At 35.9% G+C, this 41587-nt stretch carries 30 protein-coding genes and 1 tRNA gene; 17 read left to right on the top strand and 14 right to left on the bottom strand.

The annotated features are described in order from the left end of the window. Positions 1-224: 224 nt before the first annotated feature. A complete protein-coding gene (htpG, locus tag CLV62_RS19115) occupies positions 225-2126 on the bottom strand; it encodes a molecular chaperone HtpG (RefSeq protein ID WP_110312382.1) in 1902 nt (633 codons plus the stop codon). 361 nt (positions 2127-2487) lie between these two features. On the opposite strand from htpG, the gene CLV62_RS19120 reads away from it, so the two are divergent. Continuing rightward, entirely contained in the window at positions 2488-3021 is a 534-nt protein-coding gene (locus CLV62_RS19120) for an RNA polymerase sigma factor (RefSeq protein ID WP_050709490.1), read from the top strand. Between the two features lie 110 nt (positions 3022-3131). Continuing rightward, positions 3132-3518 carry a thioredoxin gene (gene trxA / locus CLV62_RS19125; RefSeq protein ID WP_110312383.1) on the top strand — a complete coding sequence of 129 codons (387 nt, stop codon included), beginning with the start codon at positions 3132-3134 and terminating at the stop codon, positions 3516-3518. Positions 3519-4548: 1030 nt separating this feature from the next. On the opposite strand, the gene CLV62_RS19130 is transcribed toward trxA, so the two are convergent. Then, the gene (locus CLV62_RS19130) at positions 4549-6282 is read right to left on the bottom strand and encodes a helix-turn-helix domain-containing protein (protein ID WP_110312384.1); all 1734 of its coding nucleotides are present in this window, start codon (positions 6280-6282) and stop codon (positions 4549-4551) included. 271 nt (positions 6283-6553) lie between these two features. Then, positions 6554-7018 carry a MarR family winged helix-turn-helix transcriptional regulator gene (locus CLV62_RS19135; RefSeq protein WP_110312385.1) on the bottom strand — a complete coding sequence of 155 codons (465 nt, stop codon included), beginning with the start codon at positions 7016-7018 and terminating at the stop codon, positions 6554-6556. A gap of 255 nt (positions 7019-7273) precedes the next feature. On the opposite strand from CLV62_RS19135, the gene rpsF reads away from it, so the two are divergent. From rpsF to rplI, 3 genes are read left to right on the top strand one after another with little or no spacing between them, the layout of a single operon-like run. Then, positions 7274-7621 (top strand): 30S ribosomal protein S6, encoded by a 348-nt coding sequence (gene rpsF, locus CLV62_RS19140; RefSeq protein WP_110312386.1) that lies wholly within the window; start codon positions 7274-7276, stop codon positions 7619-7621. Continuing rightward, positions 7621-7890 (top strand): 30S ribosomal protein S18, encoded by a 270-nt coding sequence (gene rpsR, locus CLV62_RS19145; RefSeq protein WP_185099960.1) that lies wholly within the window; start codon positions 7621-7623, stop codon positions 7888-7890. Before rpsF ends, rpsR begins: the two co-directional genes overlap by 1 nt. Positions 7891-7912: 22 nt before the next feature. Then, a complete protein-coding gene (gene rplI, locus CLV62_RS19150; RefSeq protein ID WP_110312387.1) occupies positions 7913-8356 on the top strand; it encodes a 50S ribosomal protein L9 in 444 nt (147 codons plus the stop codon). A 75-nt stretch (positions 8357-8431) separates the two neighbouring features. On the opposite strand, the gene CLV62_RS19155 is transcribed toward rplI, so the two are convergent. Together CLV62_RS19155 and CLV62_RS19160 are read right to left on the bottom strand one after the other, a co-directional pair. Continuing rightward, complete coding sequence (locus tag CLV62_RS19155) at positions 8432-9208, bottom strand: hypothetical protein (protein WP_110312388.1); 777 nt, start codon at positions 9206-9208, stop codon at positions 8432-8434. A gap of 7 nt (positions 9209-9215) precedes the next feature. Further along, complete coding sequence (locus CLV62_RS19160) at positions 9216-9959, bottom strand: hypothetical protein (RefSeq protein ID WP_146212798.1); 744 nt, start codon at positions 9957-9959, stop codon at positions 9216-9218. A 703-nt stretch (positions 9960-10662) separates the two neighbouring features. On the opposite strand from CLV62_RS19160, the gene tyrS reads away from it, so the two are divergent. From tyrS to CLV62_RS19185, 4 genes are all read left to right on the top strand, one after another. Beyond that, positions 10663-11955, top strand: a complete 1293-nt coding sequence (tyrS, locus tag CLV62_RS19165; protein WP_110312390.1) for a tyrosine--tRNA ligase — start codon at positions 10663-10665, stop codon at positions 11953-11955. A gap of 660 nt (positions 11956-12615) precedes the next feature. Beyond that, positions 12616-13017 (top strand): hypothetical protein, encoded by a 402-nt coding sequence (locus CLV62_RS19180; protein WP_110312392.1) that lies wholly within the window; start codon positions 12616-12618, stop codon positions 13015-13017. A gap of 203 nt (positions 13018-13220) precedes the next feature. Continuing rightward, positions 13221-13382 (top strand): hypothetical protein, encoded by a 162-nt coding sequence (locus CLV62_RS21820; protein ID WP_170120107.1) that lies wholly within the window; start codon positions 13221-13223, stop codon positions 13380-13382. A gap of 593 nt (positions 13383-13975) precedes the next feature. Further along, positions 13976-14212 carry a YecH family metal-binding protein gene (locus tag CLV62_RS19185; RefSeq protein ID WP_110312393.1) on the top strand — a complete coding sequence of 79 codons (237 nt, stop codon included), beginning with the start codon at positions 13976-13978 and terminating at the stop codon, positions 14210-14212. An 82-nt stretch (positions 14213-14294) separates the two neighbouring features. On the opposite strand, the gene CLV62_RS19190 is transcribed toward CLV62_RS19185, so the two are convergent. After that, a complete protein-coding gene (locus tag CLV62_RS19190; protein ID WP_245904136.1) occupies positions 14295-16550 on the bottom strand; it encodes a GH92 family glycosyl hydrolase in 2256 nt (751 codons plus the stop codon). A gap of 506 nt (positions 16551-17056) precedes the next feature. Between CLV62_RS19190 and CLV62_RS19195 the strand changes: the two genes are divergently transcribed. The 6 genes from CLV62_RS19195 (at position 17057) to CLV62_RS19220 (ending at position 30417) form a co-directional block, all read left to right on the top strand. After that, positions 17057-20101 carry a SusC/RagA family TonB-linked outer membrane protein gene (locus CLV62_RS19195; protein WP_110312395.1) on the top strand — a complete coding sequence of 1015 codons (3045 nt, stop codon included), beginning with the start codon at positions 17057-17059 and terminating at the stop codon, positions 20099-20101. 13 nt (positions 20102-20114) lie between these two features. Then, positions 20115-21671: a RagB/SusD family nutrient uptake outer membrane protein gene (locus tag CLV62_RS19200; RefSeq protein WP_110312396.1), complete on the top strand. Its 1557-nt coding sequence runs from the start codon at positions 20115-20117 to the stop codon at positions 21669-21671. A 117-nt stretch (positions 21672-21788) separates the two neighbouring features. Next, positions 21789-22865, top strand: coding sequence for a SusF/SusE family outer membrane protein (locus CLV62_RS19205; protein ID WP_110312397.1), 1077 nt, complete (start codon positions 21789-21791; stop codon positions 22863-22865). A 219-nt stretch (positions 22866-23084) separates the two neighbouring features. Then, positions 23085-25820 (top strand): alpha-amylase family glycosyl hydrolase, encoded by a 2736-nt coding sequence (locus CLV62_RS19210; RefSeq protein ID WP_110312398.1) that lies wholly within the window; start codon positions 23085-23087, stop codon positions 25818-25820. A gap of 175 nt (positions 25821-25995) precedes the next feature. Continuing rightward, on the top strand, positions 25996-28092 hold the full coding sequence (locus CLV62_RS19215; protein WP_110312399.1) for a glycoside hydrolase family 97 protein: 2097 nt from the start codon (positions 25996-25998) through the stop codon (positions 28090-28092). 228 nt (positions 28093-28320) lie between these two features. Continuing rightward, complete coding sequence (locus CLV62_RS19220; RefSeq protein WP_110312408.1) at positions 28321-30417, top strand: glycoside hydrolase family 97 protein; 2097 nt, start codon at positions 28321-28323, stop codon at positions 30415-30417. A 78-nt stretch (positions 30418-30495) separates the two neighbouring features. On the opposite strand, the gene CLV62_RS19225 is transcribed toward CLV62_RS19220, so the two are convergent. Next, positions 30496-31074 carry a hypothetical protein gene (locus tag CLV62_RS19225; protein ID WP_110312400.1) on the bottom strand — a complete coding sequence of 193 codons (579 nt, stop codon included), beginning with the start codon at positions 31072-31074 and terminating at the stop codon, positions 30496-30498. Between the two features lie 555 nt (positions 31075-31629). Here CLV62_RS19225 and CLV62_RS19230 point away from each other — a divergent pair. Next, positions 31630-33819 carry a glycoside hydrolase family 97 protein gene (locus CLV62_RS19230; RefSeq protein ID WP_110312401.1) on the top strand — a complete coding sequence of 730 codons (2190 nt, stop codon included), beginning with the start codon at positions 31630-31632 and terminating at the stop codon, positions 33817-33819. Between the two features lie 97 nt (positions 33820-33916). Here the strand turns inward: CLV62_RS19230 and CLV62_RS19235 are convergent, their stop codons facing one another. The 7 genes from CLV62_RS19235 to CLV62_RS19265 form a co-directional block, all read right to left on the bottom strand. Beyond that, entirely contained in the window at positions 33917-35239 is a 1323-nt protein-coding gene (locus tag CLV62_RS19235) for an MFS transporter (protein WP_110312402.1), read from the bottom strand. A 137-nt stretch (positions 35240-35376) separates the two neighbouring features. Next, entirely contained in the window at positions 35377-36399 is a 1023-nt protein-coding gene (locus CLV62_RS19240) for a LacI family DNA-binding transcriptional regulator (protein ID WP_110312403.1), read from the bottom strand. Between the two features lie 308 nt (positions 36400-36707). Then, entirely contained in the window at positions 36708-37739 is a 1032-nt protein-coding gene (rluF, locus tag CLV62_RS19245; RefSeq protein ID WP_110312404.1) for a 23S rRNA pseudouridine(2604) synthase RluF, read from the bottom strand. Positions 37740-37994: 255 nt separating this feature from the next. Next, a tRNA-Ser gene (locus CLV62_RS19250) sits at positions 37995-38081 on the bottom strand. 340 nt (positions 38082-38421) lie between these two features. Then, on the bottom strand, positions 38422-39195 hold the full coding sequence (locus tag CLV62_RS19255) for a TatD family hydrolase (protein ID WP_110312405.1): 774 nt from the start codon (positions 39193-39195) through the stop codon (positions 38422-38424). Positions 39196-39210: 15 nt separating this feature from the next. Then, on the bottom strand, positions 39211-40179 hold the full coding sequence (locus tag CLV62_RS19260) for a polyprenyl synthetase family protein (protein ID WP_110312409.1): 969 nt from the start codon (positions 40177-40179) through the stop codon (positions 39211-39213). A gap of 80 nt (positions 40180-40259) precedes the next feature. Beyond that, positions 40260-40667: a DUF1493 family protein gene (locus tag CLV62_RS19265; RefSeq protein ID WP_110312406.1), complete on the bottom strand. Its 408-nt coding sequence runs from the start codon at positions 40665-40667 to the stop codon at positions 40260-40262. Between the two features lie 134 nt (positions 40668-40801). On the opposite strand from CLV62_RS19265, the gene CLV62_RS19270 reads away from it, so the two are divergent. Continuing rightward, on the top strand, positions 40802-41437 hold the full coding sequence (locus tag CLV62_RS19270; protein WP_146212799.1) for a leucine-rich repeat domain-containing protein: 636 nt from the start codon (positions 40802-40804) through the stop codon (positions 41435-41437). Positions 41438-41587 lie beyond the last annotated feature (150 nt).

A 41587-nucleotide genomic window follows, 5' to 3' on the forward strand; every position in this document is an offset into this window, starting at 1 on the left:
CAGAAAGTCAGATCAACATCCGGACTACTAGTACATACGATGGGTAAAATTGCAATCGCATTTATTTATCTAATTTTTTAAATACTGATTCGCATAACTTATTAATCTGAATGATGATATATAAAAAAAGCTGATCGAATACTCGACCAGCCTTCATTATTATACTATATAGAGTATCCTATTTCCTATAAGCATGTAATTAAGTAATAAAAAGGTCTGAGACCTTATTTACCTGTAATCAGTTCAGTACTGCGTTTGATGAAATTGCTCAGGCTCTCTCCTTTCAACATATTGTTTGAAAGTAATGCCAAGTCAACCAATTGCTTGATAATAGGATTTTCTGATGCGTATTTGCTAACAGCTTCCACATCTTTACCATCCACATCAGTAATAATCTTTTTTACCAATGGGTGATTGGTATTTATAACCATTGTAAAGTTGTCGGGCATTTCTCCGTAGAACGACATGCCTGTTTGCATAGCAGCCATTTCTTTCATACGACGAGTGTACTCGTTTTGTGTAATCTGAATTGGTTGAATGTTTTCGTTCAATGGTTTATAATCAAAAGAGAATTCTACTTTCTCTATCTTAGGTAATTGAGATTTGAAAGTTTCATTCAACTCTTCTTTTTGCTTATCAGTTAAATCGGCATCAGCAATATCTTCTTTCTTGATCAGATTGTTAACAATATCACTATCAACACGAACAAAACGGCTCTTCTCGAATTTGCTTTCCAGCATTCCTGCTAAATGTACATCCAATTGCCCATCAAGTAAAAGAACATCGTAACCATGATCTTTTGCTGCATTAATATATGAGTACTGTTCCTCTCTATTATTTGTATATAGGTATATTAAAGTACCTTCTTTGTCTGTTTGATTTCCTGAAATAAGAGTTTTATATTCTTCGAATGTGAAGATATTGCCATCTGTATTCTTTAATAAACAGAATTTTTGAGCACGATCGTAGAATTTCTCATCAGTAAGCATGCCATATTCGATGAATATTTTAAGATCATCCCATTTTTCTTCGAACTGAGGACGGTCATTCTTGAATATATCCTCTAAACGATCAGCTACCTTTTTAGTAATGTGTGACGAAATTTTCTTCACATTGTGATCGCTTTGAAGATAAGATCTCGAAACATTCAGAGGAATGTCCGGAGAGTCGATAACCCCATGCATCAAGGTTAGGAATTCAGGAACGATACCTTCTACCGAATCAGTAATAAATACCTGATTAGAGTATAGCTGTATCTTGTTTTTATGAGGATCTACATTGCTCTTCAATTTAGGGAAATAAAGTACTCCTGTCAATTTGAATGGATAATCTACATTAAGATGTATCCAGAACAAGGGTTCATCAGTAAAAGGGTACAAGTCCTGATAAAATTTCTTGTAATCTTCGTCTTTTAAGTCTGCAGGCTTGCGGGTCCACAAAGGAGTTGTGTCATTAATGACATTATCTTCCTCAGTTTCTACCGATTTCCCATCCTTCCATTCTGTTTTTTTGCCGAATACAATCGATACAGGTAAGAAACGACAATACTTTTTAAGCAACTTGTCTATTTCACCTTGTTCAAGGAAATTCTTATTTTCGTCGTCTATATATAATATAATGTCTGTACCTCTTTCGGTTTTGTCAGCTTTGCTTAAAGTAAACTCAGGAGTACCATCGCAGCTCCATTTTACAGCTTCAGAACCCTCTTTATGAGAAAGAGTCACAATTTCAACTTGTTTAGAAACCATAAATGCTGAATAGAAACCTAGTCCGAAGTGTCCTATAATTGCATTGGCATCATTTTTATACTTATCCAAAAATTCGTTGGCTGAAGACAGAGCAATCTGATTGATGTATTTATTGATCTCATCTTCTGTCATACCTATACCTCGGTCGGAGATTGTAATAGTACCTTTTTCTTTGTCTAATGATACTCTTACTGCTGTGTCTCCCAATTCGCCTTTAAATTCACCTAAAGATGATAGGGTTTTAAGCTTTTGAGTAGCATCTACTGCGTTAGAAACTAGCTCTCTTAAAAAGATTTCGTGATCGCTGTACAGAAATTTCTTAATAATGGGGAATATATTGTCTGTGGTAACCCCAATATGACCTTTTCTTTCTTCCATGATGTTATATTTTGTATTTTGTTATGATTCTCTGGAAGGTTAAACCAAAAAGGGTGCCATACTCGAAAAGACTGTCATTTTGTCAAATGTTTATGATTAATTTCTATTCTTTAAATTTGTTGATAGATTAAGTTTATGCCTTATTTATGCATCTTTATCTTTATTGTGTCAGTGGTTATTTTGCTGTTATATAGGTGGTTGTGTTTTCATTATTCTTGTGCTTAACATTTGTTGAATGAAAAAAACTTTATTTTATTTTTAGAGATGCAAAAAGATCGTATATTTGTGGTGTAGGATTATCCAAATATTTTATGTATAATATAACGGATTGTTCTTTCTTTAACACTAGAAACATAAGGTTATGAAAAATGATGAAAACAACGCAAACGGCTTCGAAGGCAAACTAATTGCTCTTCAAAATAATATGATGAATTTTGCTTTGACTTTAACTACAAATAGAGAAGAAGCTAAGGATTTACTGCAAGAAACAACTCTTCGTGCTTTAGATAATAAAGAAAAGTATTATGAAAACGTAAACTTCAAAGGATGGGTGTTTACAATTATGCACAACATTTTTGTAAATAACTATAGAAGAATCGTTCGCACGCAAACAGTTGTAGATCAAACGGAAAATCTATATCATCTTAATTTGCCGCAAGATTCGGGATTTGATACCCCGGAAGGTGCATATACTATTGCAGAGATAACAAAATCAATTAATAGTTTCTCTGACGAATATAAAGTGCCGTTTACTATGCACGTTTCAGGTTATAAATACGAAGAAATCGCTCAAACTCTGACTCTACCCATCGGAACAGTGAAAAGTCGTATCTTCTTTGCTCGAAAGAGATTACAGGAAATGTTGAAAGATTATAAATTTCAAGACAGAGAATAAGTAGTTACAGGTAATTAGTTACAAATTTGTCTATAAAAAAATAGAAGGAGAGTCACATGTGAGTAATCAGTGTGACTCTTTTTAATCAGTATAAATATCGGCTGAATCAAATGAAAAAAAATATTGTATTGTCTCTCTTGTTAGTCTTTTCTTTAGCTGTAGTAGCTCAGGATAATCAGACAGGAGAAAATAAAATCGTTACTCTTACTTCTAAATCGTATGAGCAAGAAACTTTGAAAGGGCTTGTTCTGGTTGATTATTGGGCGGTCTGGTGTGGTCCATGTCGAAAGATGGAGCCAATTTTAAAACAAATTGCAGCCGAGACGGATGTGAAGGTTGGTAAGTTGAATGTTGATGATTATAAAGCTGTGGCAAGAGCCAAAGATGTATCCACTATCCCTACAATGATTATTTACAAGGATGGTAAAGAGGTACAGCGATTGGTCGGAGTATATGCAAAGGATGAATTACTTAAGGTTTTGAATAATTATAAGTGAAAATCGAATAAGGGATAGGTTGTATTTAATTAGTCTCTATAATTATGCTTGTTATTTCTCATTATTTAAAAGTATGTATTTGCTTTATTGCTAGATCCATTACTGGTTTTGATTGACAACAATGAATAATTGAGAAGAAATTACATGCAGTGGATACTACCAATATGTATTTTTCAATATAGTTTTACTGTAGTTAGATAAAATAAAAAGAGTCATATCGAATATTCAGCCGTGTATTATACGACTGAATAGTTTCGATATTTTCGTTAAAATACTTTTTTGCAATTTTATTATGAATTGTAAAGAGTGTTATTCTATGGAGGTAAAGTTACACCTTAATTGACTTAAGGCATAGTTCGGGAAGTCCTATTTCTGCAAAAAAGAGTTATGATAGCCGCAAAAAAGAGTCTTATGTGGTGTGTTTGGTGATTTTTTTGCTTTTTCAGACTGCCGGCTTGTAAAGTTTTTTCTTGAAGGATTGTTTTTGTTTTCTGGAAAGTAGGCGTCTTTCCTTGGTCTTTCTGTTTATTAGTGATTGCTGTATGACCTATTTGAATTCATTTCTTAGCTGTAGTGGTTTATGTAGGTCTGATTCTCTATAGAGGCGATCTGAGTTTTTATGTAAGGTGTGTATAGAAGATATTAAATATTAATTGTAATATTTGTAAGCTATTGGACAATCCATTGCTTGCGTAGGTTATTTGACGACAACAAATAATAGAAAAAGAACGACAAGCAATGGATGTTACCAATATCTTTTTTGTAAGTGTTAGTTGGTTTTTGTGTGTTTTACATATATTTCTGTTGGTTGTTGAAATATTCACTTAGCATAATCTTATAATTGGTGCTAATTGATAGTGCAAAATTAGTTTTTTACGGAATGAGTCTAGCCTGTAGAAGTCTCATCTTCGCAAAAAGTAGTTCTGATTGCCGCAAAAAAGCACTCATCTTGGCTTTTAGAGTCCAAAATGAGTAAATATGTTGAATGTGTAGATGCTTTACCTCTTATTAAGACCGGGAGTGAAACATATTAGGAAGTCTTATCATTTTTTGCCATTTCTCGGACTTCATTGGGAGTTAAATCATATTTTTGTTTGAAAAGACGATAGAAGGTACTCTTGTTCGAGAACCCGGCGAGCGTGTAAATTTTATCTATGGAAAGATTTATATCCTGACTGAGTAAACGTCGTGTATATTCCAAGCGAAAATCATTTATGTATTCCGTGAAGGTCATACCTTTGTTCTCTTGAATGGTCTGTGTGAGATATTGTCTGTTAGTGCCAAGTTCGAGAGCAAGAGTTTCACGTGTAAGATTCGGGTTTCTAAAACTCTCGCTTTTATATAAATGAGCTGCCGTTTTCTCGAAAAGAGAAGCTTCTTTCAGTTTCTCAGGATTAGAATCCTGTATCAGAGAGCTTAGGTTATGTATCTCATTCAGGTATTTATCCAAATCTTTGTGCTGGGTAAATATTTTTTTGTTCTTTTTCTTTAGTTTGTTCGAATTATACTTTATGGCGAATACTATAGCAAGGAGCAGAATACATACTGTAGTTAAAGATATTATTATAGTTCGTGTATTCTGTACCTCTAGTTCGTGCTTTTCTGCCTGATCCTTTAATTTTTCAACTTCATAAATTGTGCGTAATTCGTTAACTTGTCTGCTCGAATTGTCTTTAGCCATCGAATCAACAAATAAAAATACTTCATTCTTTAGGGTGAAGGCATTCTTGTAATCTCCTTTAGCAGCTAAAATATCGGCTTTTTTATCTCTTACAGTATTGTAGTTGAAATTATCTGATATTTCGGAATAATAATCTATTGCCTTATCTATATACTGCAGTGCCTGCTCGTAATTTTTAGTTTTCAAATAATATTCAGCATAGGCAATCTGTGTATAGTGATAGAATCTATCATGTATATAAGCCTTGTTCTCATTGTAATATATGGTAATATTTTCTATCATTTGCTTAGCTTCGGTTAGCCTGCCCAATTCGATCATGCTTTTGGCGGTGTTGACATCGGCTAGTAAAATGAAAAGGGTGTTATTCTTGTCTTCCGAATATCTATTTGCGTAATATCGGATCGAATCACAATATGCCAGAGATAACTCGTGGTTGTTTGCATTGTATGCGGCAGTTGTTAGTTCCCAGAAAAAGGTCGGTCCGTCTTTTCCATAGTTGGGGACGTACTTTCTTTTTAAGTCTAACATCTTCTGGAAAGCCTCCAGTGCTTGCTTGGGTTTCTCCAGAAACAGATAGATGCGTCCTAGTAGTTCGTAGGATAAGGATTCCCCTGATTTGTTATTGCTGTCTTGCGTATCTTGAAGTAACTTTAGGGTTTTATTCAGAGCGAGTTCCATATTTCCGGATTGAATATATGAATCAATGATATAAGCATCAGCTCCGATTTCGTTTTCTATATCGCCTGCTCTCTGATAATATTCTTTAGCTTTCTGAGCCATATATATAAAGCTGTCTTTTAATGCTATGTGTTGGTAATAGCCGCACAGGTGCATATATGCATGTCCCGTATACTGATTGTTTTTTTGTTTCAGGGCTTCTTCTTTTAGTATCATGGCATTTGCGAATGCCTCCGGCGTGTTGATAGTGGCGGTCGACATCTTTCGAAGAGATTTCAGCTTTTCTATCCCCGTTTCTTTAGATACTTCTTGTTGTGACTTGCTGTTCGTTGCAACAGATGCCTGAATAGATATAATAAGTAAAAAAATAAAAAGCACATGAGTTCTGATGAGGAATTTTTTCATTTCTTCAGTAGGGTAGTTGGGTTTAATAAAAAAAAACTGATTTTTTAATGTATACAGCTAGAGTATAGTATTAAGCAAATTATGATCTTTGATTTATGTCTTTTTGGAGGTTGACTTAGATTCTGTTGCTGTTGTTTTTTTTTCTAAAAGAACCTGTCTTTGTTCGTGTTGCAAAAGTAGCACTTTTGTAACGAATAAGTCTTTCGATAGTCTTCAAAAATTCCCGAAAATCCTCAAAAAATACTTGGGGGAGTTGTTAAATGTATTTGTTTTAGAGAGTCTCCTGAATATTATTGAATACGATTTTTAGCATAGAGCGCACTTGGTTGAGCCCGTCTTTGTCTATTCCTGCAAAAGCATATTGCATTGTCTCGTTGACAGCCTCATTGGCTTTCTCTTTGATACTTTTTCCTTTCTCTGTTAAGTATATTTGATTAGATCTGCGATCGGTCGGAGTTGATCGGCGTTCCGCTAATTCAAGCTTAGTCAGATTGTCTACCAATCGGGTCATGCTTGGCTTGTCTTTGAATGTTGCATCACAAAGCGTTTGTTGTGAAACACCATCCTGCCGCCATAAAAACGAAAGAACCGTCCACTGTTCGGGAGTTATATCCAGACCATGTTTTCTGAAATTGCGGTACATCTTTCGATTAATAGCCATCGAAACTTTTCCATTGATTATAGGAAAGATATACTCTAGTTCTATTAAGTCGCTATTTTCGTTCTCGTGATCCATCTTCTGACTTATTTCTCAATTAAATTACTTTTAAGGTTACAGACCTTTTTATTGCTTTGGCAAATATAACAAACAGAGACTATTGTGCTCACAAAGTGTAATAATTAATATTTTACATTACTTTGATGCCTGCAAAGGTATAATATCTTTAGCTTAGTTGAAATATTTAACTCCATATTTTGTTTTTAGAGCATATTATCTTACCTTTGCGGCTCGAAAAACTTTATTGTTTAACAAGTTTATATTAAATTATTTATGAATCATTACGAAACCGTTTTCATTTTGACTCCCGTTTTGTCTGATGTTCAGATGAAGGAAGCGGTAGAAAAATTCAAAGGCATTCTGACTGACGAAGGTGCTACGATTGTTAGTGAGGAGAATTGGGGGCTAAAAAAATTAGCTTATCCTATTCAAAAGAAATCTACAGGATTTTACGCATTTGTTGAGTTTGATGCAGACCCATCGGTTATTGCTAAGTTGGAACTACAATTTCGTCGTGACGAAAAAGTTATTCGTTTCTTAACTTTCCGTCAGGATAAGTATGCTCATCAGTACGCAGAAAAAAGAAGAAATCTTAGATCATCAACTAAAAAAGAAAATTAATCATGGCACAACAATCAGAAATCAGATATTTGACTCCTCCTTCAGTTGATGTCAAAAAGAAGAAATACTGTCGTTTCAAAAAGAATGGTATCAAGTATATCGATTACAAGGATCCTGAATTCTTGAAAAAATTCTTAAACGAGCAAGGTAAAATTTTACCTCGTCGTATTACCGGAACATCGTTGAAGTTTCAACGTCGTATAGCGCAAGCTGTTAAGAGATCTCGTCACTTGGCATTGCTTCCTTACGTAACCGATATGATGAAATAATTAAAAAAAGGAGGAAAAAGATATGCAAGTTATATTGAAAGAAGACGTTGCCAATCTTGGTTACAAAGATGATGTAGTAACTGTAAAAGATGGTTACGGACGTAACTACCTTTTGCCACAAGGAAAAGCTGTAATGGCTACAGAATCTGCTAAGAAAATGTTGGCTGAAAACTTGAAACAACGTGCTCATAAGCTAGAGAAAATCAAACAAGACGCTCAGGAAATTGCTGCGAAACTTGAAGGTGTTACTCTGTCTATCGGTGCAAAAACAAGTTCTACAGGAACAATCTTCGGATCTGTTTCTAATATCCAAATCGCTGAAGCTTTGGAAAAGAAAGGTTTTGCTGTTGACCGTAAGGTTATCGTTATAAAAGAAGCAGTAAAAGAAGTTGGTTCTTATAAAGCTCTACTTAAGCTTCACAAAGAAGTGTCTGTAGAAATTCCTTTCGAAGTAGTTTCTGAATAAGAAATTCCAGATATAATATAAGAAGAGGCTGCCTTTTATAGGGCAGCCTCTTTTGTGTTATAATAAGATTTGAGTTCACTGTATGAATTCAATAATGAGAGAGCATTGATCTACCATATTGGCGTTATTTGTAGCTGTTTCATTGGTGCGTACTGTAATGTTGTTTCCCGCTGTAAAGTTTAGTATCGATACAAAAGTGGGGCTTATTCCCCAGCCATTGCTATATCCTACAATGGTGCCATTCCATATCGAAACTCCATTTGCATATATGTGTGGTGCTACTAAATAGGGGTTGTTTCCTACTCTGTTTGTGCCCCAGTGTCCTGCGATGGTGACTCTGTATTTGCCAGTGTACGGAACTTGTATAGTTCCCGTCGACATATTTACACTTCCCTGTAGGGCACTGGAGATAGAACTGCTGCTGAAGTTGGTTAGTTGGCGGATCGTAGTGGTAGTTTGATATGCCACAGTCCAGGTGCCGGTTAAAATTGCGTACCAAGAGCCTATGACCGATGCCCAAGTGCCTACTCCGTTTGCATCGGAGACGAGCATCTTGCCTATCCCTTGCGTAGTATCCGCTATTTTTATAGCACCTCCTGCGGATTGGCTGGTAATATCTAATTTTGTAACAGGAGCGAGAGTTCCTATACCTACGTTTCCTTGGTTTGTTACAACTATATCATCAACAGCTTGAGCAGCTGTAATGCTGCCTGTAGATGGATTTGTAGTAGCCGAGGTCGAAGCTCCATCTATATGGAGTAGGGCTTTAGGGTTTTCTGTGTTGATTCCGATTTGAGCAATGCATATATTGCAGAATAGCAATATGATAAATGTAGATGTTAGTTTAGTCATGTTCTTTTTATTTTACAAATTCAATGAAGAGGGTTAAATTAGATACACCATTTGCGAAACCTGCAGTGTTTTCTATACTGTAAATGTCCAGTACATCATTTTGATTAAGGTATGTGAATGAGTAATAACTGACATAGGGAGAAAGTGATATGAGTGTTGATCCCAGTGAGTGTGGCGACCACATTGATGCTCCATTTTTCCTTACGTTATAATATCCGGCAATAAAATATCCGCTACCGCGATTCATTAAGGATATACCAAAGAGTGTAAGTCTATAAGTACCGGCATAAGGAACCGTTATACTTCCGTTGGTAATGTTTATGCTTCCGGTACCGGGTTTGGATATGGTTCCACCTGTGAAGTTGATCTTTCTAGTGCCTAGTGCGGTAGTATAAGCCAGATTTCCTCCTGTGAGGGAGGCATTCCAGCTCCCGATAATATTTATCCAAGTGGCTACTCCGGTTGAATTACTGGTGAGTACTTTTGTAATACCTTCACTGGTATCGGCTATTCGGATAGCTCCCGGTGTTGAGCTTATTATTTCGAGCTTCCTTTGAGGAGTTATGGTTCCTATGCCGATGTTTCCCTGCTCGTTCACTATGATATCGTCACTTGTGTTGAGGCTGCCGCTGGTATTGCTTTGCGTGTCAATGTGAAATATGCTTTGCGGGGTTCGGGTGTTTATCCCGACTTGGGCTTGTAATAGTCCGATGGAAAATGCTCCCATGATTAATAAAATGCTTTTTCTCATTACTTTTCTCATTAAAATTAGTGTGATTTAAAGATGAAAAGCAGTAACATGTAATCTCTACACGCTACTGCCGGACATAGTTGTGCTATGAATAAATTTCTCATAACTGCTGATTTCGAACGACAACAAGAAAAAAAATCCGCTACACGAGTAAATTTATAAGCAAAACTATAATTGTATTTATTAGGGAAATATTGTATATTTAAGTGCTTTCGGTTTTTGAGGAGCAGAAACAACAAAAGACGGAAAGTTCCGCCTAAGACATTTTTGTAATTAATATGTTTACTGGTTAGTTCTCTCTCTCTCTCTCTCTCTCTCTCTCTCTCTCTCTCTCTCTCTCTCTAACATTTCAGTATAATTAGCCAAATCTAAATGGTTAAAATTTAGATTGTTATTGTTTGATATGTTTGTTAAATTATACACCTGATCTTACTTAAAGAGTTATTTTACAGGAACAAATATAGGAAATGTTTTTGAAATCAAAGCTTTTCTCTGAAAAATGTGTTTCATGTGGTTCTCTTGCTGTTTTATTAGCTCATGCTTCTAAAGAATCAAAAAAGAAGTCGTACTTTTGTGATAACGAAAACATTTAAGGTTGTAGCCCTATTTGTTTTTTTTGTTAGAGGCAGATTTTTGTATCTGTGCGGAATAAAGTTTGTGAGAATAATAATTGGGTCTGTGACCTTAACAATAAATTAATTAGATGAATTTTGTTGAAGAATTAAGATGGCGTGGTATGATTCAGGAAATCATGCCGGGTACGGAAGAACAGCTACAAAAAGAATTAACCTCAGGCTATTTAGGGATCGATCCTACTGCCGATTCGTTGCATATCGGTCACCTTGTTGGGGTGATGATATTAAAGCATTTTCAGCGTGCGGGACATCGTCCTATTGCTCTGATTGGTGGTGCAACCGGTATGATTGGAGACCCGTCTATGAAATCACAAGAGAGAAATCTGTTGGACGAGAAAACTCTGCGTCACAATCAAGAAAGTATCAAAAAACAGTTGGCTAAATTTTTAGATTTCGAATCTGATAAGCCAAACAGAGCTTTGCTTGTTAATAATTATGACTGGATGAAAGACTTTACTTTTCTGGATTTCATTCGCGATATAGGTAAACATATTACGGTTAACTATATGATGGCGAAAGATTCTGTAAAGAAAAGATTGAGCGGAGAGTCGGCTGATGGAATGTCATTTACCGAATTTTCATATCAGTTATTACAAGGATACGATTTCTTACATTTATATAGTGAACTCGGATGTCGCATACAGATGGGAGGATCCGATCAGTGGGGTAATATCACTACCGGTACAGAGCTTATTCGTCGTAAAACAGGGGGAGAAGCCTTTGCACTCGTTTGTCCGTTGATAACTAAAGCAGATGGTACTAAGTTTGGTAAAACTGAGTCGGGTAATGTTTGGTTGGATCGTAGGTATACTTCACCTTATAAATTCTATCAGTTTTGGCTGAATGTTAGCGATGATGATGCAGCCAAATATATAAAGATATTTACAGCTTTATCGAAAGAGGAAATCGAAGCTTTGGTTCATGCTCAAAAAGAAGCTCCACATCTTCGTCCTTTGCAGAAAAAACTCGCAGAAGAGCTAACTGTAATGGTTCACTCGGTTGAGGATTATGAGGCTGCTGTAAGTGCATCAGGCATCTTGTTTGGAGGTTCTACGGCAGACACACTTAAAACTCTTGATGAAGAGACTTTATTGCAGGTTTTTGAAGGAGTTCCTCAGTTTGATGTAAGCAAGGTTGAATTAGAAGATGGTATCGCTGCTATTGACTTATTGACACAGGTTACGACAGTGTTTCCATCGAAAGGGGAGATGCGTAAAATGGTACAAGCCGGAGGTGTGATGATAAATAAAAATAAATTAGAAAATTCCGATGAAATTATTGATCATTCGTATCTGATTGATGGTAAATATATTTTGGCTCAAAAAGGCAAGAAAAACTACTATTTACTGATTGCAAAATGAAAAAAAAGTCGATGAGGTATTGCATATATCAAATTGATTATATACTTTTGTATCGCTTTTGAAAAGCAAATGTTTGTCTCATGGTGTAATGGTAGCACTGCAGTTTTTGGTACTGCCTGTCTAGGTTCGAATCCTGGTGAGACAACAAATATAGAAATTACCGTTGTATATCGATAAGATATGCAACGGTTTCTTTTTTGTCCATACATACAGCTTTTATGTGTTTGTTTATTCTAAGAATTTATTCGGAGGTAATATGCTTCATCATAGTATTATTCGTCTGAGTTATTATATCAATGATAAGGTGTTGTGTGTTTTCGTTTTATATTTACCTTATGAAGGTAAGGAAAGTAGTCGCTGTAATTGTTGTGTTATATAATCTATTGTCATGGATCTTTTTGTTAGATTTATATTTCAGGCTGCATCTAAACGAAAGTTTATCTCTAATAATAGTTTTATTTACATATCCGATTTCAATCGTTGGATTTGCAATTCTAGTTATAGGCTTTGATTCATCCTTCATGGTCATTATTTCTCAAATTATAATGCCAGCTATTATTCTGTGGGGAGCGGACAATGTAACTAAAATGATTAACAATAGAATGCAACGTTTTTAATTAATTTGCATCTTGATAATTTAACTATAAATTCAATTTTATCATGAAAAAGATTTTAACTTTAATTTTATGCTCATTAACTTTATTTGTAGTTCAATCCTGTTCAAATGATGATGACAATACTTTTGATCCGGAAATTGGAGCTAAAGAAGTTGCGGTCAATAGTCTCAATGCAACAATCTCATCTGTTTTGATTAAATCCGGTAAAGAGATAATCTTTGAATCTTCGGGTCTGGATAAAACGTATTATTCTCAAAAAATATCCAATCGAAAAGAGGTTTATATTGAAGTTACAGCAATTGTAGATACAAACGAGAGAGCCTTAGTTAATTTTGGAGAAGTAATAGGTGGCGATGCTATTGGTATAGTAAAACAAACGGAAAAAGAGCAGGCTGTAAAAGGTGAAAAGATTAAAGTATCCGGCACTATAACGTTTTTGCAATAAGTAATATTTTTTGCTGTAAGCGGGACTTTTTGCCTATGTATTTTTTAGTCAGAATATGTAGAATTATCCGTGTTGTAATTCATATGGTTAGGCCTAGTCGAATAATATCCCAAATAAATTTCTCACCCTCTGTTTTAACATTTTATTTTTATTTTAAGTATCTATTATAAAAACAATTAGAGACTATATTGTGTTATAATTACATGATAGATCAAAACAAGATAATTATGAAACTAGAAAAAGACAAAATCGAATTATTGGAAACTCTGAAAGGAGTAAAAAGATTAATGGATTCTGAAGATTATACGTATAGTTTTGATGACTTGTATGAACGTGTATCAGCAGTAATCGCGAAGTATGAATAACTAATTTGAAAGGAGCTTGTGTAATTACGGGCTTTTTTCTGTTGTGGGTAGTTTAAGTGATATATAATCTCTGTTTTGGCTATCTGATTAAAATTTTCTATTTATACTTAATAAAAAATAATATATAAAACATTATATAGCTTTAGGGCGTTTCTATTATACGTACGCGAGATAATTCAATGTTACGTAGAGAGGGAATTTATAATTAGAAAAGTTATAGTTTCCCTCTTGCCTATTTAGTCCGGTCTTTCTCTATCATTGTACATCTTTAACTTAATACTCAATTAATTAATCAGATTAATACTCTTCTGGCTTTATAATAGCTTACATTTACATTATCACCAAAAATTATAGTATTATGGCAAAAAAAGAAGGAAAAGAAGCTAAAAAGCCCAAGAAGGTCAAAGAAAAAGTAATTGCTGCTAATCCTCCGATGTCAAAAGAAGATAAAGCTAAAAAAAAGAGTAAATAATAAAGGGCGGGTTAACCGCCTTTTTCATTTCTTGGTCTGTTATCTTGGAATGTAACAATTGTTACATGTTTCTTATCCATTAAATATTTAAATTTGTACCTATTAATTAAATACATTTTTTATGGAACAATTACATGCACATGAAGTTCTTCACATGATGGAAGGAAACAGCTATACAGAATCTTCGTTGAAGGAGGCTATAATTCAGAAATTCGGAAAGGAACAGCGTTTTTATGCTTGTTCGGCAGAAAATATGGATTTAGATGAGCTTGTAGAATTTTTAAAGAATAAAGGCAAATTTATGGCTGCCGACAATGACGGCTTTACTGTAGATGTTACAAAAGTTTGTAATCACTAAGTATCTAACTTTTTTTAGTATAGAAAGATAAAAGCCTCGAAATCTAAAATTTCGAGGCTTTTATTTCAGTGGAATATATTTCTCAGAATTTTTCGTCTTTAGAAAAGGAGTAGGGGAAATCACTGTCTTGAATTCCTCTTTGATTATCGGGCGTTGGAGACATCTTATATTCTATAACAGCACCATTTTGTAATTGCTCGTGAGTTACGTAGTTCTTGCTGTAAGGTTGTCCATTTACAGTCATCGTAGATATGTATCTGTTATCTTTGTTGTTATTGCCTGCTTTTATTACAACTTGTTTTCCGTTTTCCAAATTGAGTTTTACACTTTTAAATAACGGTGAGCCAATAACATATTGGTCTGTTCCTGAGCATACTGTATAAAATCCTAAAGCAGAGAATACATACCATGCTGAGGTTTGTCCATTATCTTCGTCTCCGCAATATCCGTCAGGAGTCGCAAAATAAAGCTTATCCATAATTTCACGAGTCCAGAATTGAGCTTTCCAAGGTTCTCCCGAATAGTTGTACATATATACCATATGCTGTATTGGTTGGTTTCCATGTGCATATTGTCCCATGTTCATTATCTGCATTTCGCGTATTTCATGAATTACTGTTCCGTAATAGCTATCATCAAATAAAGGAGGCATTATAAATACAGAATCCATCATAATATTGAACTCTTTCTTGCCACCCATCAAATCTATTAATCCTTGAGGATCGTGAAATACCGACCACGTGTAATGCCAGCTATTTCCTTCGGTGAAAGCGTCTCCCCATTTCAAGGGATTGAATGGTGATTGGAAAGTGCCGTCTTCATTCTTTCCTCTCATCAATTTAGATGAATGGTCGAATAAGTTTTTATAATTCATTGCTCTTTTGGCAAACACTTGAAGTTCTTTTTCAGGACGATTCAGCGCTTTTCCTAATTTGTAGATAGTCCAGTCATTGTAAGCATACTCTAAAGTACGTGCAGCACTTTCTCTGATACCTACATTGTAAGGCACATAACCAAGTTTGTTGTAGAACTCGTGTCCTAAACGTCCGGTAGAACTTACATCAGGATGCACATTCTCAGTGCCATGTAGCAAACCTTTGTATAGAGTCTCGATGTCATAACCTCTTAAACCTTTCAGATAAGCATCAGCTACAACAGATGCAGAGTTGTTTCCAACCATACAGTCTCTATGTCCGGGGCTTGCCCATTCAGGTAAGAAACCACTTTCTTTATAAGTGTTTACAAGCCCTTCCTGCATTTGTGTATTGATAGAAGGATACATAAGGTTCAAGAATGGAAATAGGCATCGGAAAGTATCCCAAAACCCGGTATCGGTAAACATATATCCGGGTAATACTTTTCCGTTATATGGGCTATAGTGCATAGTTTTGCTTGCTGCATCTACTTCATGAAATTTTCGAGGGAATAGAACTGAACGATACAGACATGAATAAAAAGTACGAAGATTGTCAATATTATCATCTTCTACCTCTATTTTACCTAATACTTCGTTCCATGTGTTTTTACCATTAGCTTTCACTGTCTCGAAATCATTATTACCTAATTCTTTTAAATTAAGTTCGGCTTGCTCGGGACTAATGAATGAAGATGCTACTCGGGCGTGTACTTTTTCTCCTTTTTTAGTAGAGAAACCGATAATAGCTCCTGCATGATTTGCTTTAGATTCAGTTTGTTTTTCAAGAATCTTTTGGTCAGCTACGGCTGATACATATGTAAAAGGCTTGTCGAAAATAATGATAAAGTAATTCTTGAAATTATCAGGAACTCCTCCGCTATTTTTTGTAGTATATCCAATTATTTTATTCTCCTCTGGAATTACTTTAACGTAAGATCCATTATCAAAGGCATCTATGGTTACAAACGATTTATTATTCTCAGGGAATGTAAATCGAAACATAACAGCTCTTTCAGTTGGAGCCATTTCTGTTACCACATCATAGTCTGCAAGATAAACTCTGTAATAATAAGGGCTTGCAACTTCTGCTTTGTGAGAAAACCAACTTGCTCTTTCGTTCTCATCAAAAATAGCTTTACCTGTTGTTGGCATTATTGAGAACTGTCCATAATCGTTGATCCATGGACTCGGTTGGTGAGTTTGTTTGAAACCTCTGATTTTGTCTGCATCATAGCTGTATGACCATCCGTCCCCCATTTTTCCGGTTTGTGGCATCCAGAAATTCATACCCCAAGGCATAGCAATTGCAGGATAGGTGTTTCCGTTTGATAGTGAATGTTTTGATTGAGTTCCTACAAGAGGATTGACATAATCAACCGGGCTTTTTGTATCCGCTGCTTTTATGCTTAAAATACAAAACATACTGATAAACAAGTAAATACTTATTCTCTTCATGATTTATTATTTAGTTTGATTTTGTTTCATTTAATTCAGAATTAAGTAAAGTCTCCGACTTTTGTTATAAATAATTTCTATACTATATAATTGGTATAGAAGGTTTCGTGTCATTTAGATAGCAAATCTAAGTATAATTCCTCAAAAATTAAAAAAGCATTGACTATATAACCCTTTATTATCCTGTATCATTGAATAGTGTAATCTCCCCTTTTCTTGTTATTTTGGTAGATGGTTAAAAAATATTAAAGGTTCAGTTTTCTGTGAACAATTAATAATAAGTGAGTTATATGTTGCTGATTCAAATTTGTGCAAACGTTTGCATAACAAAAAGCTTGTTTTATTGTTATTGAATGATAAAATACAACTGCTACATCTCATATTTGTAATATGATTTAGGCTTGTTAAAAAAGTAAAACAGGTTTTATCCATGAAATTAATAACATATTAATGTTAATCTTAATAATTTGCACATGAAAGAAAAGGTAAGAAAAAGTTGTGTGTCAATGTTCCTCTTTTGCTTGATAGGAATATTGTCGTTATCAACAACGTATGCCCAAAGTGGTTCCGCAGGAATTATCAGCGGAAATGTAAAAGATTCACAGGGCGAAACTATTATTGGAGCGAGTGTCGTTGTAAAAGGATCGACAGTCGGAACGGTAACAGATTTTAATGGTAATTTTCAAGTGAATGCCTCGACAGGTAATACTCTTGTTATCTCTTACATAGGATACAAGCCACAGGAAATTGTTGTAGGAAATCAAAAAAACATCAGCATCGTTATGAAAGACGATACTGAATTGTTGAGTGAAGTAGTAGTAATTGGTTATGGTAGCGTGAAGAAAAATGATGCTACAGGATCGGTTGTCGCTATTAAAATCGATGAAAAAGAGCACGGATTTGCAACTACAGCTCAAGACCTGTTGATGGGTAAAATTGCCGGGGTTGCAGTTACAACAAGTGGAGGTCGTCCTGGTGATGGAGCCACTATCCGTATTCGTGGAGGTTCTTCATTAACAGCAACTAACGATCCGTTGATAATAATTGACGGAGTCTTTATGAGTAATGATCTTGTAGGATCTTCGAATCCCCTTAGTTTATTAAACCCGAATGATATTGAAACTTTTACGGTGTTGAAAGATGCATCGGCTACAGCGATCTACGGATCGAGAGCCTCAAACGGTGTTATCTTGGTAACAACAAAAAAAGGAGTTAGCGGCGGTAAATTAAAGGTGACCTATGATGGAAACTTCTCATTAAGCACAAGAAGAAACAGTGTTGATCTTTTGACTGCTAATGAGTTTCGTAATTTTGTTGATACTCGTTTTGCGAATGACGACAGACATAGCGTTGTTATGGCTATGATGGGACAGGCAAATACTAATTGGCAAGATGAAATATTTCAAACAGGTTTTAATACCGACCAAAACATAAGTATATATGGTTCGATCGGGAAAGCCGTTCCATTCCGCACTTCGGTAGGTTATACCAATGAAGAAGGTATACTTAGAACTTCAAGTATGGAGAGAGTTACTGCTAATATCTCTTTAACACCTTCTTTATTCGACGATCATTTGAAATTGAATATTAACGGTAAGGGAATGTTTTCTCATACTCGTTTTGCTGAAACAGGAGCTATCGGTTCTGCATTAAGCTTCGACCCGACACAGCCGGTTATGAATGGCAGTCAATGGGGAGGATTTTTTACTTGGACAGATACGGACGGAAATTTAGCTCCTATAGCCGGCAAAAATCCGGTAGCTATGTTGGAGATGCAAAATAACAGAGCTAATGTTCGTAATTTCATTGGTAATGTTCAGGCTGACTATAAACTGCATTTCTTTCCTGATTTGAGATTAAACTTAAATGTAGGTTTGGATATTGCTACAACCGGCGGTACCGATTTTAAAGATCCGTTCAATCCGACAGTTTACAGCCAGAATGATGAGCAAAGTGGTCAACGAAAGGATTTTACTAATTTCAGGAATAACCAGTTAATGGAGTTCTATGGACAATATATAAAAGATGTGGCATCTCTGAAGAGCAAGTTCGATGTAATGGGTGGTTACTCATGGCAGCATAATAAGAAAACAAGCGATGAAGACTTATGGTATGTTTCTAAAGTAGATAACTCTAATATAGCAGAGATGAATCCGGGTGAAGACTATTATAAATTTAAAGAATATTATCTGATATCTTTCTTTGGACGTTTTAACTACACATTCAACGATAAATATTTGTTGACAGCTACAGTTCGTAGAGATGGATCATCACGTTTTAATAAAGACAATCGTTGGAGTGTATTCCCTTCTGTTGCATTTGCTTGGAAAATGAAAGAAGAAACATTCCTGAAAGATGTTTCTGTATTAAGTGATCTTAAACTGCGTGTGGGATGGGGTAAAACCGGTCAGCAAGATTTAGGTGACGATTATTTCTATCCTTCGAGCCCTTCTTATATGATTGGTGGAGGTCAGGCTTATTATCCGTTAGGGTTAAACGAAAATGGTACGATTAACTGGGTGAAATCGATGCGACCAAACGGTTATAATCCGCTTTTGAAATGGGAAACTACTACTACATGGAACTTCGGTCTTGATTATGGATTCTTAAATAATCGTATCAATGGAGCCGTAGATGTATATTTCCGCGAAACAACAGACCTGTTGAATAAAGAAGCTCCGGTAGTAGCAGGAACAAGCCCGGCTGAATTATTGCCACAAAATATTGGAACAATGGAGAATAAAGGGATTGAATTTGCAATTAATGCCCGTCCGATTGTATCAAAAGAATTTGAATGGCAAGTAGGATTTAATGTTGCTTATAATAAAAGCGAGATCACAAAGCTGACTGCTACTCAGGATCCTGGTTTTAAAGGAATCACTACCGGATCTACCGGTGGAGATGGAGGCCTGAACGCTCAAATCTATGCTACCGGTTATGCTCCTAGAACATATTTTGTATATGAACAAGTATATGATAATAATGGAAAACCATTGGAAGGTGTGTATGTAGATAGAAACAAAGACGGTAAGGTAGATGAAAATGACTTATACTACTATAAGAAACCTGCTGCAGATGTACTTATGGGATTCAATTCAAAATGGCTATATAAGAATTGGGATTTAGGTTTTAATGGACGTATATCTTTAGGTAATTACGTTTATAATGCCAGCGAAGCAAATACTGCCGACGTTAGCTTAACGTCAATCTATGCAAATAGTGTTTTCCTAACAAACAGACCGGCACGGGCATTAGAAACTAATTTCTTATCGAAACAGGCTTTGTCTGATCACTATGTACAAAACGGCTCGTTCCTTAAAATAGATAATATCACTTTAGGGTATACATTTAATGGCTTGTTCAAAAGTGCAACATCTGCCCGTGTTTATGGAATAGTTCAGAACCCGATTGTTATAACTAAATATCGGGGGTTAGATCCTGAAGTATATGATGGTATGGACTACAATTTTTACCCAAGACCATTGATATTTATGTTAGGTTTAAATTTGAACTTTTAATAATTGAAGACTCATGAAAGATAAAATGATAAAAGGTAAGAAATTACTATATATACTATTTTCAATTGCTTTGGCAATACCATTCACCTCGTGTCTGGATGATTTGAACACAACACCTGAGGGACCTAATGTTTCACTTGATCCTTATGCTGATGCTTCAAATTATCCAATGTTGGTAGCAAAAGTATATTCGGGTTTTAGTAAACTAGGTATAACAGGGCCTGATGGAGATGGTGATATACCTTCTTCTCCCGATAAAGGAAAAACAACTTTTCTAAGAACATATTTCAATGTACAAGAGCTAACTTCGGATGAGGCTAAATGTGCATGGAGTGATACTGATGAGAAAAATTATTCTCAAACACTGCTTACTCCTGATAATTATATCGGTTACATGCTCTATCAACGTTGTATGCTAAATATTGTATTTGCAAATGAATTCTTGAGAAATACTCAAGTTCCAAGAGTAGAAGTGGCAAATTTAGATCGCTCAAGAGCCGAAGTACGTGTTCTGAGAGCAATGAACTATTACTTTTTGCTTGATATATATGGAAATCCGGGTTGGGTTACAGAAGAACATCCGGTAACTCGCTTGCCACAACAATTAGGACGAGAAGGTATGTTTAACTGGGTAGAGAGTGAATTGCTGGACATTGAGAAAAGTGGCTTGCTGTTAGACCAATCCGCCTCGACTTATGGACTGATAACTAATCAGGTTGTACAAACCGTTTTAGCTAAAATGTATATCAATGCTGAAGTTTATACAGGAAAACCTCGTTGGAATGATGCTTTGGCATATGCTAAAAAAGTGACTTCATATTCAAATTTACAATTGGAAGGTACATATCAGAATCTTTTTTGTGCAGATAATGACAGATCGAAAGAGATTATATTTACGCTGCCTTATGATAATAAGATGGCTACAGATTGGGGAGGAATCGTATTCGTAATGGCATCTTCAACAGGTGGTGATATGCTTAGCTTATTGGATTTCACTGCATCTTGGAGTGGAAACAGAGCAACTCAACAATTGACTAACCTGTTTGCAGGTAATGATAAACGAGCATTGTTTTTCAAAACAGATCGTGACCAGATTATGACCGACCTTAGTAACTTCAATAAAGGGTGGTCTGTTATGAAATTTACAAATAAAGGATGGGACGGGGTTCCTAATCCACTTGGTGCCGTACAATGGGTGGATACCGATTATCCTTTATTCAGATTAGCTGATGTTATACTTATACAAGCTGAGGCTGAACTAAGATTAGGTGATGCAAATGCTGTAAATTCATACAATAAAGTTCATGCTCATCCAAGAACCGGACTAAGTGCAGTAACATCTATTACATTGCAGGATATACTTAACGAAAGAGGACGCGAATTGTATTGGGAAGGACAAAGAAGAACAGACTTGATTCGTTTTGGCAAATTTACCAAAGGTTATAATTGGGCATGGAAAGGTGGAGCACAAAATGGGGTAGATATAGATGATAAATATAATCTTCTTCCTATTAGTACAAAGCACCTTACAGGTAACCCTGCTTTGGTACAAAATCCATTATACAAGTAAGATTAATTAATAGTAAGGTATAAATACAATATCTCAATAATTAAATATAATTATCTCTTGTACTTATACTTGCCAAAGTAACAAAAAGGTCTGAGACCTCAATAAAGAAAAAGCATTATGAAAATAAAAAATATATTATTCTTAATGGCCGTTATATTTGCTTTTGTCTCATGTAACGACGATACAGATCCGGTTCTACCTCAATACAAGGCTTCAGTATTGACCCATCCTACCGATGATACGCTTTATGAATTGAAGCAGGTGGATGCTGCAAATACTCTATTCTCACTGGATTGGAAAGCCTATAATCAAAAAGATCTTTTGGTAGGTGCTGTAACATACTGGATACAGGTTGATACGATAGGTAATAATTTTGCCAATGCGCAAACCCTAAAACAGGTTCCGGGAGTTAATGAAGATGCAGAATCAACAAACTATACAGCCTCATTAACTGTTGAAGAGGTAAACAAGGTACTTAATGGTTTACGTTTGCCAGTAGGTAGTATCTCGAATGTAGAGATTCGCGTAATCACTCGTGTTGGGAATATTTTGGTCGAAGCTTCGGCATCAAATATATTTCAAGCAAGATTTATTCCATACAAAGCTATAGATACCTCGTCATTGTATATGATAGGAGCTGACTTTGGAAATTGGGACTGGAGTTCATCAGGAGTTGTTGAAATGGTTCCAGTAAATGGTCTGGACGGTGTGTTCTGGTGCATCAATTATTTTACTAAGAGTAATGGGTTTAAATGGGCTCCTAAGAAAGCTTGGGGTGATGATTTTGCTGAATTAGCAAACAAATCAGGTTATACCGTAACTGATGGAAATGCCTTTGTACCGGCTGACGGACTATACATGGTTTATGTTGATTATCCGGGTGAAAAAATAACTATTGCACCGGCTAAAGTATATGGTATGGGTAACTGCTTCGGTGGTTGGGATGCTGATAAATTCCCATTTACTAATGATGGAAAGACTACATCGATAGTTACTACCGGTGAGGGAGAATTAAGAATGTATGCAGGATTACCTTCCGGAGTTACCGGTACTGACTGGTGGACAAGAGAATTTATCATTCTTAATGGAAAAATCGCTTATCGAGGTAAAGGCGATGATCAGGAGCGAGTGAAAGTACAAGCCGGTAAAACGGTTACTCTTGATTTTAAAGCAGGTACAGGAACTATTAAGTAAACAAAATACTATTTACTAAAAAGGCATGGAGGCTTTCCGTGCCTTTTTAGTATTTACTGACTATTTAATAACTAAATGTATTTAATGTCACATTCAAAAGTCATAACTAACAGTCGTTGTTATACATGGATTGATATGCGAATTTTGTTAAAAAAGAAGGAGTAAGTTTATTTGCTCCAACGATTATTTAACCTCAAGAACTGATTAAATAATAGCACCATGAAGAAATCTATCTATTTTATATTGTTCCTGTTTATTCCCTTATGGATACAGGCACAAATTATTACTACCAATCCGACCTTTCTTACAGATGATGTTGCCTCAGAAATCATTTTCGATGCATCTGAAACAGCACTCAATAATTATACAGGGAATGATGTGTATGCACATACAGGAGTTATTACGGATAAAAGTGCTTCTAGTTCCGATTGGAAGTATGCTCCTACCTGGCTCGATAATAGTGACAAATATAAATTAAGCGCACTCGGAAGTAATAAATGGAAATTGAGCATGCCTTCGGGTATTCGCTCTTACTATGGAGTTCCCGCAGGAGAGAAAATACTTAAGCTCGCTTTTGTATTTCGTAATGCTGACGGATCAAAAGAAGGAAAAGACAATGGCAAAGACATATTAGTTGATGTACACGAAAAGGGCTTAATAGTAAGTTTCGAAACACCTCTTGGAGATCAACTACTGGAAAAGAATACTTCTTTAGCCGTAAAAGCTAAAAGCTCTGAGATAACTACGCTTAAACTTTATCTAAACGATACACAATTAGCGAAATCCGACAATGTAACATCTATATCTTATACTCATAAATTTGATAAAGAAGGAACCTTTTGGTTAATAGCAGAGGCTGGTATTAGTCCATCGATAGTCAGAGATAGCATCTACGTAAATGTAAAGAAAGATCAGGTAAGTTTACCCCTTCCCTCCAATGTAAGAGCAGGAGTTAATTATATAGATGATAATACAGCAACAGTTGTATTATATGCACCCAATAAACAGAGTGCATATTTGATTGGAGATTTTAATGACTGGAAGATCGACAATAATTATATGCTTAACAAAGCAGGTGATTATTGGTGGATAACAGTCTCAAATTTAGAAAAGAATAAAGAATATGCATTTCAATACCTGATTGATGGAATGGTAAAGGTTGCAGATCCGTATACTGATAAAGTTCTCGATCCTTGGAATGATTCATATATCCCGACAACTGTATATCCTAATTTGAAAACATATCCAACAGGGAAAACAGAAGGTATAGTCTCTGTAATGCAAACGGGGCAAACTCCGTATACTTGGAAAACAAAAAACTTTACACCCGCAGAAAAAGAGAAACTGGTAATTTATGAACTTCTTATTCGTGATTTTACAAAAGAACATAGTTTTGAATCGACTATGCAAAAGCTTGACTATTTGCAATCACTAGGAATAAATGCAATTGAATTATTGCCTATCAACGAATTCGAACGAAACAGCAGTTGGGGATATAATCCATCGTTTTATTTTGCCGTAGATAAGTATTACGGAACAAAAGATGCCTTCAAAGCATTTGTTGATGAATGTCACAGTAGAGGTATGGCTGTAATTATAGATATGGTGTTGAACCATTCTTACGGTCAATCACCATTCGTGAAGATGTATTGGGATAATGCAAATAACCGTCCTTCGGCAGATAACCCTTGGTATAATGTAGAATCGCCAAATAGTGCTTATAGTTGGGGATATGACTTTAATCACGAGTCAGATCGAACCAAAGCTCTAGTTGATAGCATCAATAGTTATTGGATGAAAGAATATCAGGTAGACGGTTTTCGTTTCGACTTTACAAAAGGATTTACCAATACCAAAGGTGACGGATGGGCTTATGATCAGGCACGTATTGATATTTTGAAACGAATGACTTCTGAAATTTATAAACGCAATTCGGATGCAATTGTCATAATGGAACATCTGGCTGACAATTCAGAAGAAAAAGTACTTTCGGATGCCGATATTATGCTTTGGGGTAATATCAATAATAACTACTGTGAGGCAGTTATGGGGTATACCGAAAACAACAAATCCGATTTGTCATGGGCTTTATATTCGAAACGAGGTTGGACAAAATCTAACTTAGTTGCTTATATGGAAAGTCACGATGAAGAACGTATGGTGTTTAAAGCAAAAGCATATGGAAATTCATCGGGAACTTATAATATTAAGAACCAATCTACTGCTTTGGAACGTGCAGGATTGGCAGCGGCATTCTACCTGACTTTGCCCGGACCTAAAATGATCTGGCAATTTGGGGAGTTGGGATATGATTATTCGATTAATACATGTAGTGACGGTACAACCATTTCGAACGACTGTCGTGTATCGGAGAAGCCTATCAGATGGGATTATGCGGATGATAAGGAGCGCAAAGCTCTTTATACTACTTACTCGAAACTTATCAATCTAAAAACTGAGAATAAAGTATTTGAATCTGTAAACATAGAACATTCTCTGACGGGAAGTCAAAAATATGTAGTATGGAAAGGTACAGATATGAATGCCTTTGTTGTAGGTAATTTTGATGTAGTGAGTGCTACTGCCAATGTAACATTGCCACGTAGTGGTGACTGGTATGATGCCTTTACGGGTGCAATGGTAAGTATTCCGTCAACAAATTATTCGGTAACATTGAATCCCGGAGAATATAAGTTTTATCTGGATAAAGGTAGTATTGCTTCTATTGAAGAAGATATGTACGAGAATAATAAGTCCCTCATTATTCTTGATGATCGTATAGAATATACAGATGGTACTGCAAAAGCGATAACTATTTATGATTTGTCGGGCGTTGCCCTCTTGAATAAGACAAATACCGAATCTATCGTAACATCAACATTATCAAAAGGTATCTATATTGTGAAACTAAAACTGGCAGATAAGGTAGTCTCTCAAAAGTTTATCAAGAGATAAACAGACGGTTGCTTCATATAAATAAAAGGTTGCAAACGTTTGCAACCTTTTATTGTTAGTTAGACACTATTACTCAATGTAAATCAGAGTTAAATAAGCTTTTTTTGTACTACGATTAACTCACAATAATAAAAAGGTCTGAGACCTTGAGACCTCAAAATCAAAAATAATAGATATGTTTAAAAAATCCCTTTTACTTATTGGCTTGTGCTTCCTGTGCGGAATCATACAGGCTCAGGAGCTAAAGTCGCCGGATGGAAATCTGGTTCTTAATTTTCAATTGACTGACCAAGGCGTTCCTACTTATAAGCTTACCTATAAAACAAAAGATGTTATTAAGGAAAGTAAGTTAGGATTTGCTATTGCATCGGGTACAGAGCAACTCGACAAAAACTTTAAAGTTGCAGATGTTCAATACAGTTCAGAAGATACTGCTTGGGAGCCTATTTGGGGCGAGCAAAGAGAAATCCGTAACAACTATAATGAGATGTTTGTGAATCTGACTCAGGATAATCGAATGATTAATATAAGATTCAGACTCTTCAATGATGGTTTAGGGTTCAGATATGAATTTCCGAAACAAGAAAACCTATTCACTTTTGTCATAAAAGAAGAGTTGACAGAATTCAATATGGCAGGCGACAATAAAACTTTTTGGATTCCGGGAGACTATGATACCAATGAATATACCTATACTACAACAAAAATTACAGGTATAGCAGGAGCCATGAAAGAGGCAACTCATCACGTATTAGATCAGTTCCCAATCAAAACATTGGCAGTGCAAACTCCATTGATGATGAAATCTGATAATGGGTTGTATATCAATATTCACGAGGCTGCATTGGTAGATTATCCAGCTATGCAACTGAATGTAGATGATAAGAAATTGGCATTTAGCGCACATCTTGTACCAGATGTTTTCGGTAATAAAGGAGATATGAATACTCCTGCTCAAACACCTTGGCGTACAATTGTAGTGAGTGACGATGCACGTAATATTCTTTCTTCGAGGATGATTGTAAATTTAAATGAGCCTTGTACTTACGAAGATGTATCGTGGATTAAACCTACAAAATATATCGGCGTATGGTGGCAAATGTTTACAGGAAGAGGCTCTTGGGCATATTCTGATGAAACCAATATCAAATTGGGAGTAACCGATTTCGCTAAATTAACTCCTAATGGCAGACATGCAGCTAATACTGCAAACGTGAAAAAATATATTGACTTTGCAGCAGCAAACGGATTCGATCAGGTATTGGTTGAAGGATGGAATATTGGTTGGGAAGACTGGATTAATCCGGTAAGAGAATACTTATTTGACTTTGTAACTCCATATCCTGATTTTGATGTAAAGGAATTGCAACGTTATGCGGCATCTAAAGGTGTGAAAGTAATGATGCACCACGAAACCGGTGGCTCTGTTTCAAATTACGAGCGCCACCAAAAAGATGCATTTCAGTTTATGGCAGACAATGGTTATAATGCGGTAAAAACTGGTTATGTAAGCAGAATCAGACCTAAAGGAGAGCATCATGACGGGCAAGCGATGGTTAATCATTATATAAATACAGCTAAATTGGCTGCTAAATATAAAGTAATGGTAAACTCTCACGAAGCAGTACGTCCAACAGGATTGTATCGTACCTATCCTAACTGGTTGGCTCAAGAGTCGGCTCGTGGAACAGAATTTGAATCTATGGGTGGTTTACCTCCTGAGCATACAACCATTCTGCCATTTACACGTATGATGGGTGGACCTATGGATTATACTCCGGGTATATTCCAAACTGATTTTACTTATTACAGTGCTGACAATCATAATAGAGTACGCACCACATTGGTAAAACAATTGGCTTACTATGTAACTATGTACAGCCCATTGCAGATGGCTGCCGATTTACCCGAAAACTACGAACGTTTCCCTGATGCTTTCCAATTCATCAAAGACGTAGCTGTGGATTGGGATAATACATATATTCTAGAAGCTGAGCCTGGCGATTATGTAACTATTGCCCGTAAAGCTAAAGGTAAAAACGAATGGTTTATTGGTGGGGTAACAGACGAAAATGCTCGTGAGGCAGTTATCGACTTTAGTTTCTTACCGGCAGGAGCTAAATATACAGCTACTATTTATGCTGATGGAAAAGAAGCTGATTGGGAAAAGAACCCACAAAGTTATACGATCAAGAGTGTTCCGGTAACTCATAAAACAAAACTAAAGCAGAGACTTGCCCCGGGTGGAGGTATTGCTATTAGTGTAAAATAATCAATCTAGGAAATAGTTCTTTTTTTTCATGGTAAAAGAGGGAGTATATGTTTACGTATGCTTCCTCTTTTCTTAGTTTCAAGTCTGATTATAATGATCAAGAATATATTAATTAACATTTATATAGAACGAAATAGTGTATTGATAATGCTTTTACTCTATTTATTTTGAGTGGAAAAAGTTATCTTTACTTCAAATATCATGATAACTCTTTCTAATAATACGAATATGCAGAAAATACTACTGGTGCTAAGTCTTTGTCTTGTTATAGGGATAGCGAAGGCTCAGAAGATTACATCTCCCAATGGAAATGTTACTCTATCTTTTAAATTGGATGAAGCGGGAAAACCGACTTATAATCTTAACTTTAAGAATAGGGCTGTAATCAAGGACAGTAAAATGGGATTCTTGTTCAAAGGGGTGAAACCAATGAATGAAAATTTTACGATTGTTGATACTCAGTACAAAAACGATGACAATACATGGGCTCCTGTATGGGGTGAGAATAAAGAGATAAGAGACAATCATAAAGAAATGTTTGTTTCGCTTGTTCAAAAAGATTCGAAACGCAAAATAAATATTCGGTTTCGAGTATTTGACGATGGGGCAGGGTTCAGATACGAATTTCCGGTACAAGATCAATTGAGACACTTCATATTGCAGGACGAAACTACCGAATTTAATTTGTCAGGCGATCATAAAGCATTTTGGATTCCTGCCGATTATGATACGAACGAATTTCCGATTACCACTTCTAAACTATCCGAAATAGAAGGACTTATAGATGAGGTTCGTAAAGAGCCTTTGGCTGCAAAAGCACCTTCTCCTAATGTGGCAGTACAAACTCCGTTGATGCTAAAATCGAGTGATGGATTATATATTAATATTCATGAAGCAGCTTTGGTAAATTATCCGGCAATGTTTCTTAATGTAGAAGCTAGCTCTAAATTGAGTTCTCATTTAACACCAGATGTTAGAGGTAATAAAGCTTATTTGCAAACGGGTTATACTTCTCCTTGGAGAACAATTGTAGTGAGTGACGATGCTCGTGATATTCTTGCATCTAACCTAATTTTGAATTTGAACGAACCGTCTAAAATAGAAGATACTTCATGGATTAAGCCTACTAAATATATTGGTGTTTGGTGGGAATACTTTACAGGTGGAGGTTCTACATGGGCATATTCTAATACTGGTGATGTGATTATCGGTAAAACAGATTTCTCTAAAATAAAACCTAACGGAACACACGGAGCTAATACCGAGCATGTGAAGTATTATATAGACTTTGCAGCAAAAAATGGCTTTGATGCTGTTTTAGTTGAAGGTTGGAACGAAGGTTGGGAAGATAATGCAGCATTCGTAAAAGAAGAAATTTATAGCTTCACAAAAGCATATCCCGATTTTGATGTGAAAGAGTTACACCGTTATGCTGTAAGTAAAGGAGTGAAAATAATTATGCATCACGAAACCACTTCTTCGGTGGCTAGTTACGAACGCCAATTGGAAGATGCATTCAAGTTTATGGTTGACAATGGCTATGATGCTGTAAAGACGGGCTATGTAGGACCTATTATTCCTCGTAGCGAATATCACGATGGGCAATGGATGGTAAATCATTATATACGTGTTGTAAAAGCAGCCGCAGATCATAAGATTATGGTCAATTCGCATGAGGCAGTTCGTCCCACAGGGTTGAGCCGTACTTATCCCAACTGGATAGCTCAGGAATCGGCACGTGGAACCGAATTTGAGTCATTCAATGGCAATAAGCCCGAGCATACAACCATTCTACCTTTTACACGTTTGATGGGTGGTCCAATGGATTATACTCCCGGAATATTTCAAGGCGATTTGTCGGTGTATGGTTCTAATAAAGCAAAACTAAGTACTACATTGGTAAAGCAATTGGCTTTGTATGTAACTATGTATAGTCCATTACAGATGGCTGCCGATTTACCCGAAAATTACGAACGTTTTGCTGATGCTTTCCAATTCATGAAAGACGTAGCTGTGGATTGGGATAATACCTATATTCTCGAAGCAGAACCGGGTGATTATATTACTATTGCACGTAAAGCTAAAGGAAAGAGCGAATGGTACGTTGGAGGTATCACCGACGAAAACGCACGTGAAGCGATTATCGATTTCAGCTTCTTACCCGCAGGTGCTAAATACACAGCAACCATATATGCCGATGGAAAAGACGCTGATTGGATAAAAAATCCGCAGAGTTATGAGATCAAAACGATGACGGTTACTAACAAAACTAAATTAAAGCAACGCCTAGCTCCCAGTGGCGGTGTAGCCATTAGTATAAAATGAAGCACTCAATTTAATCTACTTCCATTTTGTTCATGTTAGGGGGACTCAGGGGGAGATAGTGGTAAGGTAAGCTATTCATCATAAACTCCATATGTTTGTTTGCTTGTGTGATCCATCTTCCCTGAATATTTTCTCCTCCAATCTCTCATTATTTATTATTCTTTGAAGATAAGTGCGGCTAAGATAGTGATCAATGATTTTCTTTTCTATAATATCTTCTTCATCTAAGTATTTATAAAAACGGGTTTTATACAACTCCCCTTTTGAATCGTATTCATTCTCTTCCAATGTACGATTAAGTTGGTCTTTTTGTATAATTGAAATTTTATTTTGTAAATCACTTATTATTCCAGCTATATAATGAAAATCAGAACCCGATTGTATCTGAGGTATTATTAAGTCATTAATAGTTGCCTTTTTTTCATCTGAATATTCAACAATAATGTTATAGTCCGAGTGACCTCCTTTATAATAATCTCTTGTTTTTTCTCTCTTTTCGATAAGACCAGTTTTATATATGCCCAAAGGAAATATAATTTTTATATGCTCTTTGTTTATTCCTTCAAAAGTGATCGTCAATTTAGGAGGTGTCAAATCTTGAGTGACTAAGTTATCTGAAATTCTTAAAAAACGATTGGAATTATATTCAATTGTCATACCTAATTTGTTTAAATAATTTATATTATTTTGTTTATGGTACTCACCATTGTTAGTACAGAGTTTATCTCTTTCTAACAGATTTTTTTATTTAAGTAATTCAAAAATACTCAATATTTTGATTTATTTCATGATTCTGGATGTTTAATATCAGTTTTTTTATGCCATCTGTTTTTTATGCTGCTGTTCAAGTGTTTTGTGATTTAAACTTTGATATAAGCGATTGTAATTGTAGAACTGTAAGTATTGATTGGATTGGTTAAGCCCAAAGTTCAGATACTGTTTGGTAAAACCCAATGCCCCTCCTCATTTTTTTGTCTGTTTCTCTTATCGTAGTTCACCCATAGGGTTTTATCGATCTTTGCATACGTTTGCAAACGTTTGCAGCCAAGTATTACCTTTTTGTATTTGCTTTATGTTAATATGACAAGGTAATATCTTTTCTTTGTATATAAGAAATAGAGAGGGTTTTTTGACTATTGTAAATTGTAATAATACTTATAAAATTAGTAAAAAGGTCTTAGACCTTAATCTTAAAATGAAAAGATATAAACCATGAGAAAATTAATTATTTTGATGTGTTTGTGTATTGTCAGTCATTGGGCAGTAGCGCAAGAGTTGAAATCTCCAAATGGAAATTTAACGATGAAGTTCTCGCTTCAAGGTAATGGTGTCCCTACTTATAGCTTAACTTATAAGGGTAAGGATATTATTAAACCTAGTAAGTTAGGGCTTGAACTGAAAGAGCAAAAGACACTTAACGATTTTGACGATTTTTCGGTTAAAGAAAAAACAGGAGAAGGAAACCTATACGACGGTTTTTCGATTGCTGATACTAAAACTGCGACTTTTGACGAAACATGGAAACCTGTATGGGGCGAAGTAAAAGAAATTCGTAATAACTACAACGAATTAGCTGTAACACTAAATCAAAAAGCAACAGATAGAACTATCATAGTACGCTTCCGTCTATTTAACGATGGACTGGGTTTCAGATATGAGTTTCCAGAGCAAAAGAACTTGACTTACTTTATCATAAAAGAAGAAAAGAGTCAATTTGCAATGGCAGGCGATCACACTGCTTATTGGATTCCGGGAGACTACGATACTCAAGAGTACGATTATACAACATCTAAACTTTCTGAAATCAGAGGCTTGATGGAAAAATCGGTAACGGCTAACGTTTCTCAAACATCATTCTCAAATACAGGGGTTCAAACATCATTGATGATGAAAACAGCTGATGGTCTGTATATCAACCTTCACGAAGCTGCATTGATAGACTATTCTTGTATGCACCTTAATTTGGATGACAAAAACATGATTTTCGAATCGTGGTTAACACCGGATGCAAATGGAGATAAAGGTTATATCCAAGCTCCTAGCCATTCACCTTGGCGTACAGTTATCGTAAGTGACGATGCTCGCGATATCCTAGCTTCACATCTTACTCTTAACTTGAATGAGCCTAGTAAAATTGAAGATACTTCATGGATCAAACCGGTTAAATACGTAGGCGTTTGGTGGGAAATGATTACAGGAAAAAGCACTTGGGCATATACTGACGAATTGCCAACTGTACAATTGGGTATAACTGACTATTCGAAAGTAAAACCTAATGGTAAACATGGTGCTACTACTGCCAATGTAAAGAAATATATTGATTTTGCTGCTAAGCATGGTTTTGACGGTGTTTTAGTAGAGGGATGGAATGAAGGCTGGGAAGACTGGTTTGGTAACTCTAAAGACTATGTATTTGACTTTGTAACTCCATATCCAGACTTTGATGTAGTGGGTATTCGCGAATATGCAAAAAGCAAAGGTGTAAAAATGATTATGCACCACGAAACATCTGCATCGGTTCGTAACTACGAACGTCATATCGATCAGGCTTACAAATTCATGAAAGACAATGGCTATGATGCTGTAAAAAGCGGATATGTAGGTAATATTCTTCCTCGTGGAGAAAATCACTACAACCAATGGATTGTAAACCATTATCAGTATGCAATTGAAAAAGCAGCAGATTATAAAATTATGGTAAATGCTCACGAAGCAGTTCGTCCAACAGGAGTATGTCGTACATGGCCTAACCTTATCGGAAACGAATCGGCTCGTGGTACAGAATATCAAGCATTTGGAGGTAACAAACCAAATCATACAACAGTACTTCCATTTACACGTCAGATTGGTGGTCCGATGGATTACACTCCAGGTATTTTCCAAATGGATGTAAGTGCATATAATCCGGATAATAAATCTCATGTAAATACTACTATTGCTAATCAATTGGCATTGTATGTAACTATGTACAGCCCATTGCAAATGGCAGCCGATTTTCCTGAAACTTATGAGAAATATATGGATGCTTTCCAATTTATCAAAGATGTAGCTTTGGATTGGGATGACAGCAAATATCTTGAAGCAGAACCGGGAGATCATGTAACAGTAGCTCGTAAAGCTAAAGGAACAAACAATTGGTTCGTGGGTAGCGTATGTGGCGAGAACGGATATACTTCTAATATCTCATTCGATTTCTTGGATGCCGATAAAGTATATGTAGCTACTATCTATGCAGATGCAAAAGATGCTCATTACAAAACAAATCCTCAAGCTTACGAAATCCGTAAAGTAGTTGTGACTAACAAGTCTAAACTATCTCAACATTTAGCTCCTGGAGGAGGTTTAGCAATCAGCGTAATTGAAGCTGATAAAGCTGCAATCAAAGGTTTGAAGAAACTGTAAGAAAAAGATAGATTTAAATATAAATATCCCCGAATAGGTAATGTCCTGTTCGGGGATATTCTTTGTGTGTAAATGAATTGTTAGTTTATTGAGGGGCTTATCTGGAAGTCTTTTTCACCGGATCATTTATAAATATCACCGATACAGCTCCTATAAGAAGTGAAACTCCCGAAACAAGGAACATGGCAAAAGGTCTGCTCCCTGCAACATTTTCGAAAAGGAAGTGTCCTAACAATCCCCCTGCTATCTGAGGAATTACAATAGTAATATTGAGAAGTCCCATATACAATCCCATTTTATTGGAAGGTACTACATTTGCCAGTATCGAAAAAGGCATAGTTAATATCATAGCCCAAGCAATACCAATGAGGAACATTGGTAATAAAAGTAAATATTGATCGTGAATAAAGAACATTGAGAGCATTCCTATACCTCCTAATACAAGAGAGAATGAATAGAAATTCTTTCTTCCGAACTTATCTGTAATTCTGGGTAGGAAAATAGAGAAAATAGCAGCTATAACGCTGTATACACCTGTTAAGATACCAAACCAATTTCCTGCATGATTATACTCTACCGAATGAGGGTCGCTTGTGTTCCATACAGTAACAGCAATTCCATCGGTGGCATATACCCATATGTAATAGAATGCAAACCATGAGAATAGTTGTACAATAGACAATTGAAGTATGGTGATTATTGTTTTCTTGTTGTCGGTAGATGTTGCGTTTTCTTCTTTGTTGGCAGATTCGCTTCTGTTGTATTCTTCAAACAATTGGGGTGGATATTCTTTTACACTGAAACATGTCCATAAATTGGTAAGTACAAGAAATCCTATGCCAATATAAAAGGAGACCGAAACGGAGTCGGCTACCCGACCTTCGTCCGCTTGATTGCTAAAACCGATGTAGGCAAGCAGAAAGGGTAGGCATGAACCTACAATAGCACCGAGATTAGAAACAATAGTCTGTACGGAATATCCCTGATTACTTTGTTTGCTGTTGACCATATCCCCAACTAACGATCGGTAAGGTTGCATGCTTACATTAAATGCGCTTTGCATGAGGAATAAAATGCTTACTCCGGCCAGTACGGGAGGCATAATACGTGATACGATGTACGAATTGGGCATGAGGAACATCATAATAGCCGAAACTACAAGCCCTATCAGTATATAAGGTATTCTTCGTCCCAGTCGAGTCCATGTTCTGTCGCTGAAGTAGCCGATGAGAGGTTGCATAAATAACCCGGCTAAGGGGGCGGCAAGCCATAAGAAAGCCAATTCGTTGGTATCTGCACCTAATGCTGATAATATACGGCTTGTGTTTGTCATTACAAGCGTAAAACAAATTTGTGTACCTAAAAAGCCGAAGTTTATATTCCAGATTTGCCCGTATCTGAGCGTAGGTTTATTTAGCATAAGGTCTTATATTTCTGTTCAGGTATTAAGGTCTCAGACCTTTTCTATTCCTTTGGCAAGTGTTACAACCAGAGGTTGTTATAGTGATTAAAAATATCACCAATTATTTTAAATTATTTAGAGCTATGCAGACTACTCTATTTTACCAGAGGTCGTGTGGTTTCTCTTATAACTAAACTGGTTTTCACTATTTTATTTTTCTTATCCGTACTATCGGGATTTTGTACCTTCTCTAAAATCAGATTCATAGCCTCTTCTCCTACTTTTTGAGGATGCTGATCTACGGTTGTAAGCATAGGATCGGTATCCTGAGAAATATTAGAGTTGGAGAAACCGCATATAGAGACTTCTTCGGGAACTTTAAGTTTTAATGTTTTTGCAGCTAGCAAAATTCCGGAGGCTGTGTAATCATTCATTGCCATAAAAGCATCAGGTCGGTTGTCCGATTGTAACAGTTCCATAGCTTTTTCGTAGCCGAGCTGTTTATTATCCGCAATTCTTATAATATCTTCATCTATGGGCATGTGATGTTTTCTTAATGCATCCAGGTAGCCATTTTTTCTATTCTTGGATATCTCGAGATGAGGAGCAGCACCAAAGAATGCAATATGTTTGCATCCCGTTTGGATCATATAATCAACGGCATGAAATGTACCCGAATAATCATCAACTACAACTTTACCGGAGTCTATTCCTGTGCAAATGCGGTCGAAGAAAACCACTGGTATATTATTATCAACCAGTTCTTGAAAATGATCGTATTTTATTGTTGTTTTTGATTGAGATATAAGCATTCCGCATACACGAGCTTCTATCAACGTCTGAACATTGCGTATTTCTTTTGTATACTCTTCCGACGATTGGCAAACAATTACATGATAGTCATGATCTTCGGCAATCGTTTCCATTCCCGATAATACAGATGAGAAGAAATGATTGGCAAGTTCGGGGACTATTACTCCTATAATATTGGAGTGACTGTTTCTAAGGCTCAAAGCCAAGGAGTTGGGCTTATATTTATGTTCGTTTGCATATTCTTGTACCACTCTCCGAGTTTCGAGGCTGATATCGGGATTGTTGTTTAGAGCTCTGGATACAGTCGATGCAGAAATATTCAGATTCTTGGCAATATCTTTAATCGTTATACGTCCTTTTTTCATTGTTTAGAAATAATTAACTATTGTAACGTTTTTATTACCATATTGTTTAGCCTTATTTGTTTTGTTTATGACACTTGCAAAATAATAAAGTCAATTGATGATTCATAAGAATCATTATGTAAGGAATAAAAGTAATCAAAAAATCAGCTTAGAGTAACTATTTCTTTCAGATATTAAGTAATGTGAAACATTTATTGCCATGTTTTATAATTATAACTGTCTCTGGTTATCACTTTTACCAAAGCAATAAAAAGGTCTTAGATCTTATTTTCTTAGAATCACTTTAAAATACTGTTTTTATATGAAGGCTATTTCTTCGTTCCTTTGCGAGCTTCTCTTTCCTTACTTTTAGGCTCAGATTTGGTTTTGGCTTTAGTCTTTGGTTTATTCGCAGCCATTTTTTGTTTTCCCACCCTCAATCCACTCGAAGGTTTGCCTTTACTTCTGGGTTTTGGTTTATCTTCTCCATTTTCAGAAGTTAGCGTAAATTTCTTTGGCTGATCTTTGTCTGTTTTGTTTGCAGTAGCTTTTTTTGCAGCCAGACTTCCTTTTCTATAATTGGTTCTTATATCATGCTCTTCAAGAGCTCTGTTAAAAGACTTGTTGCTGTTGGATGGCGTTTTTCCTGCGGGAGTTTTCTCAGAAGCTTCAAGCATGTCGAATAATCCTTCCATTTCCGAAGCAGTCAGGTTACGCCAGTTTCCCTGCCCTAACTTATCCAGTTTGATATTCATTATCTGAATACGCTCCAGTTTGAGTACATCATAATTAAAATATTCACACATACGTCTGATTTGTCTGTTAAGACCTTGTATAAGTGAGATTTTGAATGTATAAGGGTTGATCTTTTCTATCTCGCATCTGCGTGTCACTCTGTCTAAGATAGGTACACCTTGCGACATACGAGTGATGAAGTCAGACGTGATCGGGCGATTAACAGTGACAATGTAATCTTTCTTGTGATTATTTCCTGCACGCAATATCTTATTAACGATGTCTCCGTCGTTTGTCAGGAGGATTAATCCTTGCGAATCCTTATCCAACCTACCGATAGGAAATATACGTTGTTCGTGTCTTATAAATTCGATGATATTGTCTCTCTCCAACGGATTGGTAGAACTTACAACTCCAACAGGTTTGTTGAATGCAATATATACAGGCTCTACTTTATTCTCAATCAATTCTCCGTTCACCTTCACTTTCTGTCCCGGTAATACACGAGATCCGATAGTAGCTTTTTTACCATTTACTGTAACATTACCACTTTCTATATATTTGTCAGCTTCGCGTCTGGAGCAGAAGCCCGATGCACTGATGTATTTATTTAAACGATATTCCATTTTCTCTAAATCTAAAAGTAAGAACAAAAATAAGTATACTAAGGTCACAGACCTTTTTATTGCTTTTGTATGTGCAATAATGATAAAAAAAAGGTTTGAGAGCTAGCCAGATATCAATCTTCAATATTCTTTATTTCAGTACTCTCTATCTTTTTTTGAAAATGAAAGAATATAGAAGTTTATCAAGATGAAAAACACCCGTTCTTAATATAATTAAAGACGGATGTTCTGGTTTATTCGTTTATCTTAATCTAGCGGAGAAGAAGGGATTCGAACCCCCGATACAGTTGCCCGTATACTTGCTTTCCAAGCAAGCGCCATCGTCCACTCGGCCACCTCTCCTTAATTACGGCACAAAGATAAAAATATTTCTTGTATATAAGTAATGTAAAACGTTTATTGCTTTATTTTAGAGTCTGGTTAAATTTAACCGAACTGTTTTTCTTGTAAAATGCTGCCATTGTTCTTTGCTACTTTTTTAAGCTCTTTTGAGCATCTTTTTCACTTACTCCTCTTGATTCAGCCCGCTGAATCTACTAGTAATAAGTGTAAAATCTATCTCAAAATAAGTCTTAAAAAAAGAAAGCAATAAAATTTAAACAGACTCTTAAAAGTTATAACCAGCTATTTCAGTTGTGCTTACCAAAGCAATAAAAAGGTTTGAGACCTTACAATAGTCCGTTTAGTTTATCGAAAACAGTTTTTTTGCGTTTGCACTTGTTATTTCACCTGCCTGTTCGGGAGTAACATCGTATATCTCTGCTAATTTTGCTGCAATATGAATGGTGTATGAAGGTTCGTTTCGCTTTCCTCTGTATGGCACAGGAGGAAGGTAGGGTGCATCAGTTTCGATGATGAGGTGCGAAAGATCAGTTCCTGTCAACACTTGAGGTAACGTCGAATTTTTGTAAGTAACAGTACCGTTTATTCCCAGATAGAAATTGTCGAGAGCCAGTACCGCTTCCAATTCAGCCATTGAACCTCCGAAACTGTGGAAAGCTCCTCTAAGTTTAGATGCTCCGATATTCTTGATGCATTCTATTGATTCGCTAATTGCGTTTCTGCAATGAATCGATACGGGCAGATTCAATTCGATACTCCATCGCAGTTGTTCTTCAAAAGCTGCTCTTTGTTCTTTCTCTAAAGACTTATCCCAATAGAGGTCTATTCCTATTTCACCGACAGCAATATATTTATGGATAGAAAATTGTTCTTTGATTATCTTTAAATCAGATTCCCAATTTTCCGTTACACTTGTCGGGTGTAGCCCCATCATCGGTATGCAGTATTCTGGATATTTTTCTGCGAGATTATTAACCCGATCTATAGTTTCTACATCTACATTGGGCAATAAAATATTCGTTATACCTGCTTGTTTAGCTCTGTTTATGATATCTTCTATATCGTTATCAAAGCTTTCGTCATAGGTATGGGAGTGGGTATCTATTAGGGTCATTTTAATTGTTGAATGTTAAGAGTCACGAGTAAGCAGGCTTTTGGCTAGCTCTCTTAATTCCTTTTTCTTAGCATAATCTACACTAACTAGATCAAGATATGCAATTCCTTTTTCGTAATATGCGTGAATAATATCTGCAGATGTCTGTTTTAGATTCAGTTCGTCATAGATGGATGTTACAGCCTTAATCTTTTCAGTTTCATCGAAGTCTATCTTATTTATCCAATCGAGCAATTGATCTTTGCTGTCTTCGTGTTGAAGAGCTGTGATTTGTAAGAATGTCTTTTTATTACAAAGTATATCTCCGCCGATTCGCTTTCCGAATGTTGCGGGGTCTCCATATACATCGAGGAGATCATCCATTAATTGAAATGCTAATCCGATATTTATTCCGAAATCATAAAGCGATTCGGCGTCTTCTTGGCTCGATCCTGCTGCAAGGGCTCCGCATTTGAGTGCACAACCTAATAATACAGCAGTCTTTAGCCGTATCATTTCGAGGTATTCGGCTATGGATACATCAAGGCGTTTTTCGAATTCCATATCAAGCTGCTGACCGCAGCATATTTCGGTTGCTGTAGTCGAGAACAGAGATAAAACCTCAGGCAGATATTGTGGATCAGTTTTTGCTATTTCTTTATAAGATTCAATAAGCATGGCATCACCCGATAAAACGGCTGTATTATCGTCCCATTTAATATGCACGGTGGGTTTGCCTCTGCGTTTATCAGCTCTATCCATCAGGTCGTCATGTAATAGAGTGAAATTGTGGAAAATTTCGATACCTAAAGCTATAGGGATCGATTTTTCGATATCATCTTTATATAGGTTGTAAGCCATTACGGCTAATACGGGTCTAACGCGTTTGCCTCCAAGTTCGAGGATATAATCTATCGGGGCGAATAATGATTCGGGCTTACCCTCAAATTTAAGGGTATTTACTTCATTATTAATCTTTTTGAGTACGTCGGAGAATGTATACAGCATAATTATATATTTGATATTCAAAAGTACATAATTTCTACTGGAATTAAAAGTTGCTGAGATATATTTATCCCGAGAGTTTAAATGATGATAGCAACAATGCCTAGCAAAGAAGAAACTACAAGGACAAGAACTATTCCTAATATTATATTTTTTGTTGTCAGCTTTGGCGGAAGGTTAGGGTCATTTTCTTCAAAATTAACAACATCATCGCTGAGTTCCCCTACCAATATGGCTCGTTCTAAATCGGCAATGGTTAATTCGGTATGCTTATAATTCTTATGAGAAAGATCATTTTCCAGAGGGAAATAGTTGAGAAAGTTAAAAGTGGAAATATCCACATCGAACTTTTCGGAAAAGGCTTCGATGAAAGCTTTTGCATGTTCGCTCTCTATATTCAAGTCCCTAACAATAGAGGTGTTATCATATATCTTTTGATCGTACGATGAATATTTAAGAATGAGTTGTTCTAGATCCTTATTTCCCATTATAATGTTTATAAGTCAGGTTTATCTTTGTAAGATACAAATATATATAGAAAAAGATGAGTTTTTTGTTATTGAGATATTAAATTTTAGGTCATACATTTAACATCTTTTATTTACTAACTAATAATCAATTTATGAAAAAACTATTATTATGCGCAATGCTGCTTATCTGTAGCATGTTTCAACTAAGTGTATTTGCCCAAAATTATCATGAAGATGATAAGGAGGGGTTGCGTCAGTTTCTGAGGCAACAGTCAAGTGGTTCTGTTTATGATCGGTATAACTTCGAGGCTGCCGGCTTAAGTGCTTCAGATACTCTTCGTTGGTATGAATCTGAAGACTGGCTACAAGAACTAGCTGGGCCTCCTCATAATCGTATTGATATTTATTATGATGATGCTCTCCCAAGAAGGATTATTTCTCTTAGAGTGACCAGCCGATTTTCTGGTAAACTTGATTGTAGGAGGTTTAATAATTTGAAAGAGTTGGAGTTGTTGGGAGCTTCTTATTTGCCTTCTACCGTAGAGGTTGATTTATCTCAAAATCTCTCTCTGGAAGATTTACGTTTTTATTTTGCTCATCTTGTAAAGTTAGATTTGCCAAGTAATCCAAATTTAACTAAACTTCACTTGGCTGGTTCTTCGTTAAAAGAGTTGGATCTTTCAGGTTGTGTAAACTTGAAAGAACTTCGTCTTGAGAATAACGATTGTTTGGAAAATTTAAATGTTTCCAATAATATAAGAGTCTGTTTAAATTTTATTCAACAATAATTTTATAGATGCAATTTTGACCATTTCTTCGGCAGAGTCAAAAGTTGTTTCATAGTTTCGGCATAACCTTCTGTTATAATCAAACCATGCAAAAGTAGGCTCAATGACCCAACGCTTTTTAATTGGTCTAAACCCTTGATTCTTATATCC

The sequence above is a fragment of the Indolivaga alginatilytica genome (genome assembly GCF_003201355.1).
Lineage (GTDB): Bacteria > Bacteroidota > Bacteroidia > Bacteroidales > Dysgonomonadaceae > Dysgonomonas_A > Dysgonomonas_A alginatilytica.

Coding starts and splice junctions, on each gene's coding strand:
- CLV62_RS19205 (WP_110312397.1), top strand. CDS start 21,789: ATGAAAATAAAAAATATATTATTCTTAATGGCCGTTATATTTGCTTTT.
- CLV62_RS19195 (WP_110312395.1), top strand. CDS start 17,057: ATGAAAGAAAAGGTAAGAAAAAGTTGTGTGTCAATGTTCCTCTTTTGC.
- CLV62_RS19240 (WP_110312403.1), bottom strand. CDS start 36,399: ATGAAAAAAGGACGTATAACGATTAAAGATATTGCCAAGAATCTGAAT.
- rluF (WP_110312404.1), bottom strand. CDS start 37,739: ATGGAATATCGTTTAAATAAATACATCAGTGCATCGGGCTTCTGCTCC.
- CLV62_RS19180 (WP_110312392.1), top strand. CDS start 12,616: ATGAAAAAGATTTTAACTTTAATTTTATGCTCATTAACTTTATTTGTA.
- CLV62_RS19220 (WP_110312408.1), top strand. CDS start 28,321: ATGCAGAAAATACTACTGGTGCTAAGTCTTTGTCTTGTTATAGGGATA.
- CLV62_RS19135 (WP_110312385.1), bottom strand. CDS start 7,018: ATGGATCACGAGAACGAAAATAGCGACTTAATAGAACTAGAGTATATC.
- rpsF (WP_110312386.1), top strand. CDS start 7,274: ATGAATCATTACGAAACCGTTTTCATTTTGACTCCCGTTTTGTCTGAT.
- CLV62_RS19270 (WP_146212799.1), top strand. CDS start 40,802: ATGAAAAAACTATTATTATGCGCAATGCTGCTTATCTGTAGCATGTTT.
- CLV62_RS19185 (WP_110312393.1), top strand. CDS start 13,976: ATGGAACAATTACATGCACATGAAGTTCTTCACATGATGGAAGGAAAC.
- CLV62_RS19265 (WP_110312406.1), bottom strand. CDS start 40,667: ATGGGAAATAAGGATCTAGAACAACTCATTCTTAAATATTCATCGTAC.
- CLV62_RS19235 (WP_110312402.1), bottom strand. CDS start 35,239: ATGCTAAATAAACCTACGCTCAGATACGGGCAAATCTGGAATATAAAC.
- CLV62_RS19225 (WP_110312400.1), bottom strand. CDS start 31,074: ATGACAATTGAATATAATTCCAATCGTTTTTTAAGAATTTCAGATAAC.
- htpG (WP_110312382.1), bottom strand. CDS start 2,126: ATGGAAGAAAGAAAAGGTCATATTGGGGTTACCACAGACAATATATTC.
- CLV62_RS19190 (WP_245904136.1), bottom strand. CDS start 16,550: ATGTTTTGTATTTTAAGCATAAAAGCAGCGGATACAAAAAGCCCGGTT.
- CLV62_RS19255 (WP_110312405.1), bottom strand. CDS start 39,195: ATGACCCTAATAGATACCCACTCCCATACCTATGACGAAAGCTTTGAT.
- trxA (WP_110312383.1), top strand. CDS start 3,132: ATGAAAAAAAATATTGTATTGTCTCTCTTGTTAGTCTTTTCTTTAGCT.
- CLV62_RS19230 (WP_110312401.1), top strand. CDS start 31,630: ATGAGAAAATTAATTATTTTGATGTGTTTGTGTATTGTCAGTCATTGG.
- CLV62_RS19130 (WP_110312384.1), bottom strand. CDS start 6,282: ATGAAAAAATTCCTCATCAGAACTCATGTGCTTTTTATTTTTTTACTT.
- CLV62_RS19120 (WP_050709490.1), top strand. CDS start 2,488: ATGAAAAATGATGAAAACAACGCAAACGGCTTCGAAGGCAAACTAATT.
- CLV62_RS19155 (WP_110312388.1), bottom strand. CDS start 9,208: ATGACTAAACTAACATCTACATTTATCATATTGCTATTCTGCAATATA.
- CLV62_RS19215 (WP_110312399.1), top strand. CDS start 25,996: ATGTTTAAAAAATCCCTTTTACTTATTGGCTTGTGCTTCCTGTGCGGA.
- CLV62_RS21820 (WP_170120107.1), top strand. CDS start 13,221: ATGATAGATCAAAACAAGATAATTATGAAACTAGAAAAAGACAAAATC.
- CLV62_RS19160 (WP_146212798.1), bottom strand. CDS start 9,959: ATGAGAAAAAGCATTTTATTAATCATGGGAGCATTTTCCATCGGACTA.
- tyrS (WP_110312390.1), top strand. CDS start 10,663: ATGAATTTTGTTGAAGAATTAAGATGGCGTGGTATGATTCAGGAAATC.
- CLV62_RS19210 (WP_110312398.1), top strand. CDS start 23,085: ATGAAGAAATCTATCTATTTTATATTGTTCCTGTTTATTCCCTTATGG.
- rplI (WP_110312387.1), top strand. CDS start 7,913: ATGCAAGTTATATTGAAAGAAGACGTTGCCAATCTTGGTTACAAAGAT.
- CLV62_RS19200 (WP_110312396.1), top strand. CDS start 20,115: ATGAAAGATAAAATGATAAAAGGTAAGAAATTACTATATATACTATTT.